This is a genomic window from Neobacillus niacini (assembly GCF_000759675.1).
Taxonomy (GTDB): domain Bacteria; phylum Bacillota; class Bacilli; order Bacillales; family Cytobacillaceae; genus Neobacillus; species Neobacillus niacini_A.
Map to the genome: position 1 here is coordinate 1 of NZ_BAWM01000036.1, position 57671 is coordinate 57671.

61 protein-coding genes and 2 pseudogenes (1 of these 63 running past the window's edge) are annotated in these 57671 nt (G+C 38.3%); 22 read left to right on the forward strand and 41 right to left on the reverse strand.

Annotated elements, in window-relative coordinates; genetic code table 11:
* Positions 1–254: 254 nt before the first annotated feature.
* Complete coding sequence (locus TR08_RS15175) at positions 255–455, reverse strand: hypothetical protein (protein WP_045519476.1); 201 nt, start codon at positions 453–455, stop codon at positions 255–257.
* Positions 456–666: 211 nt separating this feature from the next.
* Positions 667–789 (reverse strand): annotated as a pseudogene (locus TR08_RS33220) (serine hydrolase domain-containing protein); the annotation flags it as partial.
* A gap of 259 nt (positions 790–1048) precedes the next feature.
* Between TR08_RS33220 and TR08_RS15180 the strand changes: the two are divergent.
* Together TR08_RS15180 and TR08_RS15185 are read left to right on the forward strand one after the other, a co-directional pair.
* Positions 1049–1681 carry a LysE family translocator gene (locus TR08_RS15180; RefSeq protein ID WP_045519479.1) on the forward strand — a complete coding sequence of 211 codons (633 nt, stop codon included), beginning with the start codon at positions 1049–1051 and terminating at the stop codon, positions 1679–1681.
* 559 nt (positions 1682–2240) lie between these two features.
* Positions 2241–2939 carry a diphthine--ammonia ligase gene (locus tag TR08_RS15185; RefSeq protein WP_045519481.1) on the forward strand — a complete coding sequence of 233 codons (699 nt, stop codon included), beginning with the start codon at positions 2241–2243 and terminating at the stop codon, positions 2937–2939.
* Between the two features lie 117 nt (positions 2940–3056).
* Here TR08_RS15185 and TR08_RS15190 read toward each other — a convergent pair whose 3' ends face one another.
* The gene (locus TR08_RS15190) at positions 3057–4118 is read right to left on the reverse strand and encodes an alpha/beta fold hydrolase (RefSeq protein ID WP_045519483.1); all 1062 of its coding nucleotides are present in this window, start codon (positions 4116–4118) and stop codon (positions 3057–3059) included.
* 19 nt (positions 4119–4137) lie between these two features.
* Complete coding sequence (locus TR08_RS30335; RefSeq protein WP_052427475.1) at positions 4138–4620, reverse strand: hypothetical protein; 483 nt, start codon at positions 4618–4620, stop codon at positions 4138–4140.
* A 522-nt stretch (positions 4621–5142) separates the two neighbouring features.
* On the opposite strand from TR08_RS30335, the gene TR08_RS15200 reads away from it, so the two are divergent.
* Positions 5143–7182, forward strand: a complete 2040-nt coding sequence (locus TR08_RS15200) for a glycoside hydrolase family 3 protein (protein ID WP_052427476.1) — start codon at positions 5143–5145, stop codon at positions 7180–7182.
* A 230-nt stretch (positions 7183–7412) separates the two neighbouring features.
* On the opposite strand, the gene TR08_RS15205 is transcribed toward TR08_RS15200, so the two are convergent.
* The 5 genes from TR08_RS15205 to TR08_RS15225 form a co-directional block, all read right to left on the reverse strand.
* Positions 7413–8735, reverse strand: a complete 1323-nt coding sequence (locus tag TR08_RS15205) for a sensor histidine kinase (protein WP_081954498.1) — start codon at positions 8733–8735, stop codon at positions 7413–7415.
* 1 nt (position 8736) lies between these two features.
* Positions 8737–9405: a response regulator transcription factor gene (locus TR08_RS15210; protein WP_045519485.1), complete on the reverse strand. Its 669-nt coding sequence runs from the start codon at positions 9403–9405 to the stop codon at positions 8737–8739.
* Positions 9406–9472: 67 nt separating this feature from the next.
* Positions 9473–11449: an ABC transporter ATP-binding protein/permease gene (locus tag TR08_RS15215; RefSeq protein ID WP_238579151.1), complete on the reverse strand. Its 1977-nt coding sequence runs from the start codon at positions 11447–11449 to the stop codon at positions 9473–9475.
* A 60-nt stretch (positions 11450–11509) separates the two neighbouring features.
* Entirely contained in the window at positions 11510–11758 is a 249-nt protein-coding gene (locus tag TR08_RS15220) for a hypothetical protein (RefSeq protein ID WP_045519487.1), read from the reverse strand.
* A 1-nt stretch (position 11759) separates the two neighbouring features.
* On the reverse strand, positions 11760–12299 hold the full coding sequence (locus tag TR08_RS15225) for a hypothetical protein (protein ID WP_045519489.1): 540 nt from the start codon (positions 12297–12299) through the stop codon (positions 11760–11762).
* A gap of 437 nt (positions 12300–12736) precedes the next feature.
* On the opposite strand from TR08_RS15225, the gene TR08_RS15230 reads away from it, so the two are divergent.
* Positions 12737–13783, forward strand: a complete 1047-nt coding sequence (locus TR08_RS15230; RefSeq protein ID WP_238579152.1) for a hypothetical protein — start codon at positions 12737–12739, stop codon at positions 13781–13783.
* Positions 13784–13878: 95 nt separating this feature from the next.
* Positions 13879–14013, forward strand: coding sequence for a transposase (locus TR08_RS32580; RefSeq protein ID WP_193747757.1), 135 nt, complete (start codon positions 13879–13881; stop codon positions 14011–14013).
* Between the two features lie 487 nt (positions 14014–14500).
* On the opposite strand, the gene TR08_RS15240 is transcribed toward TR08_RS32580, so the two are convergent.
* Positions 14501–14968 carry a VanZ family protein gene (locus TR08_RS15240; protein ID WP_045519491.1) on the reverse strand — a complete coding sequence of 156 codons (468 nt, stop codon included), beginning with the start codon at positions 14966–14968 and terminating at the stop codon, positions 14501–14503.
* 90 nt (positions 14969–15058) lie between these two features.
* Here TR08_RS15240 and TR08_RS15245 point away from each other — a divergent pair, with 90 nt between their 5' ends.
* A complete protein-coding gene (locus TR08_RS15245) occupies positions 15059–15511 on the forward strand; it encodes an OsmC family protein (protein WP_045519492.1) in 453 nt (150 codons plus the stop codon).
* A 122-nt stretch (positions 15512–15633) separates the two neighbouring features.
* Here TR08_RS15245 and TR08_RS15250 read toward each other — a convergent pair whose 3' ends face one another.
* Positions 15634–16527: a DMT family transporter gene (locus TR08_RS15250; RefSeq protein ID WP_045519494.1), complete on the reverse strand. Its 894-nt coding sequence runs from the start codon at positions 16525–16527 to the stop codon at positions 15634–15636.
* Between the two features lie 421 nt (positions 16528–16948).
* Here TR08_RS15250 and TR08_RS15255 point away from each other — a divergent pair, with 421 nt between their 5' ends.
* A complete protein-coding gene (locus tag TR08_RS15255; RefSeq protein WP_045519496.1) occupies positions 16949–17272 on the forward strand; it encodes a BC1872 family protein in 324 nt (107 codons plus the stop codon).
* 107 nt (positions 17273–17379) lie between these two features.
* Positions 17380–17505 carry a hypothetical protein gene (locus tag TR08_RS33615; protein WP_274521016.1) on the forward strand — a complete coding sequence of 42 codons (126 nt, stop codon included), beginning with the start codon at positions 17380–17382 and terminating at the stop codon, positions 17503–17505.
* 110 nt (positions 17506–17615) lie between these two features.
* Here the strand turns inward: TR08_RS33615 and TR08_RS15260 are convergent, their stop codons facing one another.
* Genes TR08_RS15260 through TR08_RS15270 form a run of 3 tightly spaced genes read right to left on the reverse strand, consistent with a single transcriptional unit; the run spans position 17616 to position 20209 of the window.
* Entirely contained in the window at positions 17616–18254 is a 639-nt protein-coding gene (locus TR08_RS15260; protein WP_045519498.1) for an NAD(P)-dependent oxidoreductase, read from the reverse strand.
* Between the two features lie 24 nt (positions 18255–18278).
* On the reverse strand, positions 18279–19340 hold the full coding sequence (locus tag TR08_RS15265; RefSeq protein WP_045519500.1) for an LLM class flavin-dependent oxidoreductase: 1062 nt from the start codon (positions 19338–19340) through the stop codon (positions 18279–18281).
* A gap of 17 nt (positions 19341–19357) precedes the next feature.
* Positions 19358–20209: a VOC family protein gene (locus TR08_RS15270; protein ID WP_045519502.1), complete on the reverse strand. Its 852-nt coding sequence runs from the start codon at positions 20207–20209 to the stop codon at positions 19358–19360.
* 207 nt (positions 20210–20416) lie between these two features.
* Here TR08_RS15270 and TR08_RS15275 point away from each other — a divergent pair, with 207 nt between their 5' ends.
* Positions 20417–20743, forward strand: coding sequence for a winged helix-turn-helix transcriptional regulator (locus TR08_RS15275; RefSeq protein WP_045519504.1), 327 nt, complete (start codon positions 20417–20419; stop codon positions 20741–20743).
* 106 nt (positions 20744–20849) lie between these two features.
* On the opposite strand, the gene TR08_RS15280 is transcribed toward TR08_RS15275, so the two are convergent.
* From TR08_RS15280 to TR08_RS15330, 11 genes are read right to left on the reverse strand one after another with little or no spacing between them, the layout of a single operon-like run.
* Positions 20850–21626 (reverse strand): enoyl-CoA hydratase/isomerase family protein, encoded by a 777-nt coding sequence (locus TR08_RS15280; RefSeq protein ID WP_045519506.1) that lies wholly within the window; start codon positions 21624–21626, stop codon positions 20850–20852.
* Between the two features lie 31 nt (positions 21627–21657).
* Complete coding sequence (gene fadH, locus TR08_RS15285) at positions 21658–22422, reverse strand: 2,4-dienoyl-CoA reductase (protein ID WP_045519508.1); 765 nt, start codon at positions 22420–22422, stop codon at positions 21658–21660.
* 50 nt (positions 22423–22472) lie between these two features.
* Positions 22473–22910: a MaoC/PaaZ C-terminal domain-containing protein gene (locus TR08_RS15290; RefSeq protein WP_045519510.1), complete on the reverse strand. Its 438-nt coding sequence runs from the start codon at positions 22908–22910 to the stop codon at positions 22473–22475.
* A gap of 16 nt (positions 22911–22926) precedes the next feature.
* Positions 22927–24444, reverse strand: a complete 1518-nt coding sequence (menE, locus tag TR08_RS15295) for an o-succinylbenzoate--CoA ligase (protein WP_045519512.1) — start codon at positions 24442–24444, stop codon at positions 22927–22929.
* A 42-nt stretch (positions 24445–24486) separates the two neighbouring features.
* Positions 24487–26049: an acyl-CoA carboxylase subunit beta gene (locus TR08_RS15300; protein ID WP_202964973.1), complete on the reverse strand. Its 1563-nt coding sequence runs from the start codon at positions 26047–26049 to the stop codon at positions 24487–24489.
* A 9-nt stretch (positions 26050–26058) separates the two neighbouring features.
* Positions 26059–27210 carry an acyl-CoA dehydrogenase family protein gene (locus TR08_RS15305; protein WP_045519513.1) on the reverse strand — a complete coding sequence of 384 codons (1152 nt, stop codon included), beginning with the start codon at positions 27208–27210 and terminating at the stop codon, positions 26059–26061.
* Between the two features lie 19 nt (positions 27211–27229).
* Positions 27230–28378, reverse strand: coding sequence for an acyl-CoA dehydrogenase family protein (locus TR08_RS15310; protein WP_045519518.1), 1149 nt, complete (start codon positions 28376–28378; stop codon positions 27230–27232).
* A gap of 17 nt (positions 28379–28395) precedes the next feature.
* The gene (locus tag TR08_RS15315; RefSeq protein WP_045519519.1) at positions 28396–28734 is read right to left on the reverse strand and encodes an AtuA-related protein; all 339 of its coding nucleotides are present in this window, start codon (positions 28732–28734) and stop codon (positions 28396–28398) included.
* A 3-nt stretch (positions 28735–28737) separates the two neighbouring features.
* Positions 28738–30102: an acyclic terpene utilization AtuA family protein gene (locus TR08_RS15320; protein WP_045519520.1), complete on the reverse strand. Its 1365-nt coding sequence runs from the start codon at positions 30100–30102 to the stop codon at positions 28738–28740.
* Positions 30103–30122: 20 nt separating this feature from the next.
* Positions 30123–30344 carry an acetyl-CoA carboxylase biotin carboxyl carrier protein subunit gene (locus tag TR08_RS15325; RefSeq protein WP_045519521.1) on the reverse strand — a complete coding sequence of 74 codons (222 nt, stop codon included), beginning with the start codon at positions 30342–30344 and terminating at the stop codon, positions 30123–30125.
* A gap of 16 nt (positions 30345–30360) precedes the next feature.
* The gene (locus tag TR08_RS15330) at positions 30361–31146 is read right to left on the reverse strand and encodes an enoyl-CoA hydratase/isomerase family protein (protein WP_045519523.1); all 786 of its coding nucleotides are present in this window, start codon (positions 31144–31146) and stop codon (positions 30361–30363) included.
* A 245-nt stretch (positions 31147–31391) separates the two neighbouring features.
* Between TR08_RS15330 and TR08_RS15335 the strand changes: the two genes are divergently transcribed.
* Positions 31392–33527: a sigma-54-dependent Fis family transcriptional regulator gene (locus TR08_RS15335; RefSeq protein WP_052427477.1), complete on the forward strand. Its 2136-nt coding sequence runs from the start codon at positions 31392–31394 to the stop codon at positions 33525–33527.
* 45 nt (positions 33528–33572) lie between these two features.
* Here TR08_RS15335 and TR08_RS15340 read toward each other — a convergent pair whose 3' ends face one another.
* The 4 genes from TR08_RS15340 to TR08_RS15355 form a co-directional block, all read right to left on the reverse strand.
* Positions 33573–35147: a class I adenylate-forming enzyme family protein gene (locus tag TR08_RS15340; protein ID WP_045519525.1), complete on the reverse strand. Its 1575-nt coding sequence runs from the start codon at positions 35145–35147 to the stop codon at positions 33573–33575.
* A 37-nt stretch (positions 35148–35184) separates the two neighbouring features.
* Positions 35185–36741 carry an AMP-binding protein gene (locus tag TR08_RS15345; RefSeq protein ID WP_045519527.1) on the reverse strand — a complete coding sequence of 519 codons (1557 nt, stop codon included), beginning with the start codon at positions 36739–36741 and terminating at the stop codon, positions 35185–35187.
* A gap of 729 nt (positions 36742–37470) precedes the next feature.
* Entirely contained in the window at positions 37471–38232 is a 762-nt protein-coding gene (locus TR08_RS15350; protein WP_045519530.1) for a TerC family protein, read from the reverse strand.
* A 28-nt stretch (positions 38233–38260) separates the two neighbouring features.
* Positions 38261–38698, reverse strand: coding sequence for a MarR family winged helix-turn-helix transcriptional regulator (locus TR08_RS15355; RefSeq protein WP_052427478.1), 438 nt, complete (start codon positions 38696–38698; stop codon positions 38261–38263).
* Positions 38699–39042: 344 nt separating this feature from the next.
* Between TR08_RS15355 and TR08_RS15360 the strand changes: the two genes are divergently transcribed.
* On the forward strand, positions 39043–40464 hold the full coding sequence (locus TR08_RS15360; RefSeq protein ID WP_081954501.1) for a Na+/H+ antiporter NhaC family protein: 1422 nt from the start codon (positions 39043–39045) through the stop codon (positions 40462–40464).
* Between the two features lie 171 nt (positions 40465–40635).
* Positions 40636–40770: pseudogene (locus tag TR08_RS32025) on the forward strand (SRPBCC family protein); the annotation flags it as partial.
* A gap of 157 nt (positions 40771–40927) precedes the next feature.
* On the opposite strand, the gene TR08_RS15370 reads toward TR08_RS32025, so the two are convergent.
* Together TR08_RS15370 and guaD are read right to left on the reverse strand one after the other, a co-directional pair.
* On the reverse strand, positions 40928–42178 hold the full coding sequence (locus TR08_RS15370) for an ATP-binding protein (RefSeq protein WP_081954502.1): 1251 nt from the start codon (positions 42176–42178) through the stop codon (positions 40928–40930).
* Between the two features lie 353 nt (positions 42179–42531).
* The gene (gene guaD / locus TR08_RS15375) at positions 42532–43890 is read right to left on the reverse strand and encodes a guanine deaminase (protein ID WP_045519534.1); all 1359 of its coding nucleotides are present in this window, start codon (positions 43888–43890) and stop codon (positions 42532–42534) included.
* Between the two features lie 407 nt (positions 43891–44297).
* Here guaD and TR08_RS31090 point away from each other — a divergent pair, with 407 nt between their 5' ends.
* Positions 44298–44414 carry a YjcZ family sporulation protein gene (locus tag TR08_RS31090; protein ID WP_081954503.1) on the forward strand — a complete coding sequence of 39 codons (117 nt, stop codon included), beginning with the start codon at positions 44298–44300 and terminating at the stop codon, positions 44412–44414.
* Between the two features lie 42 nt (positions 44415–44456).
* Entirely contained in the window at positions 44457–44546 is a 90-nt protein-coding gene (locus TR08_RS31095; protein WP_081954504.1) for a YjcZ family sporulation protein, read from the forward strand.
* A 558-nt stretch (positions 44547–45104) separates the two neighbouring features.
* Here the strand turns inward: TR08_RS31095 and TR08_RS15380 are convergent.
* The gene (locus tag TR08_RS15380; RefSeq protein WP_045519536.1) at positions 45105–45548 is read right to left on the reverse strand and encodes a cell wall hydrolase; all 444 of its coding nucleotides are present in this window, start codon (positions 45546–45548) and stop codon (positions 45105–45107) included.
* A 221-nt stretch (positions 45549–45769) separates the two neighbouring features.
* Here TR08_RS15380 and TR08_RS15385 point away from each other — a divergent pair, with 221 nt between their 5' ends.
* A complete protein-coding gene (locus TR08_RS15385; RefSeq protein ID WP_045519538.1) occupies positions 45770–46333 on the forward strand; it encodes a CBO0543 family protein in 564 nt (187 codons plus the stop codon).
* Positions 46334–47100: 767 nt separating this feature from the next.
* Here TR08_RS15385 and TR08_RS33955 read toward each other — a convergent pair.
* Complete coding sequence (locus tag TR08_RS33955) at positions 47101–47301, reverse strand: VOC family protein (protein WP_052427479.1); 201 nt, start codon at positions 47299–47301, stop codon at positions 47101–47103.
* Between the two features lie 220 nt (positions 47302–47521).
* Here TR08_RS33955 and acpP point away from each other — a divergent pair, with 220 nt between their 5' ends.
* A complete protein-coding gene (acpP, locus tag TR08_RS15395; RefSeq protein WP_045519540.1) occupies positions 47522–47752 on the forward strand; it encodes an acyl carrier protein in 231 nt (76 codons plus the stop codon).
* 108 nt (positions 47753–47860) lie between these two features.
* On the opposite strand, the gene TR08_RS15400 is transcribed toward acpP, so the two are convergent.
* From TR08_RS15400 to TR08_RS15425, 6 genes are all read right to left on the reverse strand, one after another.
* Positions 47861–48895 carry a serine hydrolase domain-containing protein gene (locus tag TR08_RS15400; RefSeq protein ID WP_045519543.1) on the reverse strand — a complete coding sequence of 345 codons (1035 nt, stop codon included), beginning with the start codon at positions 48893–48895 and terminating at the stop codon, positions 47861–47863.
* Between the two features lie 574 nt (positions 48896–49469).
* Positions 49470–49670, reverse strand: a complete 201-nt coding sequence (locus TR08_RS15405; RefSeq protein WP_007083691.1) for a cold-shock protein — start codon at positions 49668–49670, stop codon at positions 49470–49472.
* 496 nt (positions 49671–50166) lie between these two features.
* Positions 50167–50826 (reverse strand): YcnI family copper-binding membrane protein, encoded by a 660-nt coding sequence (locus TR08_RS15410; RefSeq protein ID WP_045519547.1) that lies wholly within the window; start codon positions 50824–50826, stop codon positions 50167–50169.
* A gap of 43 nt (positions 50827–50869) precedes the next feature.
* Positions 50870–51436, reverse strand: coding sequence for a copper resistance protein CopC (locus TR08_RS15415; protein ID WP_045519549.1), 567 nt, complete (start codon positions 51434–51436; stop codon positions 50870–50872).
* Between the two features lie 82 nt (positions 51437–51518).
* Complete coding sequence (locus TR08_RS15420) at positions 51519–52100, reverse strand: DeoR family transcriptional regulator (protein WP_045519551.1); 582 nt, start codon at positions 52098–52100, stop codon at positions 51519–51521.
* A 350-nt stretch (positions 52101–52450) separates the two neighbouring features.
* Positions 52451–52810 (reverse strand): hypothetical protein, encoded by a 360-nt coding sequence (locus TR08_RS15425; protein WP_045519553.1) that lies wholly within the window; start codon positions 52808–52810, stop codon positions 52451–52453.
* Between the two features lie 207 nt (positions 52811–53017).
* On the opposite strand from TR08_RS15425, the gene TR08_RS15430 reads away from it, so the two are divergent.
* From TR08_RS15430 to TR08_RS15455, 6 genes are all read left to right on the forward strand, one after another.
* Positions 53018–53530, forward strand: coding sequence for a DUF3189 family protein (locus TR08_RS15430; protein ID WP_045519554.1), 513 nt, complete (start codon positions 53018–53020; stop codon positions 53528–53530).
* 271 nt (positions 53531–53801) lie between these two features.
* The gene (locus TR08_RS32030; protein WP_052427480.1) at positions 53802–54152 is read left to right on the forward strand and encodes a hypothetical protein; all 351 of its coding nucleotides are present in this window, start codon (positions 53802–53804) and stop codon (positions 54150–54152) included.
* Between the two features lie 72 nt (positions 54153–54224).
* The gene (locus TR08_RS15440; RefSeq protein WP_045519556.1) at positions 54225–54533 is read left to right on the forward strand and encodes a hypothetical protein; all 309 of its coding nucleotides are present in this window, start codon (positions 54225–54227) and stop codon (positions 54531–54533) included.
* Between the two features lie 64 nt (positions 54534–54597).
* The gene (locus tag TR08_RS15445; protein ID WP_045519562.1) at positions 54598–54882 is read left to right on the forward strand and encodes a hypothetical protein; all 285 of its coding nucleotides are present in this window, start codon (positions 54598–54600) and stop codon (positions 54880–54882) included.
* Between the two features lie 57 nt (positions 54883–54939).
* A complete protein-coding gene (locus TR08_RS15450) occupies positions 54940–55317 on the forward strand; it encodes a hypothetical protein (protein ID WP_238579153.1) in 378 nt (125 codons plus the stop codon).
* Between the two features lie 185 nt (positions 55318–55502).
* Positions 55503–55919 (forward strand): DUF1284 domain-containing protein, encoded by a 417-nt coding sequence (locus TR08_RS15455; RefSeq protein WP_045519564.1) that lies wholly within the window; start codon positions 55503–55505, stop codon positions 55917–55919.
* A 98-nt stretch (positions 55920–56017) separates the two neighbouring features.
* Here the strand turns inward: TR08_RS15455 and TR08_RS15460 are convergent, their stop codons facing one another.
* Positions 56018–56380, reverse strand: coding sequence for a group I truncated hemoglobin (locus TR08_RS15460; RefSeq protein ID WP_045519566.1), 363 nt, complete (start codon positions 56378–56380; stop codon positions 56018–56020).
* Positions 56381–56619: 239 nt separating this feature from the next.
* Positions 56620–57671, reverse strand: partial view of a uracil-xanthine permease family protein gene (locus TR08_RS15465; protein ID WP_045519568.1) — the 3' portion only. It continues 118 nt past the right edge of the window; the window shows 1052 of its 1170 coding nt (coding positions 119–1170); its start codon lies off the right edge, out of view; its stop codon occupies positions 56620–56622.

Sequence of the window (57671 nt, forward strand, 5' to 3'; positions counted from 1 at the left end):
GTTCAAAATCGAACAAGAAATTGCCGTTTTTTTGTCTAGACCATGCTTACATTTCTAAAAACGTAAGTTTTTCAGTGCCCTCTTTTAACTTGGGAGTGCTTTTTAAATGATAATTATTCTTCAATTTTATAGCTAGTTAGTACAAAAAAGATCTGTCAAAACAGACCTTCATACAATTGAACTTACCTGCTACGTTAGCTAAATAAGATAACATTTACTTGAAGTAAAAAGCCCTTCTCAAAATAGAGTGGGGCTTACTCTTTCTGTGTTATAAACCATCCTTCAGGTTTTTTTTCAATATGAAAAACATCTTCATCGAATTTTTTTCTCAGTTCTTTATATTCCTCATTTTCAATTTTAACCTGTGCTACTCTGATTTGCTTTAGTGTAATTTCTGGTTTCTGGATTTCAAAAATCAGATCTTTAAAAATAAAAAAAGTCCTTTGACGTTTCATTCTCTCCACATCCTTCCTTTTATATCTCTTACATTAAGAATTAGTCAAAAATGAATAAAACCCTATAAAATCTTTGTAAATTGTTTGTAAAAAACAAAAGCCCTTCTCATTTGAGAGTGTCTTAATTTAGTGGTTCTAATAGAAATTTATGTCCTAGAGTCTATACCGGATCTTATTCAATTAAAGCCAACAGTAGTTTTAGAACATTTCTTCACAAGCCAGAATCGTAGGAATTATATATTTCGCCAATAATCCCTTTTAATTGATGGACACCTAAATCCGTATTTGTCATTAAGACTAATCCATTCTCTAAATAGGGATATCCAACCAATAAGTTCCATATTATATCTCCATTTTTATAACATCATTTTACCATTAGTAGGGAGATATGGTTTATTATATTACCTATGCTTGTTCAACTATGGGTGCGTTACTTGAATAAGAAAAGCGTTCCTTCCGAAGCAGCGTCCCGTTAGTTCAACAAGTACATCAAAAAAAAAAGATTTATGTTCAATTAATAACACGATTTATATATAATACAACGTAAGAATACCATATTCAGAACTTATCATAATCAGAAAGGTGATAATAAAATGGAAAACTTTTATCTTTTTGTTCTTATGTGTATTTTTCTAATTATTTTACCCGGTCCCGATACTGCAATTACTACAAAAAATACTGTTACCGTTGGGAGTATCGGTGGTCTTAAAACAGCTTTAGGTATTTGTTGTGCCCTTCTTATCCATACTTCTGCTGCTGTATTAGGACTTTCAGCCATCATTGTGAAATCAGCGTTATTATTTTCTTTCTTCAAATACGTGGGTGCTGTTTACTTAATTTATTTGGGAGCTAAGACATTATGGTCTTTGAAGAAAAAGGAAGTAGCAGCAAGCGTTGAGATGAACACAAAAAGCCAGTTTGTAAACAAATCTTGTTTTAAGCAAGGATTCCTTACAAATATACTAAATCCCAAAGTTGCTGTTTTTTTCTTAACCTTTTTGCCTCAATTCGTTGACACTGGAAGTAATACCTTTTTACCATTTCTAATAATGGGTATCACTTATACAGTTTTGACTGCGGTATGGTATTTACTTTATGTCAATTTAATTAATCAGATTAGTGCTTTTATGAAAAAACCTAAAACACAAAATATTATTGAAGGAATCACAGGTACTATACTAATAGGTTTTGGTATTAAACTAGCTCTTGAAAAGGCTCATAATTAGATTATTTTTTATATAAGGTAAGACCCTTGATTTCCCTAAATCGAAGGGTCTTATTTTTTGCAGAGTTTATCAAAAAAAGACAGTAACCTGAAATATCCATTAATGTATCTTGTGACTTTTTTTCGATTTAGATAACCCGTCTACAAAATTGATATTTTTTGAGAGGTACTAGTAAAAAAATTACACCGATATTATCGAAACTATTAAAAGTGAGTATTATACACGGTACCCTGTTGTTGATGGGGATAAAGATCATATTCGTGGTTTCATCAATGTGAAAGAGTTTTTAACTGCACTTCAAGATACTAATATGGATAAGGACTTTAATTTAGAAAAAATCATTAAACCCATTATTCGTGTCATTGAGATTTTTCCTATTAGACAACATGTTATAAGAGAAGCGATGAGAAGAAGGGGAAGGTTCTATCATTGCAGCTCTTGAATTCTAAGAAGATTTTTCATTTTTTGATAAGACCAATTTTGATAGAATAAAAAAGTAGAGCATGTATATAGTTATGAGCTTGAAAAAAGTAATTTAGAATAAAGGGGAAAGATATAAATGACAGAATTAAAGGATTGGAAAAATGGTGCTCAAGGGCATAAATTTATTGCTTCTTTTAGCGGAGGAAAGGATAGTGTCTTAGCTCTTTATAAAGCAATGAAGGTCGGAGAAGCGGTTGGACTGATTGTCATGCTGGAGGAAGAAGGGAAACGTTCCAGATCCCATGGAATGCCTCCGGAACTCATACATGCCCAAGCTAATTCTATCGGTTTGCCTGTTTATACTGCAGCTGCAAGTTGGACTGATTATGAAAAAGTATTTATCAGTCTTTTAGAAAACGCTAAAAATCAAGGAGCAGAATTGTTAGTAACCGGAGACTTGGATATGCCTGCTCATGGCTGTTGGCATGAAACGGTTACGAAGAAGGCTGGATTAAAGCTTGGGATGCCTTTATGGGAAATGAATCATCGTGAAGCTGTCGAAGAGTTCATAAATCTAGGATTTGTAACGATCATGGTAACTGTTAATCTATCACTAGGAATGCGTGAAGACGATTTAGGGCGGACGTTAACCCGTGAATACGTGAATGAACTTGAAGCTCGTGGTATTGACCCCTGCGGAGAAGGTGGAGAGTTCCATACTACAGTAATAGATGGGCCAATTTTTAAACATCCTATCCCGGTTCGTAAATGTGAGATTATGAAGGACGGAGAATATGCCTTTTTGCCTTTGGAGCTGGATCAAATCCCCCGTTGAATAACAGTTATTGTTACCTGAGGATATTTCCTGACTCATTAGTACTAAAAAAATAAAAACCTTTGTCTGTATTCAATAGACCAAGGTTTTTACAATTTTGGGCTTGTCAACAATAATTTATTTTACTTTATTAGAACGGGTCGAGAGCCACGGATCAATCGCAAAAGCAAACTGGCCGGTTAAGCATAGAGATACATGCCCCGCTTCCACAAGCTGATAGGTTTTATCTTCACTTGAAATAAGATCCATGACAGGAAGGCTTTGTGATTCTAACACTAATTCATCCCTTGTGGAGGTTATCACCAATGTACTACATTTAATATTGGTTAACTCCACCTTGTTACCGCCAATCTTCATTTCACCTTTGACAAGCTTGTTATCTTTGTATAATTCATTGAACATTTGCTTGAATGCTGCACCAGAAAAGGTAACGGCGTCTTTCATCCATTTGTCCATTCTCCGCCATTTATCTACATATTTTTGATCATGGGCACGGGTGACTAGGTTTATCGTTGGACCGATATTAAATCCTTGCAGCGCCATAAAGATTGCATATAAAAACTCTGATGGGATGACTTCGTAAGCATCTGCGAACCGGTCAAAATTGAGTGTCCCCTTTTGGAGTGCTTTCACCCATTTATTAGGAACAATGACATCGCTGTAGTCAATTGGAACCGCTGCCAGAACGAGATTTTTGATTGGCAGATCCGTTAGTGATGTCAGAATAGCGGAAAGTGTTCCACCAATACAATATCCTATCAAAGATATTTCTTTTGCACCTGAATGTCTTAATGCCCTTTTTACCGCCACTTCTAGATAGTCGAAAATGTAGTTATCTAAAGTGAGGTCCTTGTCTTCCAAGCCAGGAGAACCCCAATCTAGCAAATAGACATCGTACCCCTGTTTTGAAAGGTTGCCAATGACACTTCCTTCTTCAGAGATATCAAGAATATAGGCTTTATTTAATAGAGAATAAACCAAGAACAATGGAGTATTATACTTTTTCTCAGGAGCAGGGTGATACCACAAAACAGATTTATTTTTTTTCCAAACCGCTTTTCTAGGTGTAGATTCAATATCAGGCTTTGGTTCACTCATAACTTTATAAATAGTGTTCCACCGCTGCGTCTCCGTTTCAAGATTGAGAACAGGGATATTTACTAGTGATTTAACCGCCATCATATATTCTCCTTCACCTTTATTTTGCTGTCAGAACTGGTTCTTCTTTTTCTTTCTGCAAAAGCTCCTTCATCGCCTCAAACTCATTTTTTATTTCAGATAATTTAGCAAGCTCCAGTGATGTTTTTTGCCATTCCGAATGGATATGTTTGGTGAATTCTAGTATTTCTCCAAGCATTTTATTTTGCGCATCTGTTGCTAAAGCAAAACTTTCTTGCAAATTCCAGATTTTCTCTTCAAGAATATCTATTTTTTCTTCAGCTTGGATGGTTTGTTTGACCGCATTGGCTACATCATTTTTTGTGGGTAGATTCATATAATTAGCCATCAGTTCCCGATTTCTTTTTAGCCTTTCTATGTATCTAGAATTCGCCTCAATGCCTACCTTCGTCATTTGGATTAATGGGTTGTTATCAATAGATTGAAATAACAATCCATTTAACCCCTTTTCCCACATTTCACTTACTCGTAGAAAAGAATCGTAAGGATTCATTTCGGACATACTCTCTCACCTCTGTTAAATTTTTTCGTTTTCTCCAACTCAAGGTTTTTCAGTAGTTTTTTCATCCTCCCCTCGAATGAATGAATACTCATTCACCACTTATTACCTGTATTTTACATTGGAAAATAGTAACTTACAATAGGACAAATTGAAGATTCTGAAAACAAAAGTAAAAAAACATACTATAACAGATTTTCATCGACTTTTGATGAAGGTCCTCTTTACAAAATCACCGATTTCTTTCGTTGTCCTAGAACTATATAAATCTCTACTTTCAGAAAAAAGCTTAACAAAGAAATTAACAAATCAAATCTAAAATAATCACAAAAATAACTAAAATTATCACATATCAATATTAATTAAAAATTCTATATAATCAAAACATAACCCGGGTGTTAACGCTTACATAACAGGTTATACAAATTTATGGATTAATAGGGAGTGATTAATGATAGTTTAAATCATAAACGGCGTCTTTTGTAGTCAAATACTTTCGACCTATATTAAAAAGGAGGCAAAAAAATGGCTAAGAAATCTAAAAAATTAAAAAAAATGGTTATGTCTACACTTGCAACCAGTGTACTAGCCGCGACCGTCGCAGGCTCCACATTCGCCGCTGCTCCACCTGATCACTCCAACGCCGGAGGCAAGAAAGCACCGTCAGTTGAGGCCCAAGTTAAGCCTATCATCAAGATTGGCCAGCGTGAGTTTAAAGATCTAAACGCAAACGGAAAACTTGACCGCTACGAGGACTGGCGTTTACCCACAAAAATGCGTGTGGCTGACCTTCTACCACGGATGAGCATGGAGGAGAAAGCAGGCATTATGCAGATCACCTCCTTAGGAAGGGACTCGGAAGTAATGAATGACTATGTCAACAACCGGCACATTCGTTTTGTGATCATTCGAGATAACCCTACAGCTGAAGCTTTAGCCACTCGGGCGAACTCTTATCAAAAGATAGCGGAGGCCACACCTCTTGGGATTCCACTTGTTTTCACTTCTAACCCACGTAACCACATCAATGAGCAAAACCAGTTCGGAATCAGCGAGGCCTCTGGTCAATTTTCCACTTGGCCAGGTACCTTGGGTCTTGCGGCAACTGGTGACATAGACCTAATCCGTGATTTCGCTGAGATTGCCCGAGATGAGTGGCGCGCTTCTGGAATCCAAAAGTCCTACGGCTACCAAATTGAAACTGCTACTGAACCACGCTGGCGTAGAATCTCTGGTACCTTCGGTGAGGACCCAACGTTGAACGCGGAGATTGCACGTGAATTAGTCCTCGGCTTCCAGGGCGAGGAGCTCAGCAGCAAATCTATAGCCCAGACCATCAAGCATTTCCCTGGTGATGGCGCCGTGCTCAATGGTCTTGACCCACACAACGAGGAAGGTCAGTTTGCAGTTTATCCAACTGAGGGAAGCTTATACAAGTATCAGCTTCCACCATTCCAAGCAGCCATTGACGCTGGGGCGAGCTCGGTAATGTCCTACTATAATCTTCCGAAAAACGAGGGCAGTGCTGTGCAGCTTCCGAAAGAGCTTTGGTACTCTGAAACCCAACAGTTTGAGGAAGTGGCAGGGGCATATAACAAGAAAATAATTACAGACTTGCTGCGGGGTGAGATGGGCTTCACCGGCTATGTCAACAGTGACAGTGGTGTGCTAACCAACATGGACTATGGAGTTCAAAACCTATCGATAGAGGAAAAGTTCGCTAAGGCTATTGATGCCGGGACCAACATCTTCTCTGATAACAACGACCCAAGCGGGCTGATTTCAGCGGTAAACAAAGGTCTAGTTGACGAAAAAGACCTCGATCCATCCGTATCGCTACTACTCACTGAGATGTTCAACCTTGGTCTCTTCGAGGACCCGTACACTAATCCTGCTGAGGCACAATCTATTGCCGACTCGGCTGAGTACCAAGCACGTGCCGATGAAGCACACCTTAAGTCGGTTACATTACTGCGCAACAACGAAAATATGCTGCCACTGACTAACGAAAAAGTTGCTACAACAAAATTGTATGTAGAAGTTTTCGCCGGAAACAACAGTGCCGCTCGGACCACTGCCCTAAAGGATCTTATTAAAAAAGAAGAGCCTTCATTAACCATCGTCGATACACTCGAAGAGGCGAATTCTGCACTCGTTATGTTACGCCCTACTGCATACGAGAACAAAGTTGACATTCATGCACCAGTGGATATCAAATTAGGCACAAACACTGGCATTAATGTTGAAAGAGTTAAGGAGATTGAAAACAAAGTTCCAACTGCTTTGGTTATAAATATGAACAACCCGTGGGTAATCGATGAAGTTGAGCCTGGGGCTGCTGCAGTTGTGGCAACCTACAACGTCAAGGGAGAGGCGCTGCTAGATGTGCTGCGCGGACGATTCAACCCAACTGGTAAACTGCCAATAACTGTCCCAGCGAACCAAGAAGCCGTTGATAAAAACGCATCTGACGTTCCTGGTTATGCAGAAACATACGATTACACCTATACAAATTCAGTTGGTGACGACTACACCTTCGGCTTCGGCTTAAGCTACGAAGAATAGTTGCCTGGAAAACATCACAAGAATAAATAATAGAGGAAGTAGCAGATTTCAAAGGAAAAGCCTGATTATCGAAAAAAAGGGGTTGGAATCATCATTCCACCCCTTTTTTTAAAATGGGGTCAGTCCCTTGTCACGTTAAAGCTTTAGATCACCGGGGGACAAAAGAGAGTCTATAAATTTTAAAAAGCGATGTTGGTAACCATATTCATTTAGTAAATCATATATTTATTCTAAAGCGGAATGGAAATCGTAAAACAGCTGCCTTTTCCTTCCTCACTTTTTACGTTTATTTGACAGCCATGAAGTTCGATGATCTTTTTCACAATCGATAACCCCAACCCATTTCCTCCTCCTGAACGGCTTCTTGCTTTGTCCACCATATAGAATCGGTCAAATACGTATGGAAGGTCTTCTTCTGGAATTCCTTTTCCAGTATCTTTTACATGAACGCGGACTTCATGATCAACTATTTCCATTTTCACTTCAATTTTGTCATTTTTATCGGAGTATTTAATCGCATTAGTAATCAAATTTTGCCATACCTGTTTAAACAAATCCTGGTCAACCTTAACTTTGCAAGGCTTGAGATCGAGTTCAACATCAAGATTTTTTTCCGTCCATAACGGTTCCGACACGAGAATCGTTCTTCGTAGCTGTTCATCCAATTGATAGTCTACTGGATGAAAAGGATGGTTTTCTGAATCGAGTGAAGCAAGCCGAAGTAAATGATCACTAAGCTTTGAAAGTCTTAACGTTTCCTCATAAATAATATCAAGATGTTCTTTTTGATGCTCTTGTGGAATGACACCGTCTCTAATCGCCTTTGTAAATCCTCGAATCGATGTGATTGGCGACTGAATTTCATGAGAAACATTACTAACAAAATCAGCTCGCATTTTATCAATTTTTTGAAGTTCACTAGCCATATGATTAAAACTTTTTATCAATTCCCCGAGTTCATCATCCTTTTTATATTTAAGCCGAACGGATAAATTTCCTGTTGCCATTTCTTTCGCTGCGCTTGTCAGTTTTCTTACTGGTTTAACAATGTAGTTAGAGGCCAGCAGAATAAACAGACTTCCAATAACCAATACCAAAATAAGACTAATGAGTAAGATGCGCTGCATGACCTTTGAAAAGTGGGTAAAGTCCACCTTTACGATCAATGAACTTCCACTATCATCGATATTCGGCACTCCAATGAATCGCACAGGACCTTCCCTTGTATTTAAAAAGAACGGCTCTTGTTTATCAGACTGAAATAGCAGAGAAGTTTCTTCTTCTGTTAATGAAAAAGGCAGTACATTTCCTTGCTTTAAAATTTCACCATGTATATTATATCTGGATAAAATACCCAGAACTTGATTACGCCTATCCGGATCAGCTGCTGCAAGAAGATTGGCAGCGTCACTTGCAATCGTCAAAAACGGCTCGTCAAAGGTAATTTCCCTATCTGCAATCAAGCGAGTAATACCAAATGATAAAAAGAGGCTAATAAGTATGATCATGATGAAAGTAACAACAATTTGAATACGCAGGCTTTTTTTAAACACCTTATTTTTCCTCCAAACGATATCCAAGCCCCCGAACAGTGGTGATTGTTAACGATGAGAAAGGCTCAATCCGCTGACGCAGGCGATTAATATGAACATCCACTGTCCGTTCGTCCCCTTCATAGTCCATTCCCCACAGGCTTTCAATCAATTGTGTTCGGGTAAAAATCTTACCTGGCGAACTGGCCAGCATAAATAGTAGTTCACATTCTTTCTTTTTTAGCAATACTATTTCTTTATTTGAAGAAATGGTCAATGTTTCAAGGTCAATTTTTACGTTACCAATTTCAATTACCTTTGATGCAGAAATATTGTAGCGCTTTAAAAGGGATTTAACCCGCAGGACCAACTCCACAGGGTCAAAGGGCTTCACCAAATAATCATCCGTTCCGGCCTGAAACCCTTTAACTTTATCCATCGATTCTCCTTTTGCTGTTACCATTAATATCGGGATATCCAAATACCCGCGAATATCTTCTGTTAATTCGATGCCATTTACACGTGGCATCATGACATCAACAATCATTAAATCTACTTTTGTATGTGCCACATAATCTAGTGCTTTCTGTCCGTCCTCTGCCTCCACAACGGTGAATTGACTATTTTCAAGATAAAGCTTTATCAACTTCCGAATATGTGGGTCATCATCCACGACTAAAATCTTATTCATTTAGTATCCCCCAATCACCTATCCATTCCCTATTATACAACGTTAGGAAAGGCTTTGGTCCTTCTCATTATTCGTATCGGAGTGACTCCATTGGGTCGAGTTTAGCTGCTTTCGATGATGGGAGTAATCCTGCAATCACACTGATCAATGTGCTGGCTCCCATTCCAAACAGCATGTATTCGGGACTAAGCTGAATCAGTTCAGCACCGAAGCTGTTGGATAACACATTATTTAAAAGAATGCTAATAACCAGGGCTCCTGTAACAGCAATTACACCACTCAATAAGCCCATTAGAGCAGACTCTGAAAAGAAAATGCGTCGAATATCTTTCTTCCTTGCGCCAATCGCCCGTAAAATACCAATTTCTCTCGTTCGTTCAACAACACTGATATAAAGGACTACTAATATCATAATGCCCGATACGAGCAGGGAGATAGCCGCAATTCCGGCTAACAGCCATGTTGCCATATTCACATACGTTGTTACTTGTTCCATTATACTTGCAATCGGAGAGCTTACGAAGCCTGCTTTTTCCACATCTGCTTTAATTTCTTCTACATCAACCTGTTTTTTTGCATACGCATTAAGCTGTACCGGCTGCAATATTAACTTCTGTTCGCTGTATGCATCTTCAAGCGTCGTATACGAAACGTAGGCACTTGCTCCTTCTATTGGCCCAATATCTTCCTGAGCATAAATACCCGATATGATAAGTTCTCTTTCCACTGTGATTGGCTGGTTATTTTCTCCCATTTCATTAATAAACAGTTTAATAGATTCTCCTATGAGGGACTCATATGTCACTTCACTGGTTAAACTTTGTGCAAAAGATGTCGTCAGCAACACTTCATTCTCAGATGGGAGTGTCCCCTCTTCAATATTACCCTTAATAATCGTATCGGTTAAAGTTGCCATTGCCGGCAGCTCATAATTCTTTTCACTGTATATAACATTGGTTTTTCCCCTGATTGTTGTCACTTTTTCTACTCTCTCTACATTTTTCAATCCGCTGATCGTAGCTATGTCTTCTTCTGTAAATGGCGCACCCCCCATTTGTTGATTGGGCGGTCCTCCCTGCTCCTCTACTGCCTCTGCTTCATCCGACTTTACCACATCGACAAGAAGAGGATTCAAATTTGTGTTAATTTCATCATTCATATAGTCTGTAACACCGTTGCCTAAAGATAACATTAAAATGACACTGAATATTCCGATGGATCCTCCCAAAGCGACGAGAATATTTCTTTTCGCCTTTAATCTCATATTTTTCATAGCCAGTTTAAAAGAAGCAATTAAACTTAAATTTTTTCCTTTTTTCTGTACCGTTCCCTTGACAGTAGTGTAACGCTCTTTTAAAAACTGATCTTCTATAATACGCCCATCCTCTACCGATACAATCCGACTGCCAAAATCAGCTACTTTTTGTGAATGCGTCACGGTAATAATGAGGACGCCTTTTTTGGCAATCGAATCGAGCAGTTCAAGGATTTGTCCACTTGTTTCTTGATCGAGTGAGCCTGTTGGCTCATCAGCTAAAATAATCTCTGGGTCGTTTGCCAAAGCACGTGCGATCGCTACACGCTGCTTTTGGCCACCAGAAAGTTGATTTGGCCGTTTCTTCGCATGATTCATCAAACCAACTTCTTTTAAAATCTCCATAGCACATTTCATTCGTTCTTTTTCGCTTTTATCCAACATTTGCATTGCAATCATCACATTTTCAAGCACTGATAAATGAGGGATTAAGTTAAAACTTTGAAAAATGAATCCAATCTTCTCTTTTCTGTAGGCATCAATTTCCTTTTCTTTCATCGATCTCAGCGTTTTCCCTTGTACGATGACGTCTCCTTGATAATCAGAATCCATCCCGCCGATAATGTTCATTAATGTCGATTTTCCCGAACCGGACTCTCCCAAGATGGAAACAAATTCGCCACTTTCAAAGCTTATACTCACATCGCGCAGAATGGATACTGATTCTTTTCCAGCAAGTTTATATGATTTATTTACATGTTTTAATTCTAGTAATTTCATATTCTTCATTCCTTCCTCTTATCATGAGTTAACATTTTCTATTTGATCTGAAAATCCCTATTAAATGGTTTAATCAAATTGTTTTTTAGTTCTTTTTTTCGCAAAGAAAGCTTTTTTAAAAAAGTAATATAAACTAGATCCTGAAAGAATGATGATTCCAATTACATACTGATTAAAACCTTGTGAAAACAATCCTGCCTGAATAAGAGTGTAAACAAAGAATAAAATGAAATTTCCTAATGCTGTTGCGATGGTAAAATATGAAAATCGAATATTAATAATACTTGAAACGCCGTTAATGCTTAATTTTATATTCATCCTAGTGTAGAGCTACCATGTGGAATATTAGTCCAAAAATAAAGGCAATCCCTAAAATGGTATGTGGAACTCTGACATCTCTGCTTGTACGTTCTTTTAGATTTAATTTATAGCCGATAATCACCATGACAATCATGACGGCGAAAACTACCAACCCGCTGTAAACCCCCTTCATGTCATTAGGGATAAAAATTAGAAAGTATAGACTATGTGCAGTTCCTGCTGCCGTAACAATCCCCCCAAATAAAACATGCCTTTTTTTTAGAAACTGCCATGTGGAGAATATCCAGCGAACATTTGGAACTTTACTCTTTTTCATCAATATCCATATCATTCTAAAAAGAATTAGGAACACGGCAGCAAATCCAAAAATTTGCGTCATTTTAGTCAGAAAAAGATCTAAGCCCCTCCATATACTGTTTGGTAAAAATCCCACTACTGAAAGTGTCCCTCCGAGGACCAAGACAGCACTTAATACAATAACAAACCAACTAAAACCCTTTAAATAACGCAAATGATTCTTAGCCATATATTTTTGCATTATATTCACCTCTGATTTCTTAATAAACAAAGGATATCATGTTTATATGAACTGAAAATAAACTCAAAAAAACCTTTTCCTTTAATAGAATATGGAAGGACTATTTATTCCCTTCTGATAGCTTTCTAAATAATATGGCTCTAATAAGAATGAGAATAATTACTAGAGAGGCTACAATTACTGAGACTGAAGTTAAAATCAAACCAATATTGGAATGTAACAAATGTACATTTTTCAATGCATATATAGTAAATTAAGTAACAACAAAATAACTTTACTTCTGAGAGATAGAATTAATATCTATTTCAATCAAATTCAAAATTTGTGTTATTTTATCAGCTAGTTTGTCCCTTTCGAAAAATCACTTGTCCACATAATTTACATTAGGTAAAAATTAATTTTTTACTTAAAAAAAGTTTTTGAAGGGGAAATGGTATTTGCAAAAGGAAAATGAATTAATTTACACGGGTGTGCCTGGCTTTAGTCCGCTCAGCACGGGGCAGGATTTACTCTACATCGGTGACGGCAGCGACAACACCGTAAAGACATTCGACCCAGTAACGGGGCAGTACCTCGGCGCCTTTGTCGTACCAGGAAGCGGCGGCTTGAACGGTCCTCGAGGACTTCTCTTCGCCTATGAGGAGAATCTGCTTGTAGCCAACCAGAACGTTCGCAAGAATAACGGCAACGTGTTGAAGTACAGCGGACAAAGTGGGCGGTTTCTGAACGAACTCGTCAGTTCCAAAGAAAAAGACAACGCCCCGTTCGCGCCGCGCGGCATAATCCTCTCTGATGACAACGTCCTGTTTGTAGCTGACTTTATGGACCACGGGAACAAGCCAGGAAAACTGCGGACGTATGATGGAACCACGGGGGTGTTTCTCGGTAGTCTTGACCACCCTGGCTTCAACGAACAGGCCTTCTATCCCCGCGGTTTGGTGATCGGTCCCGATGGCTTGCTGTATGTTTCCGTCTTCGACATTTCCGATCAGAATAGCGGCTGGGTGCTGCGCTTCGACCCGAATACAGGGGATTACCTAGGAGTATTTATAGAGAGTAACAGCACCAACAACCTCCACCGACCTGAAGGCTTGGTATTCAATCCCGACGGCAGTAAACTCTACATCACCAGTTTCCGAGATATTCGCCCAGTCATTAATGACACAGACAAAATTCTCGTTTTCGACGGAGAAACAGGCGCTTATCTTGACGAGGACAAGATTGACCTCTATACCGTGGGAGAGCCTCGTGCATTCGCTCAGGCAATCTTGTTCGGACCAAGCGGAAAACTGTTAGTTCCCATTACGGGTGGAGATGTAGCTACAACAGGTTCGGTGCGAAGCTACAACGTTGAAAGCATGTTGTTCGATGAACTAGTAAGTCCTGCTTCAGCAGGGGGACCGCTAGGTGAGCCTTGGTACCTGACGTGTGGCAATACGAACCCTGCAACGCTGGCTTATCAAAACGATGTAATAATAGGTTAACAAGGATTTGATGACGGCACCTGCATAGAAAAAAAGCCTGTTACTGTACTGCACCCCAAAAGTTAGAGTGAAATCTACTTTTGGGGTGTATTTTTATGGCAAAATATAGCGAACAATTTAAATTAATGGTAGTAAGAGAGTATCAAGAAGGAAAACTGGGATATGATTTATTGGCTAAAAAGCATGGTATAAAAAGCAGTACAACAAAAAAAATGGGTAAAAGTATTTGAAAAATACGGGATGGATGGGTTGATGCGAAAGCAGCACAATGACGTTTATTCTGTTCAATTTAAGATGGATGTATTAGACTATAGAATTGAAAAACCGTGGGTTCAAAGTGAATCATAAAAAGGTTCAACACATCATGTATAAACTTGGACTCAAAGGAAATAAGTTCAGATTAAATTCACGCAAGTACAGTTCTTACAAAGGAAGGACTGGAACTGTTGCCAAGAACCTTATCAACCTGCGTTTTCACACTAATGTATGTCATCAAAAATTAACCACTGAGGTGATTTTACCTATAGCACTTAAGAAGCGAAAAATATTCAACTATTGGCGGATAGTATTCCTGCCAATGACAGCGAAAAAACACCCGGTGGATCTTTTTATAGATCTTTCGAGTGTTTTTATTTAACGTATGGCGGTCCTTGTGATATGTTTTTAAACCTTATTATGATATTTTGATATCATTTTACCTCTAGAATTGCTTTCTCCTTATTTTCGATTGGATTTAAAGAAAGCAAGTTTAATAGGCAGGTAACCCAAGAGTCCACCAATGGTATTCAAAATCAAATCATCCACGTCAAAGCTGCCGAATTCAAATACTAACTGCAATAGTTCGAACGTCAAGCTTAAGCAAAAGGTGGAAACGGTCACAGCACTAAGCTTTTGAAACTTTTTAGCCAGCAATGGTAAAATAAATCCGAAAGGCACAAAACCGATGATATTTCCTACTAGGTTTTCAATACGGATATTTAAATTGATATCGGCTAAGTACAGATAAAAATAGATGGTTTTGAAGGGAACAAAATTATTCGACCGCCAGTGGTATTCATCATACGTAAAGTTAAAATGATTAATAATCTCAGATAGAGGTATATATTTAAACAAAATTAATTTTGAAAGAATCGCTAAGTATAAACAAAGAATGAGTAATAGGGTCATTTTAAGAATAATTTTCATTCATCACTGCTCCATTTTTAACATATCCAAATAACCATACCATATTTTCTAAATTACGTGGGAGCAAAACTCGAATTGGGGGTATTTATCATGTCAGAACATGTATTTCACTTAAAAGCAAACTGGCCGGGATTACGGAATGATGTCGGAGAAATTGAGGCCGGGAATTTGAAAACAAAAGTCTCTATCCCGCCGGAAATGGATGGACCGGGTGTCGGCACTAATCCTGATGAGATGCTGCTTGGTGCCGCGGCAACCTGTTTTATCATTACTCTTGCTGCTATGATGGAACGCAGCGGGCTTGAAAAGGTAGATTTAACAATGGATTCTGAGGGCATTGTTGATGTAACCAGGGGAGTTATTACGTATAAAAAAATTATTCACCGTCCTCATATTGTTTTGAAACCCGGAGCTTCTAAAAAAGACGTTGAATTGGCGGGGCGGCTTATTAATAAAGCGGAAACATCCTGCATGATCAGCCGTGCAATTCAAGGGAATGTGGAAATTGAACTGGAGGCAACGGTGGAAATAGCAAACACATAGGGGTTTAGGGCTACATGAGTTATCATGAACGAAACCAGCTCCTTACTCGTAAAAACATTAAAAGTAAAAGAAACCATTTAATACAAACAGTGGGAAACGAATGCTTCCCACTGTTTGTTACTTTATTTAGCCGGTTTTTTCATTAATATTGAAAATTTCATTGATTTATTTTCGCTAACAAATGTTGAGCCTAAAAGCAATGCTCCACCAAACATTTGAATAAATGTCATTTGCTCTTGCAAGATAACTGCAGAAATCACTAATGATGTGATTGGGTCTGCATAACTTAATGCAGCGATACTCTGCCCTTTTAATTTCTGCATACCTGAAAAGAATAACAAGAATCCAATACCTGTGTGTACAATCCCTAAGATTAAAATAAATGGAATGGAAGAACTCGATACTTCCAAAATGCCGAATCCTTCAGTAAAGAATACATATGGCATGAGAAGCAAAGTCGCTGTACCAAGCTGAATTAATGTCATTTCTAGCCCATCCAAGTTTTTGATGAACTTGTTTAATAGCATTAATGAAGCGTAGAATCCAGCTGCCATTAATCCATAGCCAATCCCAAGTAAATTATCTACTCCAGATGTACTTACACCACTATTACCAACAATCAACAACATACCAAGCATGGCTATACCAATGCAGATTATTTTCTTTGCTGATAATTTTTCCTTAAGTATAAGTGGAGAAAGAATCAGAACAAACACAGGTGCAAAATAATAACTTAGTGCTGCGTTAGAAATGGTCGTATGCTTATACGCTTGGAAAAGGAAAATCCAATTTCCAGCCAATGCAATACTCGAAAGTAATAATACTAAAGCATTTACTATAACCAATGCCCATGGAAATTTTTTCTTCATCATGAACATAACTGCCATTAAAAATAAACTGCTAATTAAACCACGTAATAAAGCTATTTCACTCGAAGATAAATCAATGTATCTTACAAATACGCCAATCGTACCAAAGATTACCATTGATAATAGGAACTGAATTTTAGATTTCATCGTCTACTCCTTCGAATCTGCGAAACAGCTTATATTTCGCAGATTCCTAATCTGTTTTTGATATAAGCTTATTCAGAAATGACCGGGCAGCTGGAGTAAACGGTGGTGGCGGTGAAGTTGAAAATGGCTTCCAAATGAATAGATTTATATTTGATAACGGCAATATAATCCCCCAATTTCTACTTGCATATTGTTATTATCTAATTATACTAAATAAAAGTTTATTCAACTATCCTGACCTTAACACAATAAGGAGTAAAATCTAAATAGCCTAAAATATGCAGGATTTTATGCAGAACTTGTGTATTTTGGCTTTTTTTATAAATATTTTTTAAAAAATGTAGTCGTTTTATTTCTTGTGTTATATAATAATTAATAATAATATAACTGTTATATAACATTAAGAAATGGGGTAATGGAGATGAACAAAACTGATTCAATTGCTCGGAGAATTTTAGGTTGGAAGTTGAATAGATGGGATCGCTGGTTTGATTATGAAAAGGGTATTTTCATTCACGATTCTGAGTTTCAACCTGAGGAAAACCTTGAACACGCCATGCTTATTGTTAAAAGACTGGAGGAATTCGGGTTTACTTTTTCAACAGCTGGAGAATCCGAAGTTAGCTTTAACAACATCCGCGCAAAAGGTGAAACATTAGCACAAGCCATTACCAATGCAGCCTACTCCATCATTGAACAACACTCCGTCGCCAACACCACTAGAATCTGGAGCACATTGTGCTAATCTTATCTTAAATGTAAAATTCCACCATTTTATTACAACAAAATACTTATGCCCAAACGTATGTCAAAATCTAGTAAGATAGTAAACACCTTGAGGACAATTCAACGATGATATATGTTTGGGCGATTATAGGAAGTTTAGTAGCAACCCTATTATTTGATTTAATTTTTTCAAAAATTGAATATGAACGAGAAGTAGAAAAATCATGGCAAGCGTTGAAAGATCAGCTTTAACGTGAAGGAAGACCTCGGTTAGATCAACATGGATCGAGATGATGAAGGAAAATAAGCAAAACTAAAAGAGTCCCAAGACACTTGATTAGTCTCAGGACTCTTTATATATATTATTCCGCTTCACCTACAACAGTAAATCTTTCGTTAAGATGTTTAGGATTTTCAACTTCATCTACTACTGCAATGGCAAAATCAGCATAGCTGATATAACTTTCACCTTTTGAATTAACAAGAAGGTTATCTTTCCCTGACTGATAAGCTCCAGTCCTTTTTCCTTCAGCATCAAACACAGCAGAAGGACTAATAAATGTCCATGCTAAGTCAGTTGTTTCCTGTAATTCTTGCAAGTTCCTCCCTTGACCTTTAGCCGTTGGTTTAACGATTTCCGGAAATTCAGGAGTATCAATCACTCTTACTGTTTTGTTCTCGTCGACAAAAAGACTTCCAGCTCCTCCGACAACCATTAATCTTGTACTTGTTCCTTTTAACGCCTCGATTAACGCATGACCCGCATCCACATGAGCTTGTTCCTCTCCAAGCGGAGCTCCAAAGGCATTAATAACAACATCAAACGCTTTTAAATCTTCAACTGTTAAATCCAATACATTTTTCTCAATGACTGCTACATTTTTATCTTGAAGTTTAGAGGCATTTCTTACAATCGCTGTTCCTTTATGCCCTCTGCTTACTGCTTCTTTCAATATCAGACTTCCTGCTTTTCCACTTGCTCCAATAACTGCAATGTTCATAATGATTTCCTCCAATTAAATAATTTATTTTCTAGTTGCCTTTTTAATCAATGGAACAACCTCAGTTGCTAATAATTCAATGTTTTTGGCTACTTTATTAAAAGGTAACCCGCCTATATCAACTTGCGCTAGAAAACGTTTATGACCAAATAGCTCATGTTGACGAAGAACTTTCTCTACAATTTGCTGTGGACTTCCTACGAACAATGCAGTATTTGGACTTGCCATATACTCGAAGTCTTCCTTTGACATCCTTGATCCCATCCCCCGCCCGCGATTCACATAGGACCAATAATTTGAATAATAAGGAAAGAACTCGTCTTTGGCCTGCTGAGTAGTTTTAGCAATGTATGCATGTCCTGTTACACCCACTTTTAATACTTCTGGTGAATGACCTGCCTCCATTCCTGCTTTACGGTAAAGGTCCACAAGCGGTTTGAAACGTAATGGATCTCCCCCTAAAATGGCCAACGCCATTCCAACCCCAAATCTTCCAGCACGGACGGCACTCTCAGGTGTCCCGCCAACACCAATCCAAATCGGTATTTGATCTTGTATAGGTCGTGGTGAAATTTCTGCATTCCTTAAGGAAGGGCGAAAATTCCCCGACCAAGTGACTTTCTCATTTTTATTTAGTTGTAATAACAACTCCATATGCTCTGTAAAAAGCTCATCATAATCGTTTGTGCTATACCCAAAAAGGGGAAATGACTCTATAAAGGCACCTCGGCCTGCCAGGATTTCTGCACGACCGTCTGAAAGCAAATCCAATGTGGCAAAATCCTCGAATAAGCGAACTGGGTCAAGGGTACTTAACACACTTGTAGTACTTGTTAATTTAATACGCTTTGTTACTTGAGCGATAGCAGACAACACAACTGCTGGGGATGAGGTGGCATAATCTAACCGATGATGTTCCCCTACCCCAAAAACATCCAGTCCAGCTTCATCAGCAAGCTTTGCTGCTTGAATAATTTCACTCATTCGTTGCTTGGCCGTTATCGTTTTTCCTGTAAGAGGATCCGGACCAATATCTGCAAGTGTGTAGATTCCTATTTCAATGCCGTTATTATTTATAGTAGACACTCGGATACCTCCCTATCTTATATTGCTAACTCGACTCGGTTTCCTGAAGGATCATAAGTTATAAATTTTTTATTTTCTTCATGAACATTGGAACCAATCTTTTTCAAATTAGAAACTAATTGATTACGTGCTTCTTCATTAGGCAAAATGAGTGTAAAAGATTCTAAACCTACACTATTTTCGGAAGGAGTTGGTGCCCCTAAGCCATTCCATGTATTGACTCCAATATGATGGTGGTACTTTCCAGCGGAAAGAAATAGCGCCTGCCCGCCATATCGGTTTACCACATCAAATCCAAGTCCTATCACATAAAATTCTTCTGTCTTCTTTAATTCAGAAACATGTAAATGAATATGACCCATTACCGTTCCTTCCGGCATTCCTTGCCACGTTTTACCTGAGTTAACAGTAGTCAAAAGATTTTTAAAATCAAGCGGGTCAACTGTCATAGCCACTTCTTCGCCTTTCCAACTCCATTCAGATGGGTCCCGATCGATATAAATTTCAATACCATTTCCATCTGGGTCATCTAAATACAATGCCTCACTTACAAGGTGATCGGAAGAGCCAAATTTTATTCCCTTTTCCACTAAGTGAATCACAATATTGGCTAAATCGGATCTTTCTGGTAAAAGGATAGCAAAATGATATAAACCTGTTGTTCTTCCCTGTTTTGGTATTACATTTTCAGGCTGTACAAGTGACAAAATACTAGTTTTACCATCCGTTGTTAGTGTTACTGTTGAGGTTGTTTGCTCTAAAATATCAAAACCTAGAACATCTTGATAAAATTTTAATGAACGCTCTAAATTTTCCACCTTAATTTTGACATGCCCTACAAATGTAGTTGGTTTAGTGTGAAATCCCATAATAACCCTCCTAGAGTCATTTCTCTTATGATTGAAAAACATTTGATTTAAGAAATTCGTAATTTATCAGCTAAAAACAAATAACAGTTAGTTACTTTATGTAAGTAAGTATATTAATGTTATTATATATTGTCAAGTAACTAGATTTACTTTTGTAAACTAATGACATTTTGTGGTATACTCTAAATAAGAGAGGTGTAATGTAGTATGAAACAACCTACTATTTGTCCAAAATTTGAAAAAGCCATCTCACTACTCAGTCAAAGATGGAGTGCATTAGTTATTTATCAGCTGTTATCAGGCTCGCAGCGGTTTAGTGAAATTCAATCCGCTATTGGCATAAGTGGTAAAGTATTATCCGATCGTTTAAAGGATTTAGAACATCAAGGAATCGTTAAACGTGAGGTTATACCTAACACACCTGTAATTATAGAGTACTCTTTAACAGAAAAAGGTTATTCACTAGAACGTATCTTACGAGAAATAGAGAGCTGGTCTCAGCTTTGGGTAAAACCGGAACCTGAGCTATCTTAATTGGCTAAGCACAACTTTTTATGGAAGAAAAAATAAAACGAAAAAAGACATTTTCATTTAAAACAAATAAGAGCAGGATACCTCACTAAAAGGTTCCTGCTCTTGTCTATTTTCCGATAAAGTTCGGTGAACGCTTTTCAATAAAAGCCCGTATCCCTTCTCTCGAATCCTCACTTTTAAATGCTTCTTCTGAATAACTCCACTCTTCACGGAAAGCGAGATCCATTGGCAGGTTTAGTAAACGCAAAACGGCTTTTTTTGTACTCTGTACAGCGATGGGACCATTGTTACAAATAATCTCAGCCACTATTTCTACTTCTTCCATTAATTGCTCTTTAGCCACCACTTTATTGATTAGCCCAATTTCCTTTGCCTCCTGGGCAGTTAACTGCTCTCCTGTAAGAAGGATTTCCATGGCGCGGCAATAGGGGATTTGCCTTACTAGTCTTACCAGCGACCCAGCCGCGGCCATTATGGACCATTTCGGTTCCGGAAGTCCGAATCGTGCCTCCTCCGTAGCGATGCGAATATCCGTTGCCTCTAAAATTTCCATCCCGCCTGCGAGACAAAATCCATTGACCGCTGCAATAATGGGCTTCCAGACAGGAACATTTTTCAGCATCGCTGATTCTGTTTTTTCTTGATCAAGTTTTCCTTCCATTAATAATGGAATCGTCTCCTTTAAATCTGCGCCTGAACAAAAGGCTTTATCTCCTGTTCCGGTTAGAATGATTACCCGGATATCATCGTCATTCTGTGCCTCCAGAAAATAACTGCCAATCATTTCAAAACCTTCCGGTGTCATGGCATTCAATGCCTTTGGTCTGTTAAACGTAATATACGCTTTATTTCCTTCCTTTTTGTATAATACAGGTGGTTCCATTCTTCATCCCTCCTGATTGGGTTATTCCCTATTAAAAATGAGCGTGTTTAAGCCATTGCCCGCCATCCATCGTGATACAGTCGCCGTTGATATATTCTGCTTGCGGTGAAAGCAGGAAGGCAGCTAAATGAGCAATTTCCTCTGGTCGGCCTACCCTTCTTAATGGAACACTTTCAATCGTCTTTTGTAATGCTTCATTTGAGCCGAAAAGTTTATCTGCTCCACCTGTGTTTTCAATTGGTCCAGGGGCAATCGCATTTGCACGGATTCCGTATTTTTCACCCCATTCCACAGCCAACGTTCTCGTCATCGTTAATACGCCCGATTTTGCACAGGCAGAATGAATGACGCCAGCTGCAGCACCCCATGCATATGTAGCGACGATATTTAAGATGCTCCCCTTTGTTTGGGTATTAATCCAGTGCTTGCCAACAGCCTGGCTGCAATACCATGTACCATTTAAAACGATGCCAATGACTGAATTCCAGCCATTAATGGATAGGTCCTCTGCGGGACAAATAAAGTTCCCAGCTGCATTATTGATCAGGTGATCAATTTTGCCAAAGTGTTTTACGGTTTCATCGACCATAAACTGGACTTTTTCAGGATCGCGAACGTCCATTTGTATCGGTAGTACCTGACCCCCATACCGCTCTAGGCTTTGTCTCGTTTCTTCCAATCTCTCGGCATTTCTCCCGGTGATCACGACATTTGCCCCTTTTTCTAAAAAATTCTTGGCCATTGCCTTTCCCATTCCACTTGAACCACCGGTAATTATGACAACTTGATCCTTCATATGTGCTCACCCCATTTTTTTCTTAAAGGAAATCTGCAGAGCTATTTGATTTAGCGTCTTTCATTATTAATTAATGCTTTTGAAATACCCACAATACATGGTTCACCTGTTTGTTTGACGATGGTCTGTTTCACGGTGACTACACCCGTTCCATTGCCTTTATCCACAAGGTCTATGACCTCAAGCTCGACATGAATGGTATCGTTAATGAATACAGGATGAATAAACCGAAGTTTATCTATCCCATAATTAGCTGCCACAATGCCCGGTTCCATTTTCGTAAGACCTACTGCAAAAGAAAGCACCAACATTCCATGAGCAATCCGCTGCTTAAAAAAGGAATTTTTGGAAAATTCGATATCGGTGTGCAGCGGATAATAATCTCCCGTTATCGCTGAAAACATAACGATATCGGTCTCCGTTATGGTCCGCCCTCTTGACTTCCATTGTTCGCCTACTTCAAAATTCTCAAAATATTTATCGTACATTTTTTCCACCCTTCCGTTAAACTCTTTGTCTTAGTACCGTTTTCAGAATTTTCCCAGTTGCGTTGCGCGGCAATGCTTCAACAATCTCCACCTGTTTGGGAAATTTAAACCTGGCAATTTTTCCATCAAGAAATTCTTCGAGGTCTTGAACGTTAAGAGGCTTGCTGCTGTCTTTCAACGCAATGACTGCTTTGATTGACTCGCCCCATTTATCATCCGGGTAACCAAGGACAGCAGCCTCCTTAATGTTCGGGTGTCGATATAATACCTGCTCAATTTCAATGGGATACACATTCTCTCCACCTGTGATAATCATGTCTTTCTTGCGATCCACGATATAAATAAATCCTTCAGAATCAAATTTCGCTAGGTCCCCGGTATAGAACCAGTCATTTTTAATGGCTTGTTTCGTCTCTTCAGGTTTATTCCAATAGCCAGCCATCACGTTCGGACCATTGACAATGAGTTCACCAACTTGGCCTGGGGGAAGATCACGATCAGCTGGATCGACGATGCGGACATTTGTGTGAATTGGCTCCTTTCCAACCGAGCCATTTTTTCTGATTGTATTTTCTTTGTCGAGTATACTGACAAATGGAGCTGTTTCTGTTAGACCGAAACCTTCATAAAACGGGATGCCCCGTTCTTGGAAAAATTCAATTACCGTTATCGGACATGGTGCGCCGCCAGATACGGCAAATCTTAGGGATGAAATATCATATGCTTCAAAATTTTCGACATTTGTTAATGCTTGCCACATGGCAGGGACAAGGAATAAACAAGTAATTCTCTCACCATGGATTTTTTGGAGGATTTTACTAGGATTAAAAAAATCCTCCAAAATAATGGTTGCGCCTTTATACATTAATGGTGTTGTAAAAACACTCATTCCACCTATATGAAATAATGGTGCTACTGACAACGTAATATCCGTGTAGTCAACCGGAGTACTTTGAATCATGTTAATGGCATTCCACTGTGTATTCCCGTGGGTTAACATGGCTCCTTTTGGTTTCCCAGTCGTACCGGATGTGTACATCATCATATGAACATCATCTAGACGTATATCATAATCATGTTCTTCGTTTGAGGCATTTGCGATTAAATCCTCGTAAACAGAATCATTTTCACGAGGATGATTGCCTACGTGGATGTATTCTAGCAAACTAGATTCTTTCAACCTCAGTTCTTCGACCAATGCTTTCATCCTGGAGTCGTAAATGAAATGATAAGACCTGGAATCATTCACAATATAAAGAACTTCTTCCACACTTAACCGGTAATTAATCGGAACAAAAATCGCTCCCATTTTTGCACAGGCAAACATCGATTCCACCATTTCGTTCGTATTGAATAAAAGTGCATTGACGCGGTCGCCTTTTCTTACCCCTTTAGAAATAAGGGCATTCGATAAACGATTTACCCGATCATTTAATTCTGAATACGTGAATCTTTTTTCATTGTAGACAAGTGCAAGCCTGTCAGGCCGAAGTTTACTATGCTTTACGAGCCAGTTCCCTATTCCTTTTACCATAGCCTCCTCAACTCCCTAGTAAAATTGGAAAATGCTTCTTCCCTAGCTTAAAATAGTGGAATGCTTCTTGGCTGGAAGTGGAAAATCCTTGTTTTCAAAGGTTTCGTATCTCCGGATTAATTCTTTACGTAATTCACTCGGTACCACTAAGTCGTCCACGACAAGTTCGCCAGATAGCTTGATAATGTCATAGCCTGCACGGTATTCTTCCCGCAGCTCTTGGATCAATGCCACTCTTTCTTCCGGATCGGTTACGGAATGAATTTTATTATAATAAACAGCATTAACTGCTGCTTCTGGACCCATTATCGCAATTTCTGCCGATGGAAGCGCAATCGTGGTATCTGGTTCATAGGCTGGTCCTGCCATGGCATATATTCCGGCTCCATAAGCCTTCCGAACAATGACACACATTTTTGGAACATTGGCGGTTGAACTGGCGTAAATGAAATTGCGCCCTTTTCTTAATATTCCCTCCTGCTCGACTTTGGTACCCACCATAAATCCTGGAGTATCACATAAATAGAGGAGAGGAATATTGTAGGCATCACAGGTCCAGACAAATTTCGCTCCTTTATCAGAGGATTCAGGGAAAATCGCTCCGCCTTTTTGCATTGGCTGGTTCGCAACAATGCCTACTGTTTTCCCATTTAATCTCGCAAATCCTGTTACCAATTCTTTTGCGTAGTTCGCTTTTACTTCTAGGAAACTATCACCATCCACGATAGCTTCTATTAATTTGCGGACATCATAGGCTCGGTTCGGCTCCATTGGGATGATATTATCAATCTCTTCAGGAGAACGCTTTGGTTCTACGGCTGGAAATTCAGGTATTTTTCCTTCAAAATGATCCGGAAGGTAAGACAGCAGTTTTTTTACAATCTGAGCCGCCTCTTCCTCTGATTTGGCAATAAAATCAGCTGAGCCGCTTTTCGTGGTGTGCATGGTGGCTCCACCAAGCTCCTCTACATCTACCTTTTGCCCGGTGGCCATTTGGACCATTCGAGGGGAAGCGATCGCCATCCCTGATATCTTGTCGACCATCACCACGAAATCAGAAAATACCGGCATGTAGGCGGTGCCTGCAAAACATGGTCCGTAAAGGACGGCGATTTGCGGAACACGCCCTGAAAGCATGCTGTGGTTATACCAGATTTTACCCCCAGAGTATTTTTCAACGTGGTACCCACCGGCTTCATCAATACGTCCGCCAGAGGAATCTATCAAATATACAATCGGACGTCTGCCACGGATGGCTGACTCTTGAATCCGCAATATCTTTTCGCCATGATACTTACCAATTGAACCTGCTTTAACGGTATAATCACTGGCCATAAAAAAGACTAATCGCTCATCGATTTTCCCTGTGCCTGTCACCACTCCGTCTGCAGGCAGTTTTTCTTTATTGGCATTCGCAAATAATCCCGTTTCGTAATAGGGCTGTTCATCATCGAAATATAACTTCAAACGATCACGAACAAATAATTTCCCTAATTTTTTGATCTTTTCATGATCAGGTCCACCTTTATAGATTCTTTCTCTTTCTGCGAGGATTTTTCTTTCACGTTCCAACTTCAGCACATCCTTTGCGAGGTATTTTGTCATTCTCCTAAGTTAAGAGATGATTCCCAATTGTTTTGATAGTATTTCGTTCATAATTTGTGTGGTGCCTCCGCCTATCGTTTGGATACGGGCATCACGCCAAATCCGCTGGATTGGAAATTCCATCATATAGCCATTGCCGCCATGTATTTGCAATGCCTGATCTGCCACGCGATTCAGCATTTCAGTGGCAACAGCTTTAGCCATGGTGGCTTGGGTCACACAGTTTTCACCTTTGTTATACAAATAAAGTGCCCGGTAAGTGATGTTCCTCGCTTTTTCTATATCCACTGCCATATCGACCATTTTGTGGCGCAGCACCTGGTATTCTGATAATGGCTTGTTAAATTGAATTCTTCCCTTACTGTATTTAATCGCCAATTCCAATGCTTTCTCGGCTGCCCCGATACACCCTAATGCCAATGTCATTCTTTCATATTGGAAATTTTTCATGATATAAAGAAAGCCCTCATGTTCATTGCCAATCAAGTTTTCCTTTGGAACCTTTACCTCATCGAAAAATATCTCTCCCGTATCAGATGATCGCCATCCTAACTTCTTTAGACTTTTTCCCACAGAGTACCCTTCTGAACTCGTTTCGACGATAAAAAGACTCACATTTCTGTGGACCGGTTCATCCTTCGTTTTTGCGGCCACGACCACATAATCAGCATTGACACCGTTTGTGATAAACGTTTTTGAGCCATTTAAGAGATAATAATCCCCATCTTTTTTCGCCGTCGTTTTAATGGCAGCTACGTCCGAGCCACCACCTGGTTCTGTAATCGCTAGCGCGGAGATTAACTCTCCCTTAATGCCTGGTACAAGGTATTTTTGTTTTTGCTCATGACTTCCATATTTCCAAATATTTGTCATCGCAATCGAGGTATGTGATCCAATCGCAGCACCGACACCACCGGCGCCACATCTTGACAATTCCTCGGTAAATACAGCTTCCATGATCAAATCGAGTCCGCTGCCGCCATATTCTTCGGGAAACTTAATGCCCAAATAACCTAATTCGCCCATTCTTTTATATAAACTTCGCGGTGTTTCACCGTCTTTTTCCCACTGCTCAATATATGGAACTACTTCTTTTTCCAAAAAAGAGCGTACAGCTTTACGAAACATCTGATGCTCTTCCGTAAATATCCAGTGTGACATCCTGCTCCTCCTCCCTTGGCTACAAGCCAATTTGCTTCGAGATAATCTCCTTCATGATTTCATCGGTACCGCCGCCGATTCGCGGAAGTCGGCTATCCCTCCAGGCCCGTTCAATCGGATATTCTGCCATATAGCCATTCCCGCCAAAAATTTGCAGAGCCCGGTCCGCTACCCAATGACCCATTTGAGCTGCAGCCAATTTCGTCATCGAAATTTCCTTTGATGGAACTTCTCCTCTCGAGAATCTGTAGGCTGTGGCATAGGTTAGTTCCCGGCACACCTCAATTTGCGTCTTCATTTCTGCAAGCAAATGTGCGATTACCTGAAAATTGCTAATCGGCTGATCAAAGGCTTCCCTTGATTTTGCATAGTTCAATGCCAGTTCATATACATGTTCGGCGCTGCCAATTGCACCAGCCGCACCAATCATTCTTTCTCCCTGAAGCTGCCACATGATTTGATAAAAGCCCTTTCCTACTTCACCTAATAGATTTTCGTTAGGGATGCGGACATTATCGAAAATCAACTCTGCCGTATCAGAGGAACACATGCCGACTTTATCCAGCTTTTTCCCGACAGAGAAACCTGGCCGGTCTGTTTCGACAAGAAAGAGAGAGATTCCTTTTGGTCCAGGATCGTCAGAAGTTCTCGTGACAAGTGTCACAAAATCTGCTCTCGTTCCGTTCGTAATAAATGTTTTAGTCCCATTGATGACCCATTCGTCTCCGTCCCACTTTGCTCTTGTTTGGATTCCCATCACGTCAGAACCGTTGTTTGGTTCAGAAATACCAATCGCCGCAATCTTTTCCCCTCTGAGGGCGGGCTTTAAGAAACGTTCATGCTGGTCCTTCGTTCCAAACTTAAAGATTGGCGGTGTTGCCATATCGGTTTGGACAGCAATCGCCATCGGTACGCCGCCACAGCCGCATTTATTCATCTCTTCAGCAAGGACGATACCGGAAAAATAATCTCCCCCTTGACCTCCAACCGACTCTGGATAATGTAAGCCTAGTAGACCTAGTTCACCCATTCTAGTAAATAGTGACCGTGGAAATACTCCCTGCTCTTCCCACTCATCGACAAAAGGTGAAATTTCTTTTTCAACAAATCTGCGGATCATTTTTCGCAGTTGATCATGCTCTTCTGTAAAATACGGTTCATACGTCATACCCTGTACACCTCACTTTATAGATCTGTTAATAATTCATCGTCCACTTCTATCTCCATACGAAGCATATTGGAACCAAAACATTTTCCAAGGTTATCAAGTCGAAGCGAAGAAGAACCCCCACCGTCCAATGCCTCGGTAAGAACAAAGTTCATTGCCAAGATATTTGGCATTTCGTATCGGGTCACTTTTCCCTTTACAAGACCAGAAAAGTGCTCTTTAACTGTATTAGTAGTCAATTTTGTTAAAAGAAGTTGATAGATTGATTGATTAGGAGCAAAAACGCCAATATTGATACTGTTTCCTTTATCGCCAGACCGTGCTTGGGCGATCTCCTTCAGCTTTACAATCGCCATCGGTTACACCTCCGCTACTTCTACTTGTATTTGACTTTCAACCTCTTCCCGTGGCAGCAAGGCTGACCACATTCCAAGCAAGGCTCTTGGGGCTGCATTCCCAGTAAAACCGCTCATTGATGGCGGACCATTCAAAGCTAATGGAGGGAACAATCGGCTAAACTTTGCAGCCTCAGGCTTTGTTTTTGCCCGGACGGTCATACGTAAAAACACTTCATTGAGTTCACTTTGGTTATCATGTGCAAGAGGACCACTTAAGGAGTTATATCCCATAAAATCTGTTCTTACCTCCTCGTAATTCAACCCATTCCGCTCCAACTGAATGCGAATGATTTCATCAACTTTTTTGGCTTTCATCATCGCATCTGGCCATGAAAATCCGACAATCACTTGGCCTGCATAGCCATTTTCATAGCCCATGACCACCTTCAAGGTATCCGTTCGCGGATGCCCTTTTACTCCTGTCACTTTTACCTGATTGGGTCTAACATTTTCCAATTTCACATTGGATAAATCAACGACTACATCTGGGGTTATATAGGCTGCAGGATCATGAATTTCATAGAGCATCTGCTGTTTAACCGTATCGACGCTTACCAATCCGCCCCGATCTTCTACCTTACTGATAATAAAATCACCGTTTTCCGAAACCTCGGCAATCGGATAACCCATCTTGTCAAAGCCTTCAATTTCCCACCACTTGCCGCTGTAATTGCCGCCAGTGGATTGGGCCGAGCATTCTAGCAAATGCCCCATGAATACTCCGCTGGCTAGCTTATCCCATTCCTCCTCTCCCCAACCAAATTCATAGATTAATGGTGCTAAAAACTGAGCCGTATCGGTCGTCCTTCCTGTGACAACGATATCTGCACCTGCCTCTAGGGCTTTTACAATTGGCTGCGCCCCAATATAGGCATTGGCAAATTCTAGTCTTTCCTTTATCTCCTCTACTGGTTCTCCTGATTCTATGTGTTTCAATGGATACCCTTTCTCAAGAAACTCAGGAAGTCTGTCGATGACATTATCCCCCGTTACGACCGCTACCTTTAAGCCGTTGATTCCCATTTCCCTTGCCACCCGGAGGATTTCTTGCTGCGCACCAATCGGATTGATGCCGCCTCCATTGGTTAAAAGCTTGATCCCTTTTTGTTTTACATATGGAAGTAATGCTTTCATCTGCAGAGAGATATCCTTTGTATAACCCGCATTTTCATTTTTCTTTTTATCCTTTACCAGGATCGCCATGGTTAGCTCTGCTAAGGCGTCAAAACAAAGATATTGGACATTTCCTTTTTCCGCTGTCGAGACTGCAGGCTCTATCGTATCGCCATAAAATCCCTGTGCGGCGCCTATTCTCACTTTTTTCATCTTAAATGACCTCCTTATCGTTAATCAGTAGTGGTTATCTCTACAAGGACATCACCCTCTTGGACGAACTCTCCTTCTGACGTTTTGATGGCTGATACCACCCCTGAATGTGTGGATTCAATCGGGATTTCCATTTTCATCGACTCCAGAATAACCAATACGTCTCCTTCCTTGACCACATCATTTTCTTTCACTTCTATTTTCCAAACGCTACCTGACATTGTAGACAAAACTTCTCTCATTACACTCACTCCCTCTTTATTTTCCGGTCCAAAACGGCTGTCTTTTTTCAAGAAAGGCTGTAGCTCCCTCTTTTAAATCTTCACTCATAAACGACACAAGTCTTAAAGTTGTCAAATAATCAAAAGACTTTATCAAATCCATCTGTTCTGTAGAATAAAAAGCATCCAGGCTTAACTTGACTGCCAGTGGACTAAAGCTGGCAACAAGTCTAGCCAACTTCCATGTCTCATTTTCAAGGTCCTCCGGGCTGACCACTCGATGGACGAGATTGAGCACTTTTGCCTGTTCTGCTGAATAGATTTCAGCTGTTAGCATCATTTCCATCATTTTTCGGTCACCGACGGCACGTCTTACCCAAGGCATTATCACGAACGGTACCAGACCAAGCTTCAGTTCGGTTAACCCCAACTTCGCCTCTGTCGATGCCACGGCAAGCTGACACATCGCAACAAGTCCAGTTCCCCCGCCTAATGCCGGACCATTTACACTCGCAATTAATGGAGTACTGACTTCAGCACCTAACTTGAACAGTTCTGTACTCTCTTTTCCTTCAAAATAGAGATCAGGAGCAGTCCGCTCGAGATTTTTCTTGAAGTCATTTAAATTGCCGCCGGCGGAAAAGGCTTTTCCAGCACCCGTAAGGATAATCGCTCTAATTTCAGGATTACGGTCAGCTTTTCTAATCGCATGAACCAGCTCTCTAGTCGACTTTTCTGTTAAGGGATTTCTCATTTCAGGTAAATTCAACGTCACCTTGGCAACGTTTTCATTTTCTTCGTAGAGGATTGTTTCATAAACCATCATTTTCACCTCTTGATTTTATTTCTGTTTATATCTTATAGTGCAATATCCGTGCCAATTTTCTATGAAGCTATGAAATGATGGGCATTGTACTCGAATCATTTTTTAGAAAGAAAAAGCTGAACAGTACTGCACACAAAAGTGAACAGTTGTTTAAAGAAGTTAACAATAAAAGATTGTAATATCAGGGTTCCGTCGTTATAATATGAATTGTATTAATTTTCTGAATACTGAGGTGGGAATATTTGAAGGTTAGGAGTTTTACTACCGTTAATTTCGTCAATTTATCCCTGAATAGCACAATCCGTGAAGCGATCTCTGCTTTCCTTGAACATCGTGTTGACATCGGCTGTATTACAGAAAACAATAAACTTACAGGAATCATCCACAAAAACTCCATCTATCGGGCACTACTTCATAACACATCCATCGATGATCCTATTAGACCACTCATTAACGAAAGCGTTATTACCATTCATAAAGATCAGTCCCTCCTTGAAGCAAGAGATATCATGTTGAAAGGGAATGTCAGTCACGCAGTCGTTCTTGACCATAATCAAGAGGTCTTTGGCATTATGACAAAGTCAGACTTGGTCAACTCCCATATGGCTGTCTTGGAGGATACAATAAATCGAATGAAGTCACTGATTGAAAGCCTTCAGGATGCGGTCATCACAGTTGATTCTAATCTCAGAATCACTACCTTTAATCAAACAGCGCTCGATCTTCTCCAATTAAATGGCAAACATTTATTACAAGCACCTATTGATCGTTTCCTTCCGCCTTTTAGAAGATGGTTGATTGAAACTTTGAAAACTGGAACTATTCAAGACGCCAAAAGAATTAGTTTTAATAACATTACGATCATTGCTTCATTTATCCCGATCAGGGAAATAAATCGTGTCACCGGTGCCATGGTGGTTTTACGCGATGTTACCTCCTATGAAAACATTGCGAATGAATTAGAAACGACGAAACAATTAAAGAGAATTCTAGATAGTGCCCTGGAATTGGCCTATGATGGTGTCGCTGTTATGAATAAGGTCGGACACATTACAATGGTTAATCATGGATTCATGGAACTCTTTCATATTGAACATCAGGATGAGGTACTAGGTCAGCATATTACAAAAATCGCACCGCAGATTCCTGCTCAGCTTAGTTTGGAGTTCGATCAAAAAATGGAGGGAGAACTTATACCCATCCATAACCAAAAGTGCATTGTAGCCCAAATGCCCATTTATCAAGATGGACAAAGGCTCGGTGCCATCATCAAAATCATTTTCCGCCAGCTTGATGCTTGGAAAGATATCCTTCTACATATGGATAAATTAGAAAGTGAGATTTCCTACTATCGGGGAGAATTATACCGAATATCCAAAGATACCCATCCATTTGCCCATGTAGTCTCACAGAATTCTCAAATGGAAAAATTTAAACAGGATGCGGTCATTGCCGCTAAATCTTTTTCCAATGTCATCATTACCGGTGAAAGCGGCACAGGCAAAGAGTTGTTTGCAGAAGGCATCCATAATGAATCCGGCCGTAAGGGAGCTTTTATTAAAGTCAATTGCGGGGCGATTCCGGAAGAATTATTAGAATCCGAGTTTTTCGGTTATGCAGATGGAGCGTTTACTGGAGCGAAAAAAGGAGGTAAACCGGGGAAATTTGAATTGGCCAATAATGGCACTCTTTTCCTCGATGAAATCGGTGATATGCCGCCATCCTTACAGGTTAAACTATTACGAGTTCTGCAAGAACAAGAGTTTGAAAGAATTGGTGCAACTAAAACAACAAAAGTAAATGTACGAATTATATCGGCTACCAATAAAGATTTAATTCAGCTTGTAAACCAAGGGAAATTCAGGGAGGATCTCTATTATCGTATTCACGTTATTCAATTACACATTCCCCCGTTGAGAGAACGGCTCGATGATATTCCATTACTATGCACCCATTTTATTAATAAAATTAATACGAAAACCAATAAGAATATCATTGGGGTTTCACCGCAAGTGATTCGAAGCTTTCAACAATACCATTGGCCAGGTAATATTAGACAACTAGAAAATGTCTTGGAACGAGCCTTTCATTTCAGTCAGACGAATTGGATCGAAATGGAGCACCTGCCTAAAGAACTGAACTTACATGAAGCACCTACTTCTATTGAGCTAAAAAGACCCGAGCCTACTGTTGCGATTAACCGTAAGCAATCAATAAACCAGACTGAAAAACAGGTGGTCCTGCAGGCCCTACTGGCATGCCAGGGAAACCGCTCAAAAACGGCAGAATTACTGGGAATCAGCAGGACCACTCTTTATCAAAAAATAAAAAAGTATCATATTATGGAAGAATTGGAGGTTAAATTCTCCTCCTCTTAAAGCTAACAACCATATGGGAATGTGCCCCATATGGTTGTTTTTTGTCTATTTAGCTGGCAGCTGTTTTAAATATTGCTCTTTCAAAACTGATTTTTGAATCTTCCCCGCTGGTGTCTGAGGGAGATTCTTTGCAAATACAATTTGCTTCGGTACTTTATAATCCGCTAAATGCTGTTTGCAGAACACTTTCACTTCTTCTTCTGAAATCACATCTCCTTCTTTTGGGATAATATAGTACAGACCCACTTCACCTAGGAACGGATCCGGTACTCCAATTCCTGCTGCGAAAGAAACCTTCGGATGTGACATAAGAATGCTCTCTACCTCTAGAGGGTAAACATTATATCCACCCTGAATATACATTTCCTTCTTACGTCCTTTCAAAAACAAATACCCCTCATGATCCAGATACCCCATATCACCCGTATACAGCCAGCCATCTTCTGAAAAGGTTAATTTCGTTTCTTCCTCAAGCCCAAAGTAACCTTTGGCTCTGCAATCCCCTTTAACGGCTAGTTCACCGACTTCACCATGAGGAAGCTCATTCTGTTCACTATCGACAATTTTTATCTTAAAATCACCGATTGGAACGCCAATGCTTTCCTGAACTCTTTCTACAGAATCTGTCAGCCTCGTCATAATACACGCACCAGATGTTTCACTAAGTCCATATAAATTTACGATTCTAGCATTCTGGAAGTGTATATCAATCAACTCACACTGACTGCGATCGACATTGGAACCACCGACAATACCTATTTTTATTGAACTCAGGTCATATTTATCGATATCTTTATGATTGCAGAGCATGAGATACATGGTTGGAACTCCGCCAAACATCGTTGGTTTTACTCGGTCGATGACTTGCAGTACCTTTTCAGGTATAAATTCTGGAACTAATACAATGCTTCCAAACTTCACTAATAGCGCATGAACGGCACAGGTAATTCCCCCGACATGGTTAAGTGGCAGACTCCCAACTGTACAGTCTTTTTCCCCAAGGGATAAGTGGTCTGCCTGGGCTAGTGCAGACTCTAAAATACTTCGATTTGTTATCAAAGTGCCCTTTGGCCTTCCAGTTGTACCAGATGTATAAATGACGATAGCAGTATCATCTTCCTTTACATCTTGCTTACACTGATCCAGACTGCTTTTATTAACCTCATAATTTAATAGATTATTTAACTTCAGACTGCCCTCAAAACCTTTTTCAATAAAAATATATTTTTCAACAGTCGGGACTTTTTTACGAAATTTTTGGAAGAAACCAGAAAAATCAAATCCCTGATGATCCGAAATGGAAACAATTCCTTTCGCCTTAGAATTGTTTAGCATATATTCTAGTTCTGCCTCACGATAGCGAGGATTTAAAGCCACCACACCAACACCGATCTTTGCGGCAGCAAAATAGCTGTAAAGCCACTCTAACTGATTCAATGCGAGGATCGCAAGGTTGTCTCCTCTCCTAAATCCTTCCTCTAACAGTGCAGACGCCAGCGCATCTGTAATTTTATCTAGCTCCTTAAAGGTTACTTTTTCGTTATTACAGATTAAAAATGGTTTATCAGGATATTGGGATACAGCTCTTTTTAAGGCTCTATGAACAATCCAATCTTGCAAACTCTAACACCTCCCAATTTATTAGAAAAACGAATCTTTAGACTGGATTATTAGAATATAAACTTTGGTATTTTTCTCTTAGGACGTGCTTTTGAATTTTACCGGTGGTGGTCATTGGGAGTTCATTTACAATTAACACTTCTTTTGGGACTTGGAATGAGCCGAGATGTTCTGTGCAGTATGCAAGAATGTCTTCCTTCGTGGCTTCCTCCCCTGGCTTTAGGACAACAAATGCCGTTACCGCCTCAATCCAGCGTTCATGTGGAAGTCCAACCGCAACAGCATTTAACACTTTGTAATATGACAACAGAACCTGTTCCACTTGAATAGAAGCAACATTTTCCCCGCCTGTCTTGATCATGTCCTTCTTTCTGTCGACAAACACTATCAGCCCATCCTCATCAAGATATCCTAAATCTCCTGTATGATGCCAGCAATGTTGTCTTGCTCGGTTTGTTTCTTCTGGATTATTCAGATACCCATCCATGACATTAGGGCCGCGATGAACGATTTCGCCTACTTCCCCTTTGCCAAGTAGCTTCCCGTTTTCATCCATAATGGCTACATCCGTTATCAATGACGGTGTTCCCCAATATGGTCCAGATTTCCTTAGCTGGTCCTCTGGTTTGAAAACACAGGTTGCCGGGTACATTTCGGTTTGCCCCGAGCCAAGTGCGAATTCACAGCCTAGTTCATTTATACCTTTTTCAAGCGTATTCCGGTCCATCGGAGCCATTGCATATAAACAATAGCGCAAACTTGATAGATTATATTTTTCAAAGGAAGGATGATAGAGAAATGCTCTGTACATCATCGGCAAACCAAACATCCAGGTAATCTTTTCTTTTTCCACCGTTTTCATAAATACTTCCGGTTCGAACCCATGAATAATGACAACCGTAGCACCTAGATGGAAGAAGGACGCCACCAGCGTATGCTGTGCACAATGGAAAGCCGGCATCATGAGTGTGGCAATGTCATCTTTCACCATTCCGGCTTCGATAATATTGGCAAGACTGGCAATGAACACCGCTTGATGGTTGATTAGCACTCCTTTAGGTGTTCCCGTGGTGCCGCTCGTAAACATTATCTGTGCAACATCTCTGTCAGCTACATTTACTTCGGGCTCGAATGTTTGCTGGGAGTGAAGTTTATTTTCAAATTTTTCAGCCTCCAGCGCACCATTACCGATAACGATTAATTCAGGACAAATGCTTGATAACTCCTCTTTTTTACCCTGTAAAAACATCTCATCACATAGCAGCACTTTCGCCCGAACTTCCGAAAGGATATAGAACTTTTCATTAAAGGAAACACCAGGATTTATCGGAACCCAAACTAAACCAGCCTTCACAATCCCAAAAATCGCAACCAAGAACTGCCAAGAATTTCCGCAAATCGAAGCTACACTATCTCCTTTTTCTAATCCAAGGTCTAACAAGTAGTGGGCAAAGCGGTTGCAATCATTATTAAACTCTTTATAGGTAATTCTTCTGTCACCGGAAATAACCGCTGTTTTATCAGGATTTTTTGCGGCTGTCCTTCGAACAATATCCCCAATTGCCACACGATTTAAGATTGAAATTTCACTCACTCAGCCTTCACCCCTAAATTTTTATTGAAATCTTTGTACACAAAACTCATTCTTATTTTTTTGCTCACCTCCACAACGTTCCTGACATATTGCGGAATCGGATCTCTCTGACCATTTCACTTTCATTTGGAACCGCTTCCATTTTTAATCTTGGGAAATGGGCTCTACAAAATGAAATGCAAGAAACATACCAATTTACCCATGCTGGTAATTTGCTTAGAAATTGAAAATGACTGACTGTATGGATGTACATGTGTTAAGAAAAAAGGACAGATGTGCTATCCGGTAAACAGTTTGTTTGGAAAGATAAGAACACTGTTTTCTTGGCAGATTCCCAAAATAAAACGCATGCCAAGTTGACAATCCGCATGCTTTCATGGGTTGAACTTTTATTTATAAAAAATACAGCATAAACCCCCGTTGGATAGATAAGAAATAATCGATTTGGCAAAAAAATGAGTAAGGATAGATGTCCCTACTCTTCATAAATAGCTGTATTTTGGCGATTTTATTTACCCACATTCAGGAATGGTCGATTTTCAGGTGTCTATTCTTCCAGTTTCGTAACCATAGAATAATCTTATCTTTAATTCAGAATCAATGGCTTGTTTAAGTGGCCTGGCTCTTTACCATGATACCTGATATTTGGAGATTGTCGATTTAATATCAAAGCCGAAAAATGCTGCAGCAAAAATTAGCTGCAGCATTTTTCGGTTGATAACTCCATTCCTAATGAGAGTACTTTTCTGCTCTAGATTTGCGAATATAATGGATAATGAATGTTACCAAAAATGATAATACCAAGAAACCGATAAAAATTTCGTTTGCAATGTGAAAATCCACCAACGTTAATCCCATTTTAATCGCAATAAAGGTGATTAAAATGTAGGCTGTCGTCTCTAGCTCAGGGACTCTGTCCATTAATGCGATGAAGAATGTCGCCACACCCCGCATAAGTAGAATCCCAATCATACCACCAAGTAAGATGACCCAAACTTCTTCAGAAACAGCTAGTGCAGTCAGGATACTATCCACTGAAAAGGCTAAATCCATAAGCTCCACGGAGATAACAGTTGCCCAGAAGAAACCAAATGTTTTCACTAACCAGCCTTTTGGTTGTACTTGTTCTCCCTCTTCTCCTGCCTCCTTGTGAAGTAGCTTGTCCTTAAAGAATTTAACTGCAAGCCACAACAAGTATAGGGCACCGATTAATTTAATCCACCATAATTTAATTAAAAATGTTCCTAAACCGATAAAGATGAATCGGAATATATAAGCTCCCCAGAGACCATATACCAATGCCTTTTTTTGCTGTTCTTTTGGTAATGGCTTAACAAAAGCTGACAACACTAACGCATTATCCGCCGATAAGATACATTCGAGGACGGCCAAAGATAGTATTAACCCCCAAGCTTTTGGTGAGGTTAACACCTCCGCCCACATATGCCAATCTAACATTGAAGAATAAGTTGATACAATTCCTTCCCACATGATGCATATCTCCTTTTATATTAAACGTTCAGTCCATTTTTTCCAGCAATTCATTCAATTTCTTGAGACCATTGATGATTTCGGTCAATGAATGATCTGTTTCCCCTTGAATGGAATGTGAGATTTTCTCGATTAATTCTTGATTGATCTCTTCTACCACACTAATTCCCTTCTCTGAAAGAGCTACCTTTACCACTCTCTCGTCTCCTTCATCTCTTACACGTTCGATAAATCCTTTACTTTCAAGTTTTTTGCACATCGTTGATATATTAGTTCCGGCAATATGTAACCGACTTGCTAAGGTGCCGATTGTATGAGTTCCATGTTGCTGTATTTCTATTAGTATCCTTCCTTGCAATGTGGTTATCCCATGGTGGTCACATAAAGTGTTAATTAAATTATTGGTTCTCTCATTAATCTTCCTTGTGTAGTTCCAAAGGATATTTTTAAAATCAATTACATCCATGGTTACCTCCAATTAAATATAATGTATATTATATATGATTTATATATATTATATATTATAGTCTTTTAAATATCAAATTTTTTTACCATAACTTTGCTAAACGAAAAAAAGTTGATTAACTACATGATAGTCGGTAACCAACTTCTTCTATTTAAATGACTCTTTTTCCATGATTTGATTTAATTGAAAATAAGATCCTTGTAGTTAATAAACGTCGTATCCTCTACAAATAATGTTCCTGAATGCAAGAATCTTGACTAAATTTGTTATTTTGCTTTTTTATTACTATCGATAGGGCAATAATATACCAATATGTAGAAAAACGAATACAGGGGGAAGATGCTTTGGAACATACTTGGCTTTCTCTGTTACCATTTTTAATTGTTATTGCCATGTCTATCTGGCTAAAAAATATCTTACCTGGTCTAGTCGTTGGGCTTGTTGTGGGTTCTTTGATTTTCACCTCGGATATATTAGATGGAACGATTCAAAGTGTATCCTATATGGTCACAACCCTTTCAGATAAGACCAATATTAAAATTATCGGATTTCTTTACTTGTTTGGCGGTCTTGTGGGGATGATGAACATTTCTGGGGGGATTAAAGGTTTTTCTGAATGGGTTGGGACCAAGATTAAGAGTGAGCGCGGGCTGCTTGGATTGATCTGGCTAACCCTCCCTTTTACCTTTATGATGCCGATGTTTCGGATTATGATGATAGGACCTGTCGTCAAATCCCTTGCGAAAAAAATGAACGTTTCCAAGCAAAAAGTCGGGCTGACGATGGATATCTCGACTGAGTCTGTCATTGTTCTTTTACCGGTCGCGACCGCATTTGTTGGCTTCATGGTTTCTTTAGTGGAAGGTAGTATTCGGGAATTGGATTTTGGTATGTCACCCTACAAAGTATTCTTACTGAGTATCTTGTTTAACTTTTTTGCCATTATTACGCTTGTTATTGGATTAATCCAAACCATATGGAATCGTGGTACTGGGAAATCCAATGTAAAAGGTGTTCAAGAGCAGCTGGATGAAGAAGAGCATGAATTTCATCGAATTGGAATTAAAAAAGAATTATCGATGGTAAAAGCACAGCCTTGGAACTTGATTGTACCTGTTTTTTTACTTTTAGGATTATCACTGTTTTTGTTGTGGCAGGACGGTAAGAGTAAAGGAGCAAAAACGGTTTTTGATGCTTTTTCTATTGCAGATGCAACCTTTGTCATGCTCTTAGCTGTTTTTATCACTCTCATCCTATCGTTCATTTTTTATATTATAAGACGGCAACATCTTAGTGAGCTGTTATACCATTTTTATGATGGCGGAAATCAGATGATGGAAGCGATAAGTCTGCTCGTACTGATTTGGTCACTTACACTATCTGCAGAGGATCTTGGTTTTTCTACCTTTATCAGTTCAACTTTGGGGGCTTTTTTACCAGCTTGGTTAACTCCAGCCACGATCTTTCTTCTCGGATCGATTGTCGGCTACTTTATAGGTTCCTCGTGGGGAACATGGGGATTGTTTATGCCATTAGGCGTTAGTTTGGCTGTCTCGACTGGGGCATCCATCCCGTTAACCGTAGGTGCAGTATTTGCAAGTGGCGCATTTGGGGCTTTAGCTTCACCTTTGGGAGATACCACGATTACGACTGCTTCCATTATGGATTTGCCGATTGTCGAGTATGCACGTTATAAATTGAAGGTTTCCTTGATAGGAGGAGTCATATCAATCGCATTCTATCTCGCTGCTGCCTCCTTTATTTAATATATCTACACACTTTTTGAATTTATCTACACACTTTTGTCCGATTTCTACACATTTTATTTCGATATCTACACACTTTTTCAGGAAATCTACACTAAATAGCTCGATATCTACAATTCAGTGATAAATTTAAGAAGCGAGGAATTAATTATGAACGTTTTAGAACTGTATGAGGAAGGTTGGACTGCAGAAGATATTGAAAAAGCCGAAACTGAGTATCGTGATGGTTCTGAACATGGTTGGAATTTAATGTTCGGTGGATTAAAGCAGTTAGTTGAAACAGGTAAAATTAATTATCCATTTTAAAACAGCAAACACGAGCGGTCACTTCCGCTCGTGTTTGTTCTTTTTTATAAAAATCACTTTGATTGACGTCTGCTTTTAAGTAAGTAATTGTTAAATATTCCTCCTAGGTTCCCTATTTATTCTATTCCAATCGCCGACCTATAAATAGACTCATCCGTTAAGTTATCTTCGGTAAGAGAATAATAAATTCTGTCCCAATATCCTTTTCACTGTTCACTTGTATTTTACCTTTGAATGAACGTACAATTTGAAAACTTACCATCATACCTAGTCCTGTCCCACTTTCCTTTAAGGAATAATACGGAGATCCAAGCATATCAATTTGCTTTTTTGTCATACCAATCCCTTGATCTTTAATGTTAATATTTATATATCCATCATTAGTTGATGTACATGTAATCCAGACAATTCCACCATTCGGCATAGACTCTATCGCATTTTTCAAAATATTAATCAAAGACTGATTCAATTTTTGAGGGTTAGCATAAATCCAACAGTTAGCAAGAATATCAGTTTTAATTTCAACATTATGGTTCAGGGTGTAACTTTGAATGATGTTTACTACACGTTGTAATTGATAACCTACGTCTATTCTTTCGTTGTTATAAATGGATGGTTTTCCAAAAGATAAAAAATCATTAATAATTTCATTTGCACGGTCTAATTCTTCAAGGGATATTTGGATATATTCCTTCTTTTGATCAGGCAGATCAGGTTCGTTTAGAAGTTGCAGAAACCCACGAGTAACTTGCAGCGGATTTCTAATTTCATGAGCGAAAACACTTGTTAACTCACTTATTACTCGTATTTTCTCCGAGTTATGCAACTCTAATCGTAGCTGGTGAATCTCCCTGATCGTTTCTTCTAACATAGCAAAGAACCAAGTAACTACCACTGCAAAGATAAGATGAATAATCTGCACTTTAAGATAATCTATGGAAAAATCTCTTAGAATTCCAAAAAAAGTAAGGCCAATAAAACAATAGTAAAAGGAAAGACCCACAGCAATTTTTACCCTTAAATCTTTTTTCGAACTTGCAAACGATTTTTGAAAATACAATATTACAGGCAGGGAAAATAATAAGACTAGAACAGTATTATAAAATCCTATATCTATTCCAAAATAAAGTCGATATAGGATGATAAGTGCTGATAGGAAAATTCCTGACAAAAATCCGCCATATAAGGTCCCAAATAATAGAGGAATAATTCTTAACTCTAAACGAGCATTTTGACCAAAAACCACTGGAAAGGACATGCAAGCTATTATTGTTATTCCCCACATAATGGTCCTGATTACTTTTCTATTTTTATCATTCTTTACCCTCTCTGTAATAAATGTATAGTATATAAATATGGGTATTAGCATAAACGTAAGCTGCAGCAAAAAATCCTTAATTATACTCATCTTCGTTACCTTTCAAATTCTCTTCAATATCTGAATCCTGCAATAATCATGTTCATTATGTTTATGACTGTTCTATACAAACAATCATCATACATTAAGTAAGAACCAATATTAGTATTTATTCATTACACATTATACTTTAAAGTTACCATAATTTGTCGACTTTTGTTTTCTTCATTAAAGTACAATGGAAATAAGGTCATTTGCAAGAATCTTTAAGAACAGAAATGCATAGAAATCGCTATATTCCAACAAAAAATGCCTATCAAATTATCACGCAATTTGATAGACATCTACTTTACAATTAGGGAACAGAACCTGTTAATATTTGTATTTTGGGTTCCTATTTAATACTACTGTGAATGTACTTTTTCACCTTGCACCCAAACTTCACAGATATTTTCTGGACGAACTAAATACATGATTTTTTGGAAGACGTCATGTAAGTCTTCCTTTTCATCATAAATTGGTAGTTTTGCTGTTGCTACTGTCGTATCGATGATTTGTACATCCCATGCATAGTTCTCTTCTAATCGGCCGATTGCTAGGCTTAAACTTTCTCCCCCGCCAGCACTTGCAAAATAGAAAGCTTCATTAATGGTAATACGTGAATTTGGCACGCCTCGTTCTTCAGCTGGAAGTGAAGTATCCACTCCATCCTCTAACATTCTCGAAGATATGACAGCTTGCCTGGCATTATCATAAATACTTGGTGAAAAACCGCCTGAAATATCGGAGCCTAATCCAATCGCTACTCCTTTTGAGTGTAAATAACCAATTGGGATGACGCTATTAGCAAAGTAAGAATTAGAGATGGGGCAATGGCTGACTGCGGTGCCTGTTTCTGCAAATAAATCGGCATCGTCATCATTTAAGAAGTTGCAATGCGCCATCACCGACTTATCTCGTAAAAGTCCAAAATCATGTAAGGCAAAAGCGTCATTTTTTTGAAAACGATCCTGTACATATCCATGCTCCCAATCACTTTCACTGCAGTGCGATTGGACATATGTATCATACTTAGCCGCTAATTCTCCCAACCCTTTTAAGGCATCGTCAGTACAGCTTGGAATAAAGCGCGGTGTTACAACAGGGTAAATACCCTGTTTCGTTGATTGGGCTAATTCGTTGACTGCTAAAATGAATTCCTCGGTATCCTTTAATGCCGTTTGCGTATCAGCGTCACGGTAGATTTCTGAGGTTTGGTCAGGATTATCCATAACCACCTTCCCCACTAAACCGCGCTGTCCTTTTTCTGCACAAATTTTTGCTAGCAGTAAGCTTGCTTCTTTATGAACCGTTGCAAAATAAAGAGCCGTGGTAGTTCCATTTGCCAGCAGCGTGCTGACAACATCTTGATACACCTTTTTGGCAAAACCAAGATCCGAAAATTTAGATTCCAATGGAAAGGTGTATGTATTTAGCCAATCATAAAGGGGAATATCCAACGCCGTCCCTGATTGCGCCCATTGCGGCGCATGTACATGCAAATCAACAAAACCCGGTAAAAAATACTGACCATCTTTTAAACACTGAAGATTATCTTGGTAAGTTTGTAGTATCGTCTGATATTCTGGATTTTCTGGTGCAACCACTTTCTCAATCAGTCCGTCTTCACTGATACAGAAAAGATGTTCTTTTAAAATATGTACCTCTGTTGGTGACTTGCTCGTAAAAGCAGTCCCCCGGAAAACCCGCGCATAGTTTTTCATCAACTTCACCTTGTTCGTATTGTGTTTTACTATTTGATATTATAGTGTATCAAATTAGGTAAGTCTATTTTGCAGGATCCTTATTGATTGATTGCTATATAAATATGGAAAAAGTAGGTTTATCAAAGTTCAGAATATTATCTTCTGAAAATCCAAATTTCAAACCTTATTATCAGTAATACTACTTTCCTTGGTTTGGTTTTTATTTTCGGTTTGAACATTCAATGTTTTCACCCTGAAAAGGCGTTTGCATGTATTGCAGACGCTTTTTTGTATTTTTTGAAACTGTTTAACCAAATCGCTGATTCTGTCTTAACACCATGGTAAATGTCCAATCGATTCTTGTCTTTTGAAATACATATATAAGGAATATTTATTCTTCAGATAATCCAAAAGGTGGTGAAGATATGGGCTTTGGTTACGGCTGTGGGGGCTATGGCTATGGTGGCTATGGCGGCAGTAGCTTTGTATTAATTGTTGTATTGTTCATTTTGTTGATTATCGTACTTTCCAGTTGGTGTTAATGTTCAAACCGACTTTTTAAGTTCATGCTGAAGGTGAAATAAATGGGTGAAGAAAGAGGATTTGGATTTGCTTTTATTATAGTATTGTTTATTCTCCTTATCATTGTCGGATCTTCTTTTATGGCCTACTAAATTGTACGGAATAAAGGGCAGGTTAAGTTCATCTGTCCCGTTGTCATATAGACTTCTGAAATGATAGGAGGATGAAATAAATGCCGTTTTTTGGATTTGACCGAAGAGATCGGTTTTTTCGTGACGACTTTAGAAGAAGACTGTTTTTCCCCTTTGTATTTGTATTTGATATAGATAGAAGAAGACGCTTTGAATTCGAAAGAGAAAGAAGAAGAAGACGTAGATTCTAGTAATAAAAGATTAAAACGGTATTTCTAGATTCCAACTGGTAAGAACAAGCTGCCACAAAAGGCAGCTGTTCTTTCTTTATTTCTATATTTGACATATTGATTCTCACCTCAATATATATATTTAACTCAGTTGTTCCACTAACTTGCTTCGTGAGTAAAGCAAGAAAAAAGATCGCCGCAACGCACCTTTCCAGTTGTCACTTTCTAGAAAAACGGATGATTTCGCTTGAGGAAGGAAGTTTCCAAGAGGACCTTTTTTATCCCGCTGAAAACCCTGAATATATTACTCAGAAAATATTATTTAAAAAAGCTTACTCAAAGAGTAAGCTTAACTACCGATATAAACACTATCACATGTTCCAGGTTTTGGTTCATAATAACAATGATTTTTAAATTGACCAGAATGAGGTTGACCGTACCATGTTGGAGGGCATGGAGCATACGGATTAAAGTACCAAAGAGCATATTTCCCTGGGTGTTGTCTCCAATAATCCAAATTCTGTTTTGCTAATCTCTTTTCAGCAGTTCTCGCTCTTTGATAAAATACATTTCCTTTTTGAACAGCTTCAAAAGAAAAATTTCCTCCTTGTACTTGAAAAATGACATCGGGAATTTTTCTTAAACCTTTAAAGTCTAAACAATCTGCTTTAAGACGATTAACAATTACATTTCCAACATATAACATTCCTTGTTTTCCTTCACCTTCGGCTTCTGCTCTCATCATCCTTGCCATTAAGTCAACATCTGAACTGCGGTAATTTACTCTAGGCATTTTTTCACCTCCAAAATATAGTATGAAAAAAAGCCTACAATGATGACATTGTTTAAATAATAAAAGTGATTATGCTAACATCAGGAATGCTTCTCAATCATAAAAAGAACATCTCCTATAAGGGGGGAGGCACCTGTTTTTCTTAAGATACACAATTGCATAAATTATAACTTAACTGAAAAAAATATATTATTACTATTTTTTAGGGAGATGTTATGAAAATGGCATTTGAGAAGGGGCTCGCTCAATCAGAAAAAGCTTATAATCAGTTCACTGAGATAAGTTCTTTACTTGCAAATACAGTGACGGAAGAATTTCTCTCAACCTGGCAATGGTGGTTTGGTCTCGCACTATTTATTGTTCCATGGATTGTTTGGTTTAGACTCAGGAAGAAAGATAGTGCAGGACGTCTCCTTTTAGGTGGCTTACTGACTATTATATTATCACTTACAATAGATCTTGCAGCATTATCTTTAGGGCTCTGGTCATACCCAATGGTAATCATCCCTCTATCACCATTTCTATTTTTACCATATCACTTTACTTTAGCACCAGTTGGTGTAATGTTCGCTCTACAAATAAAACCAAAAATGAATACCTTGTTAAAAGGAATCTTATTTTCTTCAATTGCTGCTTTTGGAGGAATGAATTTCTTTAGTGCCATCGACTTTTACAACCCTAAGAATTGGTCCACTCTATATGATTTTATAATTTTTTTAACTCTTTACTATGCGGCTTATTCGGTTACAAAGATTGAGAGCTATACTAAATTAGATAAGGGATAAACCTAATATGTATAACGACCTAGCGACCTCTTTTTAGACGAGAACTACTTTAATAAACAGGGAAAGCAATCAATTGTACGACATTCACTACGAGGACTCCAAAGCATAGGATAAACTGTTACGTTACAAGAACCTGAAGCATCTTAATCTATACAACTTACCTACAATAAATCAATATATTAGGCGCCCTCCCCTTTTAAAAAAAATGAATGAGCTGCGTTTTCTTAAGTATTTCCTTTTTTGCCAAATTGCCGAAGTTTATTTTCAGGGTAGTTGAAAAAGAGATTAATTAACTGGAGAAATATTAAGTCTAAAATTGCAGTTCTAACTATGTCTACAATCAGTTTATTAATATCTTGATTTTTAATTTTCGGTTCAAAGAAGTACCTCAAACAATAGACCACAGCGAAAAATAAATAACAGAAATAATGAAATTCCCTATTGTAAAAAGATTCCTACCTTCGTTTTTTATGTAAATATTCTATTCGTGAAATGGTATATCCTTCTTGAACTGACCCCTTAGTACAACAAGAAAAAAGACCGCAGCAGCGATCCCGGTTCTTTAACTCTTGCCCCCATTGGTTTTAGTTGATTGTTTTTTTCTTTCTTACTTCTTTCAATTATTATAGCAACTAAAAGACATCCAATCCCTATTATATGCCTGATAATATTACCTTCAAGGGAAAATTTAGTTTCATTTAAGCATTTCTTTGAACTCTTCCGTGATTTGTTTGACTAACTCATATTTTCCATCGGCTGTATTCTCATTATCCCTTGTATGCTTTCTGTAATTTCACAAGATCAAATTTCTTCATTTTAAGAAATGCTTTCGTTACCCGCGCAAGTTGCTCCGGTGTGCCCTTTCTCATCATCTCGTCCATCTCACTTGGAACAATCTGCCAGGACAAGCCATACTTATCTTGAATCCAGCCATACTTCTCACTAAACGGATACTTATCAAGTGGCATTAACGCTGTGCCACCTTCGAACAATTGTTCTAAACCTCATTTATTTTTTCACTCGCGTCTTTTTCTCGCGATGGGTCAAAATTAACTATGAAAGACACCGACGGATTTAACTTGAACAAAGGCCCAGCGCTATCGCCGGATATTGGCAATACTTTTATGTTTTACGTTACGAAATAGGTTGTTATAATGGTAGTTATGAAATACTTAGGGGGATGTCGAAATGACCACATTTGAAAAGTTAAAGCCTATTATCGCAGACCAACTTGGTGTCAAAATGGAGAATATCAAACCGGAAGCATCATTCAAAGAGGACTTCGATGCTGATTCGCTAGATATGGTGGACCTGACGATGGAAATTGAAGATGAATTCGCGATCGAGATTAGTGACAAAGTTGCAGCGAAGCTTCAAACAGTCGGTGATGTCGTAAATTATATTGAAAACCGTCGTTAACAAATAAGGAAGGCGGATAGCCCAAAGCATGCGTACTCTAGAAAGCAGGTGAACGTATCGCAGAAGGCATCCGCTACTATGTGTATATTACAGAAATGCAGTGTGTAATTACAGGGTCTTAATTTTTGTTAATTCTTGTTCAATACCACTCATTATATCAAATGCTCCATCTGACTTATTTGAGCAAACAACGACCTTAATAGATAAGCCAGGATAATAAGCAGAATGAAAGCTAACACCGGGATCATACCCCATTATATGATATTTAAGGATACTGTTATCGGTTTTTTTCTTAATCCAAATACCATAACCATAGTAACCACTTTCATTGACTTGTGTATGAGTGGATAATAGCTTATTTGTGTATGTTTCATTTAATAGTTGGTAATTCATAAGTGCATTCCATAGTTTAGCCATATCATAAGCTGTTACAAATGCTCCACCATCGGAACCACCTTTTACAGGTAAAGAATAGATGTTTGTTTTCCAAGTTCCATCAGGTTTATCGATATAGCCTAATGCTGTATTTGGCGGTAGAGAGTCAAATGAAAAGTATCCAGATTGCGTCATATCAGCTTTATTGAAAATATGTTTTTGAACATAATCAGAGAATTCAAGTCCACTTACTTGTTCCACAATTAATCCTAATAAAATATAGCCAGCATTGTTATAGTGAAAAGATTCCCGTGCTTGAGATTTCATAGGCTCGTTTTGAAACAATGGTAAGAAGTCTTTTAACTTTCTTATATGATACATAGGATTATTGACCCAAAGATCCTCAAAGTCATCCATTACATCCTCATCAAAATAATCTGGTATTCCCGAAGTATGTGTCAGTAAATGATGGACAGTAACTTTATTATCAAAATGTTTAAAATCAACTTTGAGACAATCGCTCAATTTAGAATCAAAAGAAATTTCTCCCTCTTCTACAAGCTGACAAATTGCAATTGCCGTAAAGAGTTTACATCCAGATGCTATTCCAAAGCGAGTAGCAGAATTATTTTCTAATTGATCTGAACGGTTGGCGTACCCAAAGTTTTTATCTAGTAAAACCTTATCCTTATCTTCAACAAATACTGAACCTGAGAAACCACCCTTACTTTGAATATTTGAAACTATTTCTATTATATTTATGTTCATAGCTATTCCTCCATATTTCTATTTTAACCTTGGAACTAACCAGCTAATAGAGGAACGATTATTATAGAAAATCCTAAACTGATTAATAATGTTACAACCCAATCCCTTTTTTTGGTCATTTTAAAAAGTATATTCAAAACCGAACTAATACACATACAAACTAAAAATACGAATAAAACCATCATAAGTGACTCCAAATGCATGCCCCCTGACAACAATAATATGTATTATTTTACCACAAAAGTCCAAATCCTTATTAAACTAACATGCACGTTGCACAATAAAAAAGGCTGCCGCAGCAACCTATAAGTAGGGATTAGTTGGTGCGTATGTATTTAATTTGCATGTCCGTTCGTTTATTGAGCTTTCTTCTGAATACTTCATAGTTGATCTAAAATGGGCAAAGTATGTTCAAACAAACTTTTTTATTTAAACAAGAATAACAATAGAAGCCTCCCAGATAAAAGGAGGCTCATTTTAATTTACATACAAATCCTTCTTCAATTATCCTGCTTCGTTAGCACAATAAAAAAACAGACTCTAAAATAGAGCCTGTCTATGTCCGACATTGTTATTAAGCTTTGCGAACGTTAGTAGCTTGGGGTCCACGTTGACCTTGCTCTACTTCAAAAGTAACTGCTTGACCTTCGTCTAAAGATTTGAAACCTTCGCTTTGGATTGCTGAGAAGTGAACGAATACATCGTCTCCAGCTTCGCGTTCGATGAATCCAAATCCTTTTTCTGCGTTAAACCATTTTACTTTACCTTGTTCCATGTGTGTTTCCTCCTGATGTGTGCTTTTGCACACAATATGTTACTATCCTTGCTCCCAGTGATCATTAAGACGAAAAGTTCTATTAATACTATCCTTTACACCGAACAAAAATAATTCTTCCTTAGAATACCATTTTTCGAAAATGTTTGCAAGCTTACCATCTATTATGTGAATTTATGTCACTTTCAATAAAAAGTTTTTTTACTTTCTACATTGTAGCTCTAACTTTTAAGAATAACTTGTAAAATTTATAGTCATCTTCACTAATAATTGAATGTGTAATTTATTCAGCTTATATGGCTTTAAATGGTTATTATAGATGAAACTATCTTTTTCTATATTAAAACTAAAGGTTTTCTCTTTCTTTATGTACCTTTTGTGTGGAGTTTTTTGTCAAATGCGACATAAAGGAGTCATTTTTTTCTTCAACTAAACTCATTCGTGAGTCAATAAGAAAAAGACAAGGGAATCTAATCTCTTGTCTTTTTAGAAATAATTATGCACGTTTTTTTAGAGAAATAACAAGCGATAATAACCCTGCAATTAAAGCAGCAATCGATACATAAAGTGGAGCATTTGAAGAATTTGTTGTTTCATTTACTTCTTCCTTATTAGCTTGTTCCGTTTTTACTTCTTCCTTAGATTCATTTGTCTTAACTGTACTATGGTGATCCCCGGACCCATCAGCTGGTTTTGGATTAACTGTAGTCACAGACGCAGGTTTTTCAGCATCTTGTGTTCCAACCCACTCTACTACGGTTCCATCCTGATAGGTTTGATAGGCTTTAAATACAATTTCCGTTGCGTCGTCTGCAACTTTTCCTTGAATGTTAAATAGTCCAAATTCTGTTGATTTTAACCCTTCTTCTTCTGCTGTCCACGTTACACTCGTAATCTTTTCTGAAGCATCTTTTTGAATTTCATATTTCCAGCCTGGTTTTGGTTCAATTCGGCTAATATTCACGGCTGACGGAAATTCCACTCTAATTTGTGTGGTTGGTACCGTTTCATTCTCAGATGGTACCCTTACGGTAAACATTTCATAGCTTCCTTGAGTTGTTTCCTTAGGCAGGACCGTTACATGTGCACTTGCAATTCCTGCAAAAAGTAAAAATGCTCCTAACATTACTGCAAGCGAGGTCATCATCTTTTTCATTAATAATCTCTTCCCTTCAACAAATTATAATAGACACAAATGCTTAACGTTTTTTCTTACCTGTGAGCAATAATAGTACGATTCCAAAGATAACGATCAAAACAATCGCTATCGTTACTAGCATGGTGGATGAAGAATTATTATCTGGCTGTTCAACTGTATCACTAGTGTTTTTTTGTTCTGTCTGATTGGTTTGGCTGTTATTCTCTTGCTTCCCTTGGTTTTCTTCAATTAAAACAGAATCCGTTTCTGATTGATTTTGATCCCTGTCAACAGTAAAATTTATTTCGCCTGTTATCGGGTGACCATCTTCCCCAACGATTTTCCATTGAATTTTGTACGAACCGTTAGCCAATGGCTCTGAAATTGCACCTATCAATTGCTTGTTTTCAACCCTTATATCTTTTAAAGGTATCTTAGATCCGTCCCTCATTAAATCCATTGTGCTTAATTCTTCAATAGTAGTAGCATAATTAAGGATGATTTCTTCCAGCTGTTCTGTCACAACTTGTCCTTCGGATGGATTGGAAGAAGACAGACTGGTGTGTGCACTTATGATGGAAGGTAGTATAAAAAATACGCAAAAAAAGAATAAAATGAATTTTTTCAAGAGTATGCCCCCTTTCCTAAACTTTTTAATACTTTTAACAACCACTATGTACAAACTCTGTAGAAGATATATCCATTACTTACTAGTCATGCTGGCAGCAAGCCTTCGTTTGTGAAATTTGTCCCGTCATTTTATCCATCGCCTCTGAAAAAGAAAATAATTTCCCGCCAAATCCCCGAACGAATCCTTCCGCATGTTCTCTTTGATTAAAGGGAATAGCTTGTGGCTGACAACAACTTAAATCTATGGTTGAATCAATTACAAACCACGCGTTTCTTGCACTTATGGTCGTATGTGTGAAAAAATCGCATGACAATGCCTCCATTACTTCTTTCTCTAGTAATTTATGGCGTATCATACCACAGTGGGTGCAACAGGCAGACTCAACCCTATTATTTGTAAGGATTAAGCGATAAGACAAACGATCTTGAATGCGGCGAGAGCAGACCACACATTCATTGTTATTTACTTGCCGGGTTGCTTTTTCTATCAGACTTATACCTCCAAATGTTTTTTCGACAATCCCTTCCTCAACAAGTGGCTTTATATCACGATGGATGGTCATGTCAGAAACATGAAAGATTTCACTTAACTCCGACACTTTTAGATTTTTACGCTGATTGATTAATTCTTTTATTTGTTGTTGCCTTTCGTTAGCTAGCATCACTATATCACCTCCTTTGTTTTCACGGTGAAAACCCCATAACAAAAGATAACAATATCTCACTTATTCAAACATATTCTAACACTACTGATACTATCACTTCCGATTGAGTTATTTAACATCCTCACTATAATATTCATAAAAATGTCACAAATCACCCTTACTATTACCTACTTCAACTGACCCGTTACTAAATAAGAATAAGCGATCCTTCTTTATTGAAGAATCACCCCCGAAAGTTTAAGAACAATATTTCACAAACTTGTTTTCAAAAAAAAAGAGCCGTTTAGACGACTCAATATGTTAAATTTACTTTTGTTTTTCTTTGCAGAAACATAATAACTTTTTCTTTATCTATTAATTACAGTACATCTCATTGCTCCTCTACGGATTAACTCCTCTGCTCTTGATAATGAAATTCTAACAAGTACAGCTTCGTCTTCATTATTTTCTACGTCGAAAACCAAAAATGCTCGACCATTTTCTATTAAAACGCATATGAATTCTGCATTATTACGTGGAATACGGTCTGCAATTGTACAACGTTGGACACCCGCTCTTATTAACGTTCTAAACTCCTGCTCAGAAATTCGGATAAAAACAAATTCCTCTAAGTCTATAACTTCAACTTCAATTTCTACCAGTAGAAAGAACCGATTCCCAATTCTTACTACACAATTTGCTCCAATAGAAACAACGTCATTATTCATTATTTTGCACCTCCTTTTGATTTCAGTAAATTCAAAAGGAATTTAAATGTTTGGACAAACATACAATTATTTTTGAAATTTTATTATATGAAACACTAAAAATAACGCAAAGTATAATATGAATGTTTGGTTTTCCTCAGTTCGAATCTAAAATAGAATATATGCCCATAATAAAAATAAAAATAATGATGATAAAGGATGGTTTCTTTGATTTATATTTATAATGATTATGGAGGGACACATACCACTTCTTTGGCTGCTGCATATCATTTAAAACAACTACCTCAATCGGAACGAAAACTAACCACGGAAGAAATATTAAATGTAAAATATTTCAATCAATTAACGAATGAGGATTTTGGAAAAATCATTTTTCACGGGAATGATGAAGACGGCAACTCAGTTTATACAATAGGACGGAAAAGGAGTAAACTTGTTGTCCCAGCATTAAAAGAATTGACTTTACTTTTACAAGAAAAATATCATTTTGATGAAAAAATAGTTCTCTCCAATACATCACCAACTGTTCCAATTGCTATGTCAATAGGGGGATTTTTCTCCAGAGGATTGAAAATTGACTTTATTGGTGTACCGTTATTAGTAAAAGGTGCTAAACAATGCTGTGATAATATTTTTCGGTTAGTTGAAAACACGAAACATGTTGCTAGTACCTCTTTCAATGAAAATGTGATTATTTTAGAAAATGAAATGTATAAATAATTCAATAATATTAAAAGTACATTATAATTTTAAAACGTTTATCTGAAAAGACTACCTGAACAAGGTAGTTTTTTTTAGTCGCTATCTATCTCAAGAGCGACACAAAGAATTGTGTTTTCTTCTTGAACACCTGAATCGTTAGTGGAAAAACATGATGTATTAAATTGATTCATAAAATAAAAAAGGTGTTTGTCCCTCGGTAATTTGTCCATTCCTTAATACATTTGAAGAATAAACTGTTTAACAGGTAAAGGAAAAGGGGTGGATTAGATTGATTGAGAAAAAATTTGATAATCGAGGAAATCAATGTGGGTTTAGAACATCTAATAACAACAACAACAACAATAGGAACAACAATAACAATAGAAATAACAATAACAATAACATAGATATTGATGTAGATACTGATTTCGAAAACGATGTTCGCAACCGTTCAGAATCAGAGGCAGATGCAGAAGTACGTAATACAGACAGAAACACAAATGTTGCGAGAGCAACTGTCAACGACTCAGGAAATGCTCGTGTCAATGTTGTATTAAACAGCCGCAGCAATGCTCGTGTTAGAACTGATCAAGAGCAAGACAATGATCAAGACCAAGATACTGATGTGGGTGTTGGTTGATTTTCAAGAGATATTCTAATCGATATTTCTTAAACTCTATAAATTAATCTAAAATTTTTGGGGGATTACAAAATGGCAAGAAGAGAAAATAATAATATGGCACGTTCAGGAAGAAACCGCCGTAATAATACCGACACAAACGTTAATGTTGATATAAATAATGATTTTGAAAACGATATTCGCAACCAATCAGATTCTGATGCAGATGCGGAAGTACGTAATACTGACAAAAATACAAATGTTGCGAGAGCGACAATCAATGACTCAGGAAATTCTCGCGTAGATATTAGACTAAATAGCAATAGTAATTCACGAGTAAGATCTGATCAAGAGCAAGAAAATGATCAAGAACAAAATACCGATGTGGATGTTGATTTTTAAGATATTTTATAAATATTTCTTAAACTCTATTAATAAATTTTAAAAATTTAGGGGGATTACAAAAATGGCAAGAAGAAATTCAGGAAGAAACCGCCGTAATGACACGAACGTAAATGTTGATGTCAATACTGATTTTGAAAACGATGTCCGCAACCAATCAGAATCAGATGCAGATGCAGTAGTACGTAATACTGACAAAAATACAAATGTTGCGAGAGCGACAATCAATAACTCAGGAAATTCTCGCGTAGATATTGTACTAAATAGCAGAAGTAATGCACGAGTAAGATCTGATCAAGACCAAGACAACGATCAAGACCAAAATACAGATGTGGATGTTGATTTGTAATTAACCATTGAGGGTGGGATAAATGTATTCCACCCTTAATAAGGATAGGTGGAAATAATGGGAAAATACAGAGGTAGGAACAGGCAAATCCTTCCTGGTTGGCAAAACTCAAAGACGAATAATAACACCTCTGAATCTCTTGCTTTCGAAAAAGATGATGTAAGGATTAACAGTGAAAACATTAATACGATAGGACAAAGTGGCAATTCTGATGTAGATGTGCAAGTAGACGTATTTGTTGATACGACTCCAATTGCATTTGCCATCCTTACTTCCCTGCTCGCAACTAAACAAATGACTGTGGAGGAGTTTAATGAAGCAATAAGGAGACTTGAAAATCTTACCCAAGATAGGGATTTTAATGGGACTTCAGTTATACCAAATAATGTTTCAGATGTAAAATTATTCTCAAGAAATAATAGAAGAGTGGATTAGATTTGTCCACTCTTTTATTGAGAAAAGGCATCCTATCGACCATCCGCATCGGTGATTCCACCACGTTAGTGATAAAAAATTCTCAATGGATTACATATGATATGTTATGATAAATACAATTCGTTAACTAGTTAATTATTTTGGTTAACCTTAGTATTTAACCGAACCTGGAATGAGGGGAAATTATGTATAAGCTGAGAGGTCATCATCTTTTTTGCCTTTTGGGCTATCGGGGAATGGGCTATTCCCAAGAATACGTTGAAAATATGACAAGCCTGCATCAAACCTTGAGGGACAACCCCAAGACAAGAATTCAACTTGTAAAGGGTCCCGATCAGTTGTGTGAAAAGTACCCAAACTCAGGTGAATACCATTGCCAAGATGACAATATTTATGAAAGAGATGCAGTTATTTTAGAGAAATTAGGGCTTAACATCGGACAAATTCTGAATTGGAAGGACATAGAGCTTCTCATCCGAAGATATATCGTCCCCTCCGATATTCAAAGTGTATGTAAAACTTGCTCCTGGAGGTCATATGGAGTTTGTGAAGAAGGAATTCAAGAGATTCTTGAAGGGAAGGGGTTAAGGGAAGTTAAATAATCCCTACCCCTCTATCCTGATCCTTTTGTTCAAAAAGAAAAAGCTACCTTTAATGGCAACTCGATCTTCCATTCAAAAATTCCTTAGCAGAATAACAGTTATTTATACAATATATCGTCTTTTAGAGTTGCTACTTTAGTTAAAGCTATATCAATGTCTTTTTCATCTACTCCAAAGTGAGCAAGAGCATCGTGAAGATGTTTTTCAATAGCATTATAATGGGCTGGTTGGAGATTCATCCCTTCGTGAGCTTTTGCCATAGATTGTCCAGTATATTGCTTTGGACCGCCTAATGCAAAACTAATAAATTTTGACTGATGACGGCGTTGTTTTTCCATATCCGTATCTTTAAAAAAATGATTAACTGTATCATCCTTAAGAACCAACTCGGAGTAAAAATAGTCCACGACTTTTGCAATCGCTTCTTCTCCGCCTACTTTTTCATAAAGTGTTTGTTCCATAAATACACTCCTAATTAGAATTTAATAGGAGTATTTTCTACAGAAAAATTGTTTTTATCCATCAACTTTTATATAGTCATTACGATTTTAAGTTTAAGTACATTTCTTCTCAATCTTTAAGAGACAAAAAATATCACATTCTGTTAATTGCATTTTATTAAACATTCTTACTATGACTGAGTTGTTGAACTACAAATGAAAAAGCCATTCCTCTGCAATTTTGGAATGGCTTTTTCATTTTAACTTTCGTTCTTTGTCGTAAAATTGGGTACGAGCCAATGGATGAGCAATCCGGCAATGGTAGCGTAGGCGATACCATTATGAGCATATCCAACTCCGATGATGAAGATAATCGCGACAATGACCAAATTTTTCATATTAGCCAGACTCACTTTTTCCTCAATAAGGTGCCGGATCCCCATTGCGGCGATCATACCAAACAATAGGATACATATGCCGCCCATCACTGCAACTGGTATGGATTGGATAACAGCTCCAACTTTACCGAACAAGCCAAGAAGAATCGAAAGAACAGCAGCGCCTTGTATGATCCTACTGGAAAACTGGCGTGTGATGGCTAGAACACCGAGGTTTTCAGCATAAGTGGTTTGCGCCGGTCCGCCGATGAATCCGGAGAAAAGGGTGGCAAGACCATTACCCAAAAGAATACGCCCGAAGCCAGGATTTTTTGTGACGTCTTTTCCAGTGATCTCGTTTAATACAAACATATGACCTAAGTCTTCAATGATGGTAACAAGTGCAATCGGTGCCATGCCAAGGATGACAACCCATGTAAACTCTGGCATCACAAAATGTGGGAGCACGAAAATTGGTGCATCTGCAATGTTTTGAAAATCAACATAGCCGCGCACAGCGGAATAAACATACCCGATTAAAAGTCCGAAGATGATTGGCAAGAGGCGGATCACCTTTGTACCAGCAAGCGTCGCGATAATTGCTGCAAGAAGACTCACGATGGCAGCGTCCCAGTGTGTCGCCGCCATATTGGTGACAGCCGTTGTCGCCAAGGAAAGCCCGATAATGCTGACAACCGGTCCGACGACGACTGGTGGAATTGCCTTTCGCACTTTATCAAAGCCAACGGTTGCAATGACAAGTGATACCAGCGCATAAACTACGGATACGCTGATAAGACCAGCGACGGCTTGACCCGGTGAATCCAACTTCCCCACATACAACGCAAGTGGAGCAATAAAGGCAAAGGATGAACCTAAATAAGTAGGAACCCTTCCGCGTGTAATGAGGTGGAAAATCAATGTACCTACACCAC

Coding starts and splice junctions, on each gene's coding strand:
- TR08_RS15175 (WP_045519476.1), bottom strand. CDS start 455: ATGAAACGTCAAAGGACTTTTTTTATTTTTAAAGATCTGATTTTTGAA.
- TR08_RS15180 (WP_045519479.1), top strand. CDS start 1,049: ATGGAAAACTTTTATCTTTTTGTTCTTATGTGTATTTTTCTAATTATT.
- TR08_RS15185 (WP_045519481.1), top strand. CDS start 2,241: ATGACAGAATTAAAGGATTGGAAAAATGGTGCTCAAGGGCATAAATTT.
- TR08_RS15190 (WP_045519483.1), bottom strand. CDS start 4,118: ATGGCGGTTAAATCACTAGTAAATATCCCTGTTCTCAATCTTGAAACG.
- TR08_RS30335 (WP_052427475.1), bottom strand. CDS start 4,620: ATGTCCGAAATGAATCCTTACGATTCTTTTCTACGAGTAAGTGAAATG.
- TR08_RS15200 (WP_052427476.1), top strand. CDS start 5,143: ATGGCTAAGAAATCTAAAAAATTAAAAAAAATGGTTATGTCTACACTT.
- TR08_RS15210 (WP_045519485.1), bottom strand. CDS start 9,405: ATGAATAAGATTTTAGTCGTGGATGATGACCCACATATTCGGAAGTTG.
- TR08_RS15215 (WP_238579151.1), bottom strand. CDS start 11,449: ATGAAGAATATGAAATTACTAGAATTAAAACATGTAAATAAATCATAT.
- TR08_RS15220 (WP_045519487.1), bottom strand. CDS start 11,758: ATGAATATAAAATTAAGCATTAACGGCGTTTCAAGTATTATTAATATT.
- TR08_RS15225 (WP_045519489.1), bottom strand. CDS start 12,299: ATGCAAAAATATATGGCTAAGAATCATTTGCGTTATTTAAAGGGTTTT.
- TR08_RS32580 (WP_193747757.1), top strand. CDS start 13,879: ATGGCAAAATATAGCGAACAATTTAAATTAATGGTAGTAAGAGAGTAT.
- TR08_RS15240 (WP_045519491.1), bottom strand. CDS start 14,968: ATGAAAATTATTCTTAAAATGACCCTATTACTCATTCTTTGTTTATAC.
- TR08_RS15245 (WP_045519492.1), top strand. CDS start 15,059: ATGTCAGAACATGTATTTCACTTAAAAGCAAACTGGCCGGGATTACGG.
- TR08_RS15250 (WP_045519494.1), bottom strand. CDS start 16,527: ATGAAATCTAAAATTCAGTTCCTATTATCAATGGTAATCTTTGGTACG.
- TR08_RS15255 (WP_045519496.1), top strand. CDS start 16,949: ATGAACAAAACTGATTCAATTGCTCGGAGAATTTTAGGTTGGAAGTTG.
- TR08_RS33615 (WP_274521016.1), top strand. CDS start 17,380: ATGATATATGTTTGGGCGATTATAGGAAGTTTAGTAGCAACCCTATTA.
- TR08_RS15260 (WP_045519498.1), bottom strand. CDS start 18,254: ATGAACATTGCAGTTATTGGAGCAAGTGGAAAAGCAGGAAGTCTGATA.
- TR08_RS15270 (WP_045519502.1), bottom strand. CDS start 20,209: ATGGGATTTCACACTAAACCAACTACATTTGTAGGGCATGTCAAAATT.
- TR08_RS15275 (WP_045519504.1), top strand. CDS start 20,417: ATGAAACAACCTACTATTTGTCCAAAATTTGAAAAAGCCATCTCACTA.
- TR08_RS15280 (WP_045519506.1), bottom strand. CDS start 21,626: ATGGAACCACCTGTATTATACAAAAAGGAAGGAAATAAAGCGTATATT.
- fadH (WP_045519508.1), bottom strand. CDS start 22,422: ATGAAGGATCAAGTTGTCATAATTACCGGTGGTTCAAGTGGAATGGGA.
- TR08_RS15290 (WP_045519510.1), bottom strand. CDS start 22,910: ATGTACGATAAATATTTTGAGAATTTTGAAGTAGGCGAACAATGGAAG.
- menE (WP_045519512.1), bottom strand. CDS start 24,444: ATGGTAAAAGGAATAGGGAACTGGCTCGTAAAGCATAGTAAACTTCGG.
- TR08_RS15300 (WP_202964973.1), bottom strand. CDS start 26,049: ATGACAAAATACCTCGCAAAGGATGTGCTGAAGTTGGAACGTGAAAGA.
- TR08_RS15305 (WP_045519513.1), bottom strand. CDS start 27,210: ATGTCACACTGGATATTTACGGAAGAGCATCAGATGTTTCGTAAAGCT.
- TR08_RS15310 (WP_045519518.1), bottom strand. CDS start 28,378: ATGACGTATGAACCGTATTTTACAGAAGAGCATGATCAACTGCGAAAA.
- TR08_RS15315 (WP_045519519.1), bottom strand. CDS start 28,734: ATGGCGATTGTAAAGCTGAAGGAGATCGCCCAAGCACGGTCTGGCGAT.
- TR08_RS15320 (WP_045519520.1), bottom strand. CDS start 30,102: ATGAAAAAAGTGAGAATAGGCGCCGCACAGGGATTTTATGGCGATACG.
- TR08_RS15325 (WP_045519521.1), bottom strand. CDS start 30,344: ATGAGAGAAGTTTTGTCTACAATGTCAGGTAGCGTTTGGAAAATAGAA.
- TR08_RS15330 (WP_045519523.1), bottom strand. CDS start 31,146: ATGGTTTATGAAACAATCCTCTACGAAGAAAATGAAAACGTTGCCAAG.
- TR08_RS15350 (WP_045519530.1), bottom strand. CDS start 38,232: ATGTGGGAAGGAATTGTATCAACTTATTCTTCAATGTTAGATTGGCAT.
- TR08_RS15355 (WP_052427478.1), bottom strand. CDS start 38,698: ATGGATGTAATTGATTTTAAAAATATCCTTTGGAACTACACAAGGAAG.
- TR08_RS15370 (WP_081954502.1), bottom strand. CDS start 42,178: ATGAGTATAATTAAGGATTTTTTGCTGCAGCTTACGTTTATGCTAATA.
- guaD (WP_045519534.1), bottom strand. CDS start 43,890: ATGAAAAACTATGCGCGGGTTTTCCGGGGGACTGCTTTTACGAGCAAG.
- TR08_RS31090 (WP_081954503.1), top strand. CDS start 44,298: ATGGGCTTTGGTTACGGCTGTGGGGGCTATGGCTATGGTGGCTATGGC.
- TR08_RS31095 (WP_081954504.1), top strand. CDS start 44,457: ATGGGTGAAGAAAGAGGATTTGGATTTGCTTTTATTATAGTATTGTTT.
- TR08_RS15380 (WP_045519536.1), bottom strand. CDS start 45,548: ATGCCTAGAGTAAATTACCGCAGTTCAGATGTTGACTTAATGGCAAGG.
- TR08_RS15385 (WP_045519538.1), top strand. CDS start 45,770: ATGGCATTTGAGAAGGGGCTCGCTCAATCAGAAAAAGCTTATAATCAG.
- TR08_RS33955 (WP_052427479.1), bottom strand. CDS start 47,301: ATGCCACTTGATAAGTATCCGTTTAGTGAGAAGTATGGCTGGATTCAA.
- acpP (WP_045519540.1), top strand. CDS start 47,522: ATGACCACATTTGAAAAGTTAAAGCCTATTATCGCAGACCAACTTGGT.
- TR08_RS15400 (WP_045519543.1), bottom strand. CDS start 48,895: ATGAACATAAATATAATAGAAATAGTTTCAAATATTCAAAGTAAGGGT.
- TR08_RS15405 (WP_007083691.1), bottom strand. CDS start 49,670: ATGGAACAAGGTAAAGTAAAATGGTTTAACGCAGAAAAAGGATTTGGA.
- TR08_RS15410 (WP_045519547.1), bottom strand. CDS start 50,826: ATGAAAAAGATGATGACCTCGCTTGCAGTAATGTTAGGAGCATTTTTA.
- TR08_RS15420 (WP_045519551.1), bottom strand. CDS start 52,100: ATGCTAGCTAACGAAAGGCAACAACAAATAAAAGAATTAATCAATCAG.
- TR08_RS15425 (WP_045519553.1), bottom strand. CDS start 52,810: ATGAATAATGACGTTGTTTCTATTGGAGCAAATTGTGTAGTAAGAATT.
- TR08_RS15440 (WP_045519556.1), top strand. CDS start 54,225: ATGGCAAGAAGAGAAAATAATAATATGGCACGTTCAGGAAGAAACCGC.
- TR08_RS15445 (WP_045519562.1), top strand. CDS start 54,598: ATGGCAAGAAGAAATTCAGGAAGAAACCGCCGTAATGACACGAACGTA.
- TR08_RS15450 (WP_238579153.1), top strand. CDS start 54,940: ATGGGAAAATACAGAGGTAGGAACAGGCAAATCCTTCCTGGTTGGCAA.
- TR08_RS15455 (WP_045519564.1), top strand. CDS start 55,503: ATGTATAAGCTGAGAGGTCATCATCTTTTTTGCCTTTTGGGCTATCGG.
- TR08_RS15460 (WP_045519566.1), bottom strand. CDS start 56,380: ATGGAACAAACACTTTATGAAAAAGTAGGCGGAGAAGAAGCGATTGCA.